At 63.4% G+C, this 57,671-nt stretch carries 43 protein-coding genes, 1 tRNA gene and 1 pseudogene (2 of these 45 running past the window's edge); 21 read left to right on the plus strand and 24 right to left on the minus strand.

Annotated features, from left to right (window positions below; all coding sequences use genetic code 11):
* Positions 1-374, plus strand: partial view of an MFS transporter gene (locus tag HDG34_RS09755; protein WP_184059550.1) — the end only. It extends 946 nt beyond the left edge of the window; the window shows 374 of its 1,320 coding nt (coding positions 947-1,320); the start codon falls outside the window, past its left edge; the stop codon is at positions 372-374.
* A 699-nt stretch (positions 375-1,073) separates the two neighbouring features.
* Here the strand turns inward: HDG34_RS09755 and HDG34_RS09760 are convergent.
* Entirely contained in the window at positions 1,074-1,694 is a 621-nt protein-coding gene (locus HDG34_RS09760) for a phosphatase PAP2 family protein (RefSeq protein WP_221309084.1), read from the minus strand.
* A gap of 1,062 nt (positions 1,695-2,756) precedes the next feature.
* Here HDG34_RS09760 and HDG34_RS09765 point away from each other — a divergent pair.
* Positions 2,757-3,707 (plus strand): cupin domain-containing protein, encoded by a 951-nt coding sequence (locus tag HDG34_RS09765; protein WP_184059788.1) that lies wholly within the window; start codon positions 2,757-2,759, stop codon positions 3,705-3,707.
* Here the strand turns inward: HDG34_RS09765 and HDG34_RS09770 are convergent.
* Positions 3,698-4,660 (minus strand): LysR family transcriptional regulator, encoded by a 963-nt coding sequence (locus HDG34_RS09770; RefSeq protein ID WP_090803531.1) that lies wholly within the window; start codon positions 4,658-4,660, stop codon positions 3,698-3,700. The two genes, HDG34_RS09765 and HDG34_RS09770, sit on opposite strands and share 10 nt — an antisense overlap.
* Positions 4,661-5,344: 684 nt before the next feature.
* On the opposite strand from HDG34_RS09770, the gene HDG34_RS09775 reads away from it, so the two are divergent.
* Together HDG34_RS09775 and HDG34_RS09780 are read left to right on the plus strand one after the other, a co-directional pair.
* Complete coding sequence (locus tag HDG34_RS09775) at positions 5,345-6,460, plus strand: beta-propeller fold lactonase family protein (protein ID WP_184059552.1); 1,116 nt, start codon at positions 5,345-5,347, stop codon at positions 6,458-6,460.
* Positions 6,461-7,064: 604 nt separating this feature from the next.
* Positions 7,065-7,643 carry an acetate uptake transporter gene (locus HDG34_RS09780; RefSeq protein ID WP_184059554.1) on the plus strand — a complete coding sequence of 193 codons (579 nt, stop codon included), beginning with the start codon at positions 7,065-7,067 and terminating at the stop codon, positions 7,641-7,643.
* 340 nt (positions 7,644-7,983) lie between these two features.
* Here the strand turns inward: HDG34_RS09780 and HDG34_RS09785 are convergent, their stop codons facing one another.
* Positions 7,984-8,406, minus strand: coding sequence for an ACT domain-containing protein (locus tag HDG34_RS09785; protein WP_184059556.1), 423 nt, complete (start codon positions 8,404-8,406; stop codon positions 7,984-7,986).
* 286 nt (positions 8,407-8,692) lie between these two features.
* Between HDG34_RS09785 and acs the strand changes: the two genes are divergently transcribed.
* A complete protein-coding gene (gene acs / locus HDG34_RS09790) occupies positions 8,693-10,753 on the plus strand; it encodes an acetate--CoA ligase (protein WP_184059559.1) in 2,061 nt (686 codons plus the stop codon).
* Between the two features lie 151 nt (positions 10,754-10,904).
* Here the strand turns inward: acs and HDG34_RS09795 are convergent, their stop codons facing one another.
* The gene (locus HDG34_RS09795; protein ID WP_184059561.1) at positions 10,905-12,959 is read right to left on the minus strand and encodes a sigma-54-dependent Fis family transcriptional regulator; all 2,055 of its coding nucleotides are present in this window, start codon (positions 12,957-12,959) and stop codon (positions 10,905-10,907) included.
* A 310-nt stretch (positions 12,960-13,269) separates the two neighbouring features.
* On the opposite strand from HDG34_RS09795, the gene HDG34_RS09800 reads away from it, so the two are divergent.
* The 6 genes from HDG34_RS09800 to HDG34_RS09825 all read left to right on the plus strand — a co-directional run bounded on the left by HDG34_RS09800 (position 13,270) and on the right by HDG34_RS09825 (position 20,975).
* The gene (locus tag HDG34_RS09800) at positions 13,270-14,796 is read left to right on the plus strand and encodes an aldehyde dehydrogenase family protein (protein ID WP_184059562.1); all 1,527 of its coding nucleotides are present in this window, start codon (positions 13,270-13,272) and stop codon (positions 14,794-14,796) included.
* A gap of 324 nt (positions 14,797-15,120) precedes the next feature.
* Positions 15,121-15,372: a PAAR domain-containing protein gene (locus HDG34_RS09805; RefSeq protein WP_090803518.1), complete on the plus strand. Its 252-nt coding sequence runs from the start codon at positions 15,121-15,123 to the stop codon at positions 15,370-15,372.
* Between the two features lie 41 nt (positions 15,373-15,413).
* Positions 15,414-19,262, plus strand: a complete 3,849-nt coding sequence (locus HDG34_RS09810) for a type VI secretion system Vgr family protein (RefSeq protein WP_184059563.1) — start codon at positions 15,414-15,416, stop codon at positions 19,260-19,262.
* Position 19,263: 1 nt separating this feature from the next.
* Complete coding sequence (locus tag HDG34_RS09815; protein WP_184059564.1) at positions 19,264-19,866, plus strand: hypothetical protein; 603 nt, start codon at positions 19,264-19,266, stop codon at positions 19,864-19,866.
* 154 nt (positions 19,867-20,020) lie between these two features.
* Positions 20,021-20,623 carry a hypothetical protein gene (locus tag HDG34_RS09820; protein ID WP_184059565.1) on the plus strand — a complete coding sequence of 201 codons (603 nt, stop codon included), beginning with the start codon at positions 20,021-20,023 and terminating at the stop codon, positions 20,621-20,623.
* Positions 20,624-20,777: 154 nt separating this feature from the next.
* Positions 20,778-20,975 carry a hypothetical protein gene (locus HDG34_RS09825; RefSeq protein ID WP_260321104.1) on the plus strand — a complete coding sequence of 66 codons (198 nt, stop codon included), beginning with the start codon at positions 20,778-20,780 and terminating at the stop codon, positions 20,973-20,975.
* A 93-nt stretch (positions 20,976-21,068) separates the two neighbouring features.
* Here the strand turns inward: HDG34_RS09825 and HDG34_RS09830 are convergent, their stop codons facing one another.
* The 5 genes from HDG34_RS09830 to hemC form a co-directional block, all read right to left on the minus strand.
* Positions 21,069-22,808, minus strand: coding sequence for a SulP family inorganic anion transporter (locus HDG34_RS09830; protein ID WP_184059567.1), 1,740 nt, complete (start codon positions 22,806-22,808; stop codon positions 21,069-21,071).
* 114 nt (positions 22,809-22,922) lie between these two features.
* Entirely contained in the window at positions 22,923-23,951 is a 1,029-nt protein-coding gene (locus tag HDG34_RS09835; protein WP_184059790.1) for an SDR family oxidoreductase, read from the minus strand.
* Positions 23,952-24,208: 257 nt separating this feature from the next.
* A complete protein-coding gene (locus HDG34_RS09840; RefSeq protein ID WP_184059569.1) occupies positions 24,209-25,399 on the minus strand; it encodes a heme biosynthesis HemY N-terminal domain-containing protein in 1,191 nt (396 codons plus the stop codon).
* A 2-nt stretch (positions 25,400-25,401) separates the two neighbouring features.
* Positions 25,402-27,393, minus strand: a complete 1,992-nt coding sequence (gene hemDX / locus HDG34_RS09845; protein ID WP_184059571.1) for a fused uroporphyrinogen-III synthase HemD/membrane protein HemX — start codon at positions 27,391-27,393, stop codon at positions 25,402-25,404.
* Positions 27,393-28,391 carry a hydroxymethylbilane synthase gene (gene hemC, locus HDG34_RS09850; RefSeq protein WP_184059574.1) on the minus strand — a complete coding sequence of 333 codons (999 nt, stop codon included), beginning with the start codon at positions 28,389-28,391 and terminating at the stop codon, positions 27,393-27,395. The genes hemDX and hemC overlap by 1 nt, the downstream gene beginning before the upstream one ends.
* A gap of 546 nt (positions 28,392-28,937) precedes the next feature.
* Here hemC and ppc point away from each other — a divergent pair.
* The 6 genes from ppc to HDG34_RS09880 all read left to right on the plus strand — a co-directional run bounded on the left by ppc (position 28,938) and on the right by HDG34_RS09880 (position 37,692).
* Positions 28,938-32,183, plus strand: coding sequence for a phosphoenolpyruvate carboxylase (ppc, locus tag HDG34_RS09855; RefSeq protein WP_184059576.1), 3,246 nt, complete (start codon positions 28,938-28,940; stop codon positions 32,181-32,183).
* A 178-nt stretch (positions 32,184-32,361) separates the two neighbouring features.
* Positions 32,362-33,174, plus strand: a complete 813-nt coding sequence (locus HDG34_RS09860; protein WP_184059579.1) for a helix-turn-helix transcriptional regulator — start codon at positions 32,362-32,364, stop codon at positions 33,172-33,174.
* A gap of 140 nt (positions 33,175-33,314) precedes the next feature.
* Positions 33,315-34,721, plus strand: coding sequence for an argininosuccinate lyase (argH, locus tag HDG34_RS09865; RefSeq protein WP_184059581.1), 1,407 nt, complete (start codon positions 33,315-33,317; stop codon positions 34,719-34,721).
* Between the two features lie 362 nt (positions 34,722-35,083).
* Positions 35,084-35,617, plus strand: coding sequence for a TonB C-terminal domain-containing protein (locus HDG34_RS09870; protein ID WP_184021206.1), 534 nt, complete (start codon positions 35,084-35,086; stop codon positions 35,615-35,617).
* A gap of 367 nt (positions 35,618-35,984) precedes the next feature.
* Positions 35,985-37,292, plus strand: coding sequence for an MFS transporter (locus HDG34_RS09875; RefSeq protein WP_184059583.1), 1,308 nt, complete (start codon positions 35,985-35,987; stop codon positions 37,290-37,292).
* Positions 37,293-37,512: 220 nt separating this feature from the next.
* Positions 37,513-37,692, plus strand: a complete 180-nt coding sequence (locus HDG34_RS09880) for a hypothetical protein (RefSeq protein WP_018419748.1) — start codon at positions 37,513-37,515, stop codon at positions 37,690-37,692.
* Positions 37,693-37,726: 34 nt separating this feature from the next.
* On the opposite strand, the gene HDG34_RS39005 is transcribed toward HDG34_RS09880, so the two are convergent.
* Entirely contained in the window at positions 37,727-37,861 is a 135-nt protein-coding gene (locus HDG34_RS39005) for a hypothetical protein (RefSeq protein WP_260321106.1), read from the minus strand.
* A 520-nt stretch (positions 37,862-38,381) separates the two neighbouring features.
* On the minus strand, positions 38,382-39,386 hold the full coding sequence (waaC, locus tag HDG34_RS09885) for a lipopolysaccharide heptosyltransferase I (RefSeq protein WP_184059585.1): 1,005 nt from the start codon (positions 39,384-39,386) through the stop codon (positions 38,382-38,384).
* Between the two features lie 219 nt (positions 39,387-39,605).
* On the opposite strand from waaC, the gene HDG34_RS09890 reads away from it, so the two are divergent.
* Positions 39,606-41,042, plus strand: coding sequence for a chloride channel protein (locus HDG34_RS09890; RefSeq protein ID WP_260321107.1), 1,437 nt, complete (start codon positions 39,606-39,608; stop codon positions 41,040-41,042).
* A gap of 224 nt (positions 41,043-41,266) precedes the next feature.
* Here the strand turns inward: HDG34_RS09890 and minE are convergent, their stop codons facing one another.
* From minE to map, 5 genes are all read right to left on the minus strand, one after another.
* Positions 41,267-41,521 carry a cell division topological specificity factor MinE gene (minE, locus tag HDG34_RS09895; protein ID WP_008922443.1) on the minus strand — a complete coding sequence of 85 codons (255 nt, stop codon included), beginning with the start codon at positions 41,519-41,521 and terminating at the stop codon, positions 41,267-41,269.
* 14 nt (positions 41,522-41,535) lie between these two features.
* Positions 41,536-42,351: a septum site-determining protein MinD gene (gene minD, locus HDG34_RS09900; RefSeq protein WP_184059587.1), complete on the minus strand. Its 816-nt coding sequence runs from the start codon at positions 42,349-42,351 to the stop codon at positions 41,536-41,538.
* 105 nt (positions 42,352-42,456) lie between these two features.
* Positions 42,457-43,305 (minus strand): septum site-determining protein MinC, encoded by an 849-nt coding sequence (minC, locus tag HDG34_RS09905; protein WP_184045634.1) that lies wholly within the window; start codon positions 43,303-43,305, stop codon positions 42,457-42,459.
* 210 nt (positions 43,306-43,515) lie between these two features.
* On the minus strand, positions 43,516-44,049 hold the full coding sequence (locus tag HDG34_RS09910; protein ID WP_184059588.1) for a GNAT family N-acetyltransferase: 534 nt from the start codon (positions 44,047-44,049) through the stop codon (positions 43,516-43,518).
* 91 nt (positions 44,050-44,140) lie between these two features.
* Positions 44,141-44,926 carry a type I methionyl aminopeptidase gene (gene map, locus HDG34_RS09915; protein WP_184059590.1) on the minus strand — a complete coding sequence of 262 codons (786 nt, stop codon included), beginning with the start codon at positions 44,924-44,926 and terminating at the stop codon, positions 44,141-44,143.
* 586 nt (positions 44,927-45,512) lie between these two features.
* Between map and HDG34_RS38610 the strand changes: the two are divergent.
* Positions 45,513-45,902, plus strand: a pseudogene (locus HDG34_RS38610) (methyl-accepting chemotaxis protein); the annotation flags it as partial.
* Positions 45,903-46,036: 134 nt separating this feature from the next.
* Here HDG34_RS38610 and HDG34_RS09930 read toward each other — a convergent pair.
* The 4 genes from HDG34_RS09930 to HDG34_RS09945 form a co-directional block, all read right to left on the minus strand.
* Positions 46,037-47,428, minus strand: coding sequence for a hypothetical protein (locus HDG34_RS09930; protein ID WP_184059593.1), 1,392 nt, complete (start codon positions 47,426-47,428; stop codon positions 46,037-46,039).
* Positions 47,429-48,182: 754 nt separating this feature from the next.
* A tRNA-Ser gene (locus HDG34_RS09935) sits at positions 48,183-48,273 on the minus strand.
* Positions 48,274-48,475: 202 nt separating this feature from the next.
* Positions 48,476-49,774: a serine--tRNA ligase gene (serS, locus tag HDG34_RS09940; RefSeq protein WP_184059594.1), complete on the minus strand. Its 1,299-nt coding sequence runs from the start codon at positions 49,772-49,774 to the stop codon at positions 48,476-48,478.
* 64 nt (positions 49,775-49,838) lie between these two features.
* Positions 49,839-51,152, minus strand: a complete 1,314-nt coding sequence (locus tag HDG34_RS09945) for a replication-associated recombination protein A (protein ID WP_184059596.1) — start codon at positions 51,150-51,152, stop codon at positions 49,839-49,841.
* Positions 51,153-51,363: 211 nt separating this feature from the next.
* On the opposite strand from HDG34_RS09945, the gene cytX reads away from it, so the two are divergent.
* On the plus strand, positions 51,364-52,680 hold the full coding sequence (cytX, locus tag HDG34_RS09950; RefSeq protein WP_184059598.1) for a putative hydroxymethylpyrimidine transporter CytX: 1,317 nt from the start codon (positions 51,364-51,366) through the stop codon (positions 52,678-52,680).
* A gap of 120 nt (positions 52,681-52,800) precedes the next feature.
* Here cytX and HDG34_RS09955 read toward each other — a convergent pair whose 3' ends face one another.
* The 4 genes from HDG34_RS09955 to HDG34_RS09970 form a co-directional block, all read right to left on the minus strand.
* Complete coding sequence (locus tag HDG34_RS09955) at positions 52,801-52,989, minus strand: hypothetical protein (protein WP_309240633.1); 189 nt, start codon at positions 52,987-52,989, stop codon at positions 52,801-52,803.
* A 203-nt stretch (positions 52,990-53,192) separates the two neighbouring features.
* Positions 53,193-53,423 (minus strand): hypothetical protein, encoded by a 231-nt coding sequence (locus HDG34_RS09960; RefSeq protein ID WP_184059600.1) that lies wholly within the window; start codon positions 53,421-53,423, stop codon positions 53,193-53,195.
* A gap of 334 nt (positions 53,424-53,757) precedes the next feature.
* A complete protein-coding gene (gene lolA / locus HDG34_RS09965) occupies positions 53,758-54,501 on the minus strand; it encodes an outer membrane lipoprotein chaperone LolA (RefSeq protein ID WP_090803478.1) in 744 nt (247 codons plus the stop codon).
* A 151-nt stretch (positions 54,502-54,652) separates the two neighbouring features.
* Positions 54,653-56,962, minus strand: a complete 2,310-nt coding sequence (locus HDG34_RS09970) for a DNA translocase FtsK (RefSeq protein WP_184021169.1) — start codon at positions 56,960-56,962, stop codon at positions 54,653-54,655.
* 391 nt (positions 56,963-57,353) lie between these two features.
* Here HDG34_RS09970 and trxB point away from each other — a divergent pair, with 391 nt between their 5' ends.
* Positions 57,354-57,671 carry the 5' portion of a thioredoxin-disulfide reductase gene (trxB, locus tag HDG34_RS09975; protein ID WP_090803474.1) on the plus strand. Its footprint extends 684 nt past the window's final position, so 318 of the gene's 1,002 nt are visible here — the first part of the coding sequence; its start codon is at positions 57,354-57,356; the stop codon falls past the right edge of the window.

Below are 57,671 nucleotides of genomic sequence, written 5' to 3' on the forward strand. Positions count from 1 at the left end.
GGTCGAGGGAACGGAGATGGCATATTGCGTTGCCGGCGTTTCTTGGTGCTGTGGGGCTCGTGCTTTCCGTCGTTTGGGCGCATAACACCCTGCTTGCCATGACTGGGTTGACGCTGGCTACTATGGGCATCCTCACTACACTGCCGTTGTTTTGGAGTTTGCCTACGGCGATTCTGGCAGGCACCGGCGCCGCTGCCGGGATTGCGATGATCAATTCGATTGGCAACCTTGCCGGTTTCCTTAGTCCTTATGCTGTGGGGTGGTTGAAGGAGGTTACCGCGGCGAACGATTCGGGGATGTATATGTTGGCGGCGTTTATGGTGCTGGGCGGTTTGCTTGCTATTAGTGCGCCGGCGAGGATGGTTAATAAGTGATTGGAGTCGCTGCTGAATGTTGCAGAAAGAGTGATTGCCCGCCTTCGCGGAATGCCACCGACGAGGTCGGGTTTATATGACCTTAGTGAAGCAGACGCAAAATCAGTCGGTGTCAAATTGGCGGGCGAGCTTCGCTCGACTTACTTCAAAAGCGTCCCCCCAGTGTTGGGCGCGTTGGCATTTGGAGCAATGACTCGGGTTAGTGCCTCGCGTGTGAGCTCCCAACCGAAAGCTATAGCCGTACGCGAGCAGCGGCACCTGTGGTGATCGGCCAACAATCAATCTTCGGTAACCAGCTCGGACACTCAGGCTTCCACTGCGCCCAGGAAGCAGCCATTAAATCTGAGGGATGGCGGTCGCTTCTCATCGGCCATACCCGACGTTCGGCTGCCGGGGTTTGTGAGGCCGCTCCAAGTCGCATTTCCGACATTTGCATATCGGAGTTGGCGAATGTCGCACTCGCTGCGAGCGAATGCGTACTGTCGCCCCCTTTCGGTCCTTCGACGCAACGTGGTGAAATCGTCAGGTTTGGAGGGCGGATTCAAACGGCCATTCCATCGCGATGACGGTTCGCGCTGCTGGATACGGGTGGTGGCGAGCAAACTCTGCGCGTCGAACTTACGGAGCGTTGTTCAAACGAGGTCAGGACGTCGCCGCGCCGCCACCTGCACACCAGTCACGTCCGTTTCGCAACCAGATCTAGAACCGCTTCGCGAAGCCAACCGTAAAACCGTGCGGGAGAATCTGCACGAACAGGGGTGTCTGCCACGTCGTGCTCAAGTATCCTACCGCCGTGCCAAGCGCCCAACCGGCGAGGACGTCGGTCTGCCAATGCGCCTGGCTTTTCACGCGTGCGATCGAATCATAGAGCGGCAACACCTCGAGTGCCCAAACCCACGGATCACGCCGACCATAGTTGACGATGAACGGCGTTACGAAACTCGCCTGAAGGGTGACTTCACCACTGGGAAAACTCTTTCCGCCGCTGAACCATTGGTTCGGTCCCTGGCCAGCGCTGGGCCGCTGGCGACCGAACGCATATTTCATGCCTTGGGCAGCGACCGCCGATATCGCCGTAGCGTCGGCCGATTGCCAGAATGTATGGCCCAGTTCGTTGTCATTCCCAAGCCACAGAGCCCCACCCGCCGTCGTGGCTATCACGGCGTATTCAAGTGCGAGCTGAACATTGCGGTTCCATATGCCGCTCTGATCCAGCGCGACTTCATGATCGATCCCGCCGGCATATGCGCCCGAAAAAGTGAACGCCGTGATTGCGGCGGCTCCGCACCGTCTCCCTGTCACCCTGATTCCAGAAGTCATCGATCTCATTTTCGCCCTCGCGCAGCAGTGTGGCGAAAGGTTCGCGTAACTAGCTTTCTGCAGTTACTTTAAGACGCAACGTGAACGACGATCGCGGCCCGCACCATGATCGCCATGGATCATGGTGGCGACGATTGAAGGCAACTTCAGTCCGCCCCGGATCTATTCAAACCTTCCGATACTTCAATTGGCGCCTCGATGCGTAAACCGCCAGCAGAAGGAACTGCCGTCAACGTACCAACGCGACGGGATGCACAGCATGTGGTCGAATACGGTGAAACCCATGTTGCACAAGATCGTACTAGACCGATCTGAAGGAAACGTTAAGACCCGAAACGTTTCCAATGCTTAGGGAGCTAAGCCATGTCACATCAGCATCGAATTGATCGTGCCGGGCATATTCTCGCGATGGCACCAGAGGCGGCTTGAAAGGTCCTGTTAGCGCGGCACTTAACAACATGTCGAACCAATGTCGTCGGGCCCGGATCTCTGGTTTACCCAGGCCTGTGGCTGCCTGGGAAATCCCTAACTCCATGAACAGGACGGCCTGCCAGCATGAGTGCTTACGCCGCTAGACCGGCCTCAAGAGAAATGGCTGGTGTTGAAATGGATACGCATCCTCTACCGCTGCTCGCAGACTGGGACACGATACGACGAAAGCGTCTATCTAAACGCATTGAGGAAGCGAGGCTCGCCCCTTCTTGCAAACCTCATGCTTCCCCCTTCTAAAAGCTTGACGGACCGCCTCAGGGCGTGAAGCGGTCGATCAGAGTCCGAAAACAAACGTCCTTCGGTACGATTTCGGCCCGTCAACACAACCTCGTTGAACATTGCCTCCTGGCCAAACCTTGGCCGACGATGAACTGCCTAGCGGCCCGGCACGAACAACCCGCCGCGCCTCGAAACCGTCGTGGCACGGTGTTCCTTTTGCGCAAAGGTGATTTCGATGTCCGGCACTTCCGGCGCCAACGCCCCGCGCCTAAAGTCAGGTCAGCCTTCGGATGCGGATCCTCACAAATGGAACCGCGCGAAGCCCCCTCAAAACTCAAAAGGAGCAAGACCATGCTGACCAGGACATCCCCCGCGCTTCTCACCAAACCGAATGTCGCCACGGAAGACGCGCAATACTTCGAATACACTTCGTCCGCCAATCCGATTGGTGCGAAGCTCATCTCGCGTGTGCCGTTCTGCAGCTTCTCGCCTTCGCTTTATGCAGACGGCGCAACCCGAGTCGTGCCGCTTGACCTGTCTGCGGAGTTGGGCTGCCCGGGTCCCGCGACCGGTCCCGGCTTGAGCGCCAACTTCCTGCGCATCAATGCGGGCGATGCGTTGACACTCGATCCCAATGCGACCTCGCAGGTCTGCTACGTCATTAGCGGAGCGGGTAGCGTGAAGCAGTCGGAAACGAACTTCCCGTTTTCGATGGGCGATTTCTTCACGTTCCCGGGCGGCCATGCCACGGTGCTGTCCGCTGCTGCGACGGCCACGCTCTATTACGTCAATGACGCGCCGCTGCTGACCTATCTTGGTACCACCGGAGTACATGCGCGCTTTGCGCCGACACGCTATCCGGCCGCCGAGGCGCAGGCAGCACTGCGCGCGGTCGCGGAACAAGCGAACGCGGGTCGTCGCAACCGCATCAGCGTACTAATGGGCAACACCAACTTTCCGCAGACGCGCACGGTCACGCATGTGTTGTGGGCGATGTTCGGCATCGTGCCGCCCAACTCGGTGCAGAAGCCGCACCGGCACCAGTCGATTGCACTCGACTTCATCGCCAGCGGCAAGCCGGGTGTCTATACGCTGGTCGGAACGGAACTGGACAGGGATGGCAATATCGTGAACCCGACCCGCGTCGATTGGAAAACGGGAATGGCATTCGTCACGCCGCCGGGACACTGGCATGCGCATTTCAACGAAACGAACGAAAACGCCTATGTGATTCCGATTCAGGATGCAGGCTTGCAGACTTACCTGCGCACGCTAGACATCCGCTTCGCCCATCAAGGCTGACGCTCCAGTGCGAGGCCGTCGTCCCAGTACGGCGGCTCGCCAAACGCCTCGGCATAGAAATCCACGAAGGCGCGCACCTTCGACGAGACGATCTTCTTCGGTGGGTAGACCGCCCAGACCGCGGGTTCGGCTCGTCCGGTGCGTGCTTCCCATTCCGGCAGCACGTGCTGCAAGCGTCCTCCGCGCAGGGCCGTAGAGGCGAGCCATGTCGGCAGGAGCGCCACGCCACAACCGGCCACGGCGAGCGCGAGCACGGCTTCGGAGTCGTCAGCGCGCAAGCGCCCCTGCAACTCCACCAGCACCTGTTCCTGTTCTTGCGACGCCCGCGCGTCCGCGGTGACCAGCGTGAAATACCATTTGTCGTCCGGGACCAGGGACACGCGAAGCGCATCGCGCGCGGCCAGATCGCCAGGGACACGCGGTGTGCCGCTACGCGCGAAATACGCCGGGCTGCCACAGACGATACGACGATGCGGTGCCAGGCGCCTCGCCATCAATGACGAATCGGGCAGCACGCCGGTACGGATCGCCACATCAATGCCCGCATCGATCATGTTGAGCGTTTCGTCCGTAGAAACGATGTCGAGGTCGATATCAGGATAGCGCGCCATGAAGGCCGGCAGATGCGGCACGATGTGCAGGCGGCCGAATGCCGGTGGCATTGTCACGCGCAGCACGCCTTGTGGCGTGCGATTTAGCGACGATGTCACTTCGCGCGCGTCATCGAGTGCTTGCAACGCTAACAAGGCATGTTCACGAAACAGCCGGCCGCCTTCTGTCAGGACGAGGCCGCGCGTCGACCGGTTGAATAGGGCGATGCCCAGATCTCTTTCGAGTTCGCTTACGTAGCGGGAGACAGTCGAGGTCTTGACTGACAGTGCATTGGCCGTCTTGCTGAAGCTCTGCAGTTCCGCTGCGCAAACGAAGGCCCGTACTGCGGCGAAGTAGTCCATGGACTGTCTGACGTGGATGGGATTACCTGGCTTTTGCCGAGACCGGTAGTGTACTGCCCCGGCGCGGGCGAGTGTCGCTCGTTCCCCGGCTGCAGGCCGGCAGCGATTGGCGGCACGCGACCCCTTCGAGTCACTCAATCCACGTTGACGGATGTCCCCTTGCTGCCCCTACAGGAGGCCATCGTCAATCTATTCGCCCCGAAGGGCTTTTCAAGTCAAGGCCGAAGGTAGTCCATTGGCAGCACTTACTGGCGGATCAGTCATACCTTTGGCGGGATTCAACGGCATTGGGAGCACCGTCAAAAAATGTTCATGGTCAAGCGGCCCAGATGGACTATATACAAACGAGGGGCGGCGAATGGCTGTACGTCCAACGAAAACCGCCCTTGACTCAGGTCCGCGAGAGCCGCAGTCAAGCCGAACGGAGATGTACGACGCCGAATAGTCGCGACCCGGCTCCCGACCAATCCACCGCTGCCCGATGTTCCCTGTTCGACCTCCTTAACCACCGTGTAGTAAACGCGACAAGGGGGTGAAGTAATGAAACAGCTCGCGAACTGGGTAACGCTCTTGCAGGTCTGCCTGTAGCCCAATTTATCAAGGACGTAACGTACAGCTACCTGCTCTGCCCACTCGTTCATCCGACGTCACCCGTTCGCTCGTCGCCCACGCAAGGAGTACGCCATGTCATTTATCACGTGCCGTTTAACGTTTCTATTGCGAACCATCGCGTTCGCGACGGCGTTAGGATTCGCTTCAATCAGCATTGCGCAAGCCGATTCGGAGGTCGATCCGCCAGGAGCGGTTTACGTTCTGTCAAACCAGCCGTCCGGGAACTCGGTTCTTGTCTATTCGCGCGCTGCCAACGGAATACTGAACTACGAGGCCACGTACTCAACTGGCGGTAAAGGAGCAGGCACGGGAGCCGATCCACTAGGCTCGCAGGGTTCCCTAACGTTGGCAGCAGGCTTTCTCTTCGCCGTGAACCCGGGCAGCAATGATGTTTCGCTGTTCGCGGTCGACGGCAGCAAACTGACGCTGCTCGACAGAAAACCATCGGGTGGTCAAATGCCCGTCAGCGTGACCGTGAAGGGGCCCATCGCGTATGTGCTTAATGCCGGAGGCACACCGAACATCAATGGCTTTATCGTCGACGCGTTTGGCAAGCGTCTCGTTCCATTACCAGGCTCACAACGACCACTTGCCGGCGGAAACTCCGCCCAGCCCGCGCAAGTGAAGTTTGCGCCGGAAGGCAACGAACTGCTCGTGACCGAAAAGGGCACACAACTCATTGACACGTATTATGTCGGCTTCACCGGTTACGCCTCGAAGACTCCAACCCCCCATGCGTCAAACGGCGTCACGCCGTTCGGCTTTTCCATCACGACCCGGGGTTATGCGATCGTCTCCGAGGCCGGATCTGGTTCGGTTTCCTCATATGAGGTCGAGGACAGCAAACATCTGACTTCCATCAGTGCGGCAATTCCCTTGGGCCAGAGCGCCCCTTGCTGGCTTGTCACCACGGGCGATGGACGTTTTGCCTACACGGCCAATGCCGGTAGCGGCTCGATCAGCAGTCTGCGGATCGCGGCGGACGGCACAGTACGCTTGCTCAATCCGACTGCAGGCACACTCAGCGCTCCCCTTGACATGGCGCTCAGTGGTCACAGCAAATTCCTCTACGTTCGTGAAGGTAACGGCGCTGTCAGTGGCTTTCGCGTGATGCCAGACGGAACACTCGAGCCACTTGGCTCAGTCACCGGCGTACCGCCGGGGGCACAAGGGATCGCGGCGCGCTAGACACATCTCCCCCGCGCTGGGAGATGTGCACGCGGGATCATGCTTTCGTATCCCTGTATCGGCAGCCTTCGCGCAAGAACGTTGCCGGTACCGCTGAGCACCCGCCGTCCACCTTGATCCGATTGAAATCGAGGCTCCCGGTCAAGCAGGTGTTAGGTGAGTCCAAACGGGCGACGGTGAGCGAGTCGAATCCCATCACTTTCTTCAAGGCTTCCTGGAGTCACATTGACTCCCGGCCCTCCCATGGCCGATCCGGCCGGTTGGCACGGGTCCGGCCAAGAGGCCGCTCTTGAGTGCCCAACCGACGCTCGAACGCCATTGACCCGCTTTCGATCACGTTCATACGGGTAGCGACACGCTGCGTCTATCTGGCGGTCATCCTCCAGCCAGATCAGTACCATCCGATTCGGCGAGCGGCGCAACGCATCCTACACTTAAGTTCAACCGCGCAGGCTTGCACGTGGCTGCGCCACAAATTGGGCCGAACGCATATTGCGCTGATGGCCATCGATAGCGAGCATGGCGCGGTCGCGTTCGGCGGCGACCGAGGGATTCGTATCGTCTCCGGATATGTCTCAGATGCTAACCACCAAGGAGGCGGTTTATGAACAGTAAGTTAGCCAACCCGGCGCCGCTCGGGCTCGCTGGATTCGCATTCACCACATGGATGCTCAGCATGGTGAACGCCGGCTGGTTCGACAAGGATGCCTTGGGGCTCGTGCTGGCGCTAGCGTTCGCTTTCGGCGGCACGGCGCAGATGATCGCGGGCGTGCTCGAATTTCCACGCGGCAATACGCTAGGCACGGTGGCGTTCCTCAGTTACGGCTCCTTCTGGTGGTCCTTTGCGCTGTTTGTCGCGTTCCTGGGCACCAAGGTGCCTGAGGCCTTCATCGGCTGGTATCTGTTTGTGTGGGGGGTCTTCACGTTCTACATGTGGATCGGCTCGCTGCACACGAGTACGTCTGTGCAACTGGTGTTTCTCTCGCTGTGGGTCACTTTTCTGCTGTTGGCGATCGGCGCATGGACAGGTATGGGCGTTGCCACGCGGGCCGGCGGCTATGTAGGCTTGATTACCGCTCTACTGGCGTTCTATGCGTCGGCGGCGATGGTGATCAACGAAAGCTTCGGACACACCGTGCTTCCGACACACGACTGGGCACAAGCCCATCCGCGAGCGGCCTAGCCACTCGGCGCGGGTCGGCCGGCGTGCAGCAAGCGCGCCGGCCAGTCAGGCCTGCGGTGCTCCACGGAGACGGAGACCAAGTCTGAGTATCGAGTCTTTCCGGTATCAGCCAAGTGGGTCGAGAAATGTGGACCGACTGGACTCGTTACGAGGCGATGGATCGCCGTTCGATGAGGAACTCTGATGTTCGAACGAATACCCCCTGACAATTCGCGCTATCGGCGGGTGTGATCACTGGCCGGCTTTACGACGTCATAAACGTGTCAGGGCGTTGCTGCGATGGCGTCCCACGGCCGGCGCGGCACGCAAGCACTCCTTTTGGTCGCGGCGGCGCAACGTCCTACGCCTGCTGCAAAATCTCCATTGCACGAATCGTGTCACACAGCGCGTCCATTGCCAGGTAGGCAACGAACTGTGTGCCGATAGCGGCAGCCGAAACGCCGCGAAGGTTGATTCCCCCGGTAGCCAACTTTTGGGTCAACTCTGCAATGATGCCCGGCCGGTCGGAGCCCATCACCCGCACCGGGTGAAGACTCGGGAGGACGTTGAACCCCACCTGCGAGGCGGCACGAATTTCTCGGTCGTTCTGAAGCGGCGCGAGAAACACGACCGCCTTCCCGGGTGCTTCCGCAGTTCGACGGGAGATGATGAATTGCAGGTTCGCTCCGGCATCTCGCAGGACACTTAACACTTCGGCGAGACCGCCGGGCCTGTCCTCGATTGTGGCCGCCCATACGTCGACACGTTCAACGAGCAGATCCATGGCGCCTCTCCCGTTTGATGAACCCCAATGAAAATTGAGTTCAGGGTTGACCGACCGGCAAGTCAACGCTCCTCGTCGCGCTAACACCTTTGGCCCTCGGGATGCAGCTCTTTGACAGGGAATACGTTGCTTGGCATTGCATCCGCCCTGGCCTTAAATTCGTTATGCAGCGCACGGACTGTCGCGCCTGGTGTCCAGACCCATGAGACAGGTCAAAAGACGCGCTGCCGCGGGTAGCGTGGGACACCTCGTGTCGCTGGGCACCTAGAAGCAAGGAGGAACTGTCATGTCACGAGACAAGTCATCGCGCCGCGCTTCCGCAGAGCAACAAGCGGCCGAGGTTTCCGAGGCGCAAATCGCCGTGCACTGGCCTGAAGAGGAATATTTCCCGCCGCCCGCCTCGTTCATCGCCCAAGCCAATCTGACAGACGCGGGAGTGTTCGCACGTTTCTCTCTCGACAAATTCCCCGAGTGCTTCAAGGAGTTCGCGGACCTTCTCGACTGGTACAGGTACTGGGACACGATGTTCGACGCGAGCAATCCTCCGTTCTGGCGCTGGTTCGTCGGTGGTCGGATCAATGCCTGCTACAACTGCGTGGATCGTCACCTCGCCGCCTACCGGAACAAGGCCGCGATCCATTTCGTGCCAGAGCCCGAGGACGAGACGGTCCAGCATGTCACCTACCAGGAACTTTATGTCCGCGTAAGCGAGTTCGCGGCCATGCTACGCGACTTCTGCGGTCTAAAAGCCGGTGACCGGGTTACTCTCCATATGCCTATGGTGGCGGAGCTGCCCATCACGATGCTCGCCTGCGCCCGGCTCGGAGTGATTCACTCGCAGGTATTTAGCGGCTTCAGCGGCGCGGCCTGCGCCGACCGCATCCTGGATTCCGAGAGCCGTCTGCTGATTACGATGGACGCTTACTGGCGTGGCGGCAAGCTGATCGATCACAAGGAAAAAGCCGACACCGCGTTCGCCGAAGCTGCCGGGAAGGGTCACCAGGCCGAGAAGGTTCTGATCTGGCAGCGGTATCCGGGCAAGTATTCGAGTCCGACGCAGCTCGTGGAAGAACGCGATGTAATCGTCAACGACGCCCTCAAGGCGTTCCGCGGCAAACGTGTCGAGCCCGTGCAGATGCCCGCTGAGGCACCGCTATTCCTCATGTATTCGAGCGGTACCACGGGCCGCCCCAAGGGGTGCCAGCATTCCATTGGAGGCTATCTCGCCTACGTCGCCTGGACATCGAAATACATCCAGGATATCCACCCCGAGGACGTGTATTGGTGCATGGCCGACATCGGCTGGATTACCGGTCACTCCTACATTGTCTACGGCCCGCTCGCGCTCGCGGCCTCGTCGGTCGTGTACGAAGGCGTGCCCGTCTACCCCGATGCCGGGCGACCTTGGCGAATTGCCGAAAACCTCGGCGTCAATATCTTCCACACGTCGCCGACTGCGATCCGCGCACTGCGGCGCAGCGGACCGGACGAACCCGCGAAGTACAGCTATCACTTCAAGCACATGACGACCGTGGGCGAACCCATCGAGCCCGAAGTCTGGAAGTGGTATCACCGGTCTGTCGGGAAGGGGGAGGCCGTCATTGTCGACACGTGGTGGCAAACTGAAACGGGCGGGTTCCTTTGCAGCACGGTGCCGGCGTTGCACAAGATGAAGCCCGGCAGTGCCGGTCCGGGAATACCTGGCATTCATCCGGTGATTTACGACGACACCGGTAATGAACTTGCAAGCGGTTCCGGCAAGGCGGGCAACATCTGTATTCTCAATCCGTGGCCCGGCGCGTTTCAGACCATCTGGAGGGCCCCGGAGCGCTACGTGAAAACGTACTATGCCCGCTACTGCCGGGATCCCAAGAGCAAGGACTGGCGCGACTGGCCCTACATGGCGGGAGACGGTGCTGTCGACGCTGCGGACGGCTACTTCCGGATTCTCGGTCGCATCGACGACGTGATCAACGTCGCCGGCCATCGCCTCGGTACCAAAGAAATCGAGTCAGCCGCCCTGCTTGTCCCCGAAGTCGTCGAAGCGGCTGTCGTGCCGGTCGCCGACGAGATCAAGGGCAGAGTGCCCGAACTGTATGTTTCGTTAAAGCCCGGAGTGGAAGCTTCGGAGGAGCTTGCAAAGCGGGTCACAGACTCGGTGGTCGATCGGATCGGAGCCATCGCGAAGCCGCACCGGGTGGTCATTGTTCCGGACATGCCCAAGACCCGGTCGGGCAAGATCATGCGGCGCGTGCTCGCAGCACTTTCAAACCATCAAGACCCCGGAGACGTATCCACGCTGGCTAACCCGGAGGTCGTTGACAGTCTGCGGGAGCTCGTGAAGTAATGGGGGCTACGTCCATGATCATCACGCGGCGCGCGCGGCGGGCGGGCGGCCATCGGGCGCCGCAGCCTTCGTCACCCATGTGACTCGACTCATAGGGAAAACTGGCCGGTCACCGCGGCCATTATCGATTGGTCCTGCGAAAACTCCGGCGTCAATCCTTTTCCGCCACCCGCCCCGGCTGCACAGCCGGCATCCTGCGATAGATCGTGTTCCGCGAGACCCCGAGCGCACGCGCCGCAGCAGACACGTTTCCGCCGTGGCGCGCCAGCGTCATCGCAACCACAGAGGTGGCAACATCCTGCAGCCGAGCACCGTCGGGCAGCGACGCATCGCCAGCAGCAGGGGCATCCGCAGCCGAACCGGCCGAAATGGCTGAAGAGCTCGAAGCGGCCGACGCAGCAGAGCCCCCCTGTCCAACCTCGCCATCGCCGCAACCCGCGCGCCCCACATCATCCAAAAAATCATCCGGCAAATGCTCCCACCGAATCACCCCATCCTCATCCACCATCGCCGCCGCAGTGCGCAGCAGATTAGCCAGTTGCCGACAGTTACCCGGCCACGCATGTCGCCCGAACACCGCCATCACATCAGCCGCAACGCTGAGCGCCTGCCGCCCCCCGCTTTCGACTGATTCCCACTGCAACATCTTTTGAACGACGACCGCGAGATCGCTCCGCTCACGCAACGCCGGCAACCGAACCGCAAGCCCGTTGATCCGATAGTAAAGATCCTCGCGAAACTGGTTCTGCGCGATCATCTCGCGCAAGTTGCGGTGGGTCGCGCAAATAATGGAGACATCGACAGGAACCGCCCGCGTCGCCCCAAGCGGCGTCACAACCCGCTCCTGCAAAACACGCAGCAACCGCACCTGCAACGAATACGGCATATCCCCGATCTCATCGAGAAACAGCGTGCCTCCATTCGCCTGCATCAGCTTGCCGATCGCCCCTTTACGCCGCGCGCCGGTAAACGCACCCTCTTCATACCCGAATAGCTCAGATTCGATCAGCGACTCCGGAATCGAAGCACAGTTAACCGCAACAAACGGCCCATCACCTCGCGGCGAATCGTTATGAATCGCCTGCGCGAGCAACTCCTTGCCGGTACCGGTCTCGCCGGTGATCAGAATCGGAATATCCTTGCCGAGCACCTTGCGAACCTTCGCGATCAGTGCGGACACACGAGCATCGCCGGTATCGAGATCGCCGAGCCGCGACAGTCCCGCAGCCGGTTGACGCGCATTCGCACACACCGGTCGCGGTGCGACTGCACCCTGCACATCGACGGCTCCACGCCCCAGCCCAAACGACGCCCGCCTGAACTGCCCGCGCGCGCAAACCACCGCACCGTTGTGCAAATTCAGCATCAGATGCGGCGCGACGCCATGCGTCAAACGATCGATCAATTGCGCATACGAGATCTGAAATAGCGACGACAGCGTATGCGCGCGCAACGCAGCGAGCGACAAGCCCAACTGAAACTGCGCACTTCGATTCGCGGACAGAAAGCGCCCATCATCGGTAAACGCAATGATCCCTTCCATCAGCGTGCCGAGAAATTCCGGCCGGCCGTGGAAAGATACTTGCAGCACGTCGCGAAACGCAGTCGAGAACAGATGGTTTTCGATCATCTGCACCGACATCTTCGCGAGTGCCGTCGTGTGCTGGTGATAGCTGCGGTGGTCGCCCGTCACGTCGAGCACGCCGATCAGATCGCCGTACGGATCGAGAATCGGCACACTCGAACAGGTCAGGAAGCGGTTCGCCGCCAGATAGTGCTGGTCCCCATGAACGACCATCGCACATCCCTCGGCCAGCGAGGTACCGATCGCGTTGGTCCCCTGACGATCCTCGGCCCAGTTCGCGCCAGGCCGCAGCGCCACTTTTTCCGCGCGATGCAGAAAATCGTCGTCGCCGATCGAATGCAGGATCAACCCTTCGGCGTTGGTCAGCACGATCATGCTTTGCGTGTTGACGATCTGCTCGCGCAGCGTCTCCATGACCGGCATCGCATGCGCGCACAGCACCTGGTTCTGTTCGCGCTTCAGCGCGAGGCCCGTGTCGGACAGGATGTCGTAATCCGGCCGGATCGATGCGCGCAGGCCGAACGTCTCGGAGCGTTCGTGGGCTTTCTGGATCGCCGGTGCGGGCCAACCTTTGGAGCGGTTAGCCGCCGCCACGCCGAGCGGATGAACGTCGTCGCGCATTGTCTCCTCCTGAATGCGCCCGGGTCGTGCCGGACGCTTTGATGCGTGTCGACAGAATACTCCCTTTGCCAGTCCGCCCGACGCGCGCGGCGACCCCGCGCGGGCCCGCATCCTTGATCTGCGTCAGCGTCGGCCGAATCTGCGGCGTTTCTGAACACCCGCTGCCCGCGCAACTGTTCCGGAACGGAACACTTCCGCCATCCAGCTCACCGCAGTCCCTGAAATAGCCCACTTCGATGCATTGGTACGGTTCGTGCCTGAGGTGGTCCCGCGCAGTCACCCGATCACCATCACAAAACGGAGACAAGTGATGAATCCATTTGACCTGAAAGCCCTCGGCATCGACATCGAGTATCCCTATCGCCAGCGTTACGAAAACTACATCGGCGGCAAGTGGGTACCGCCGGTCGGCGGCGACTATTTCGACAACGTGTCGCCGATCAACGGGCAGCCGTTTTGTCGCGTGCCTCGCTCGAGCGCTGCCGATATCGACCTCGCCATCGACGCCGCGCACGCAGCGCGCCGCAAATGGGCGAAGACCTCGGTGACAGAGCGCGCGAACCAGTTGCTGGCGGTGGCCGAGCGCATGGAGAAGAACCTGAAGCTGCTAGCGGTCGCCGAGACGATCGACAACGGCAAGCCGCTGCGCGAAACGATGGCCGCGGACCTGCCGCTCGCCGTCGATCATTTCCGCTATTTCGCGGGCTGCATCCGCGCGCAGGAAGGCGGCATCTCGGAGATCGACGACAACACGGTCGCTTATCACTTTCACGAGCCGGCTGGGGTGGTCGGTCAGATCATCCCGTGGAATTTTCCGCTGCTGATGGCCGCATGGAAGCTCGCGCCCGCGCTCGCGGCCGGCTGCTGCGTCGTGATGAAGCCGGCCGAGCAGACGCCGGCTTCGATACTCGTGCTGATCGAACTGATCGGCGACCTGTTCCCAGCCGGGGTCATCAACATCGTCAACGGCTTCGGCAAGGAAGCGGGCGAAGCGCTCGCCACCAGCAAGCGCATCGCGAAGATCGCGTTCACCGGCTCGACGCCGGTCGGCAAGCGCATCCTGCACGCAGCCGCGGACAACCTGATCCCGTCGACGGTCGAACTCGGCGGCAAGAGCCCGAACATCTTCTTCGCCGACGTGCTCGATCGCGACGACGCGTTCCTCGACAAGGCGCTCGAAGGTCTCGCGATGTTCGCGCTGAATCAGGGCGAAGTGTGCACGTGCCCGTCGCGCGTGCTGGTTCAGGAGTCGATTTACGAGCGCTTCATCGAGAAGGCGATCGCCCGGGTGGAACGCATCAAGGCTGGCCATCCGCTGAACCTCGAAACGATGATCGGTGCGCAGGCATCGCAGCAGCAGCTCGACAAGATCCTGTCGTATATCGACATCGGCCGGGACGAAGGGGCGCGGTGCCTCGTCGGCGGCGAGCGCGCAACCCCTGGCGTCGGCCTCGGCGAGGGTTTCTATGTGAAGCCGACGATGCTGTTCGGCAACAACGATATGCGTGTGTTCCAGGAGGAGATCTTCGGGCCGGTCGCCTCGGTGATGACGTTCAAGGACGAACAGCAAGCGATCGAACTCGCGAACGACACGTACTATGGCCTGGGCGCGGGCGTGTGGACTCGCGACGGTACCCGCGCTTACAAGATGGGACGCGAGATCGAGGCGGGACGCGTGTGGACCAACTGCTATCACCTGTATCCGGCGCATGCGGCCTTCGGTGGCTACAAGCAGTCGGGGATCGGGCGCGAAACACACAAGATGGCGTTGTCGAACTATCAGCAGACGAAGTGTCTGCTGGTCAGCTATCAGGCGGAGGCGCTGGGGTTCTTCTAAGCGAAGGGCGCGTCGTCTATGGACGGCGCGTGCCGAAGAATGTCACTGTGCAGCCGGCTGACAAACGCCCGCAGGAACGATTCCCGTAAGCCGTGATCTCGAACAGACCAGGCGCCGCCGCAGTGACGATCGCGGCGAGCGCGCTGTTGGCAGGTTCATCCGGGGCCCCGGCGCATGGGGGATGCTTCTTCTGGAAGCTGTGAGATCCCGTTCGCCCGACAAATCAAACAAATTGCCTACATAGGCTAAAAATTCATCCAATTCCGAATGCTCCTGGTTGCCCCGCTCCCGATACTGTCGTTCGCACATAACAGGGGATGACCGATGAAGAACGGCAACGGCCAGCCGATGATCCGGCTCGCAGACAAGACGACGCACGACGGCACGGTCATCGAGGCCGCGACAGACCTCATGCACATGGGCATCCCGGTTGCACTCGATGGACACGGCGTCGAGTGTCCGAGGTGTGGCGGTGTCTATCCGATCATCGCGACCGGCCAGCGAACCCACAACGGCAAGCGGGTCAGCCATGCCGGCGACAGGACGGGCTGCGGCGCGATCCTGATCGCTTCATGATCGCTTCCCGGTTGCCACGAAACACCGAGCTCCTTGCACGCATGGCCGAACCCGCACAGGACCGCACGCTAGGTCTTTCCAGTGACGCACTACCCACGTGGGGCAATGAGCCTTTGCTGGCTCCGCTCCGTCTGCGCGGCACCGAATCCCTGGGCAAGCTCTATCGATACACGCTCGATGTGGCGACGATCGAAAGTCCGACGCTCGGATTGTGGCAAGCACAGGAACTGGTCGTACCCGACAACCTGATTGGCAAAGTCATCGACATTTCGATCGCGTTCGACGGGAACGGATTGTTCGGTCAACAGGCGTTGGAACCCGGTGACGTGGCACACGTGGGCGCGGGCCGCCGCACGATTTCGGGCCTCGTCACAGGCATGAAACAGACCGGCACCGACGACCGGCGCGCCCATTACCGCTTCGTCGTGCGCCCCTGGCTGTGGCTGGCCACGAAGAACCGCGAAAGCAGGATCTTTCAGGACGCGAGCGTAGTGGACATCACCGACCGGATACTCAAGGAGCGTTATCACTTTCCGGTGGTGATGGAGTTGGGCGCGACCGGTCTTTGCGAAGGCTACCCAAAGCGGGACCATGTCCGGCAGATGTGGGAATCCGATTTCGAATTCCTCACGCGGATCTGGAGAGAATGGGGAATCTACTATCTGTTCGACGGAATGACGCTGGTACTGTGCGATTCGCCCGGCTCGCACAAACAGCACGACAACGGCTACGACACTATCCGCTATCACGCGCCTGACAGCCGGCACGTCGACGAAGAACACATTCACAGGCTCGAGGTCTCGCGTCAGATCACGACGGGCAAGGTCAGTCTGATCGACTACGACTACACGCGCCCCGGCATGCACTTCGAGGGCGAGTACGAGAGCTTCAGCGAACGGGCCTTCGACAACATCGAGCAACACGGCTGGGGCGACTACTCGCAACCGCTCGCCGGCGAGATGGGATTGTCGGGTAGGCGAAACAACTTCCGCAATGAAGCCGAATACCTCGCGAGCGTGCGCGTCGACGCAATGCGCTGCCACCGGCTACGTCTGAAGGGCCGAGGGAATCTGCGCGGCCTGACAACCGGGAAAACATTCTGGCTCGACAACCATCCGCAATGCGACATCAACGCCGAGTACCTGGCGGTATCGACCACGCTCGACATTCGCAACGCGCCGCAGAACACACAGCCGTCCGGTAACGACACGAACGACGCGTTGCGCCGGTGCGTGACCAGCTTCGTGCTTCAGCCTGCCAATACATTCTTCAGAAACCGCCCGAAGAAAAAGCCGCGCTGCGCGGCGGAAACGGCGATCGTGGTTGGGCCCGAGCATCAGCCGATCTGGGTCGATGGATACGCGCGCGCCAAGGTGCGTTTCGTGTGGGACCGGCTTGGCCCGAAAAACGAGAGTGCCAGTTGCTGGGTGCGCGTGTCGTCGCCGTGGCAAGGCAATGGCTTCGGCGCGATCTATCCGCCGCGTGTCGGTCAGGAGGTCATGGTCAGCTACCACGAAGAGGACCCGGACAAGCCGTACGTATCGGGCCGGATGATCAATGGCTGGAACCAGCCGCCCTGGAAGCTACCGGATAACCAGGCACTTTCAGGCGTCTTGAGCAGTGAGCCCAAAGGTGGCTGCGACGGCCAGACCAATCACGTCGTACTGGATGACACGCCGGGCCAACTCCAGGCACAGCTCGCCAGCGATCACGCACGCTCGCGCCTCGTGCTGGGCTACAACACGCAGGTCGTGCGCGAGGCCGGCCGACAGCAGGCGCGCGGTGAAGGCTGGGAACTGGCCACCGACGCATGGGGTGTCGCGCGCGCCAATAGAGGCATGCTGATCACCACGGAGGCGCGTCGCGGCGCGACCGCGCCGGCAAAGGATCTCGGCGAGACCGTGGCGCGCCTCACGCAGGCGCGCGATATCCACGAGAACCTCGCGGGTCTCGCGCGGCAGTATGAGGCACAGGAGCAGCAGACCAGTCAAAGCGACGTATCGCGGGCCATCAAGGCGCAGAACGAGGCGATACGCGGCGTCGCGGCGCGTGCGGACCTTCCCTTCCCGCAACTGAGCGCACCCGACATGGTGCTGGCCAGCGCGGCGGGGGTCGGTCTCACCGCAGCGCAAAGCACGCACGTGGCGAGTATCGAACACATCGCGCTCACAGCGGGCGGACACGTCAGCATGGCGGCGGCGAAATCGCTGCTGGCGTCGGCAATCAACGGCGTGCGGGTGTTCACGCAGAATCTCGGCATCAGGCTCAAGGCCGCGTCAGGCAAGGTGCGAATCGACGCGCAGAGCGATGATGTCGAGGTCATCGCGCAGCGGGTCGTCAGCATCATCAGTAGAACCGATTCGATCAATCTGATGGCCAGCAAAGAGATCGTGCTCCATGCGGGAAGCACGAAGGTGGTCATCAATTCGGAAGGGTACAGGGTCTATACGGATGGAGAGCATCGGGTCCATGCGCGTGGTCATCAAACTGACAGGCCAGCGGCGCGGCCTGTCAATGTGCCGGTAACGCCCGGAAAGCCGGGCAAGCTGGCCGCGCATCACGTTCTGATCGAACACGATACGGGCTTTGCACTGCCGAACCAGCCGTACCGGATCACGCTCGACGATGGTCAGGTGATTCAGGGCGTGACCAATGCGCTTGGAGAAACGAGTCTCGTCACGAGCAATCTTCTTGCATTCGCGACGGTTGAACTGTTCGCCGCGAGTGAACCGGACAAGGTTATTGCGGTGAGCAGAGGCGCGGTGATCAGGGAGACGAACGAGCCGTTTGCAAGTGCAGTGCCCAACGCCGAGAAGCGCACCGCCAGGGTCGCAGGAAAGGCCGTGGCCTCTCCCGATCAAAGCGCGACGACGGAAGACAAGCCGCCGGAATTCGTTTCATGCGATCCGATGAACTTCGGTCTGCGCTTTCATCACTTCATCAACGGTGCGACCGAGGCTGATGCGCCGGCCGGTATGTCGATGCGCAAGGATGTTGAATATCCGGTGACCAAGGCTTATACGGCTGCGATCAAGACGGCGTTGCAGGGAATCGATTGGGCCGGGGTGACGTGGCCGTTGACTTCCGATTCGATAAAGACCATTCAAAACGCGGTCACGCCGCAATTGGAAATCGCGCTTGGTGCCGGGCCCTTTGGATTGCCACGAGGCTATGCCGCCAGCCCGGAAAATAACGGTGCGATGCCACTGGTTGTGATCGTCGATCCAGAGCGGGCAAGGCAGTACAACCTGCGACAGGATGTCAGCGCCGCGTTCATCGGGAAGTACTGGGTTATCGCCGTCAACGAGAGCGAGATCGCGCACATCGTCGAACTCAGGGACCAGCCGGCCTCGCTGGATAACCGTCTCAAGGCATTTGCCGACACGCTGTATCACGAGTCTCGCCACTGCCAGCAGTACTTCTGGATGTTTTCTTTGCTTCAACACTTTCCAGAAGACTACAGGGATCTGCCGAATGTCCAGACGTTGTATTGGTCGACGATGCTGAAAGAAGCCTATACAGCGGCTGGAAACACGCCGCTACCAGACGATCATCGCGTTCACATCGGTCTGCACAGGATGCTTGTATTCCACTACTACTGGCTGATTTCTTACCTGCACGACAAGCACAGCTGGGAGCATATCAGGCGAGATCTCCCGCTTGCCGAAAGGAAAGTGTGTGACCTGCTGAACCTCTCTGCTGAAACAGCACGAAAAATGGCGCAATTCGAAACCGGCTATAGGAGCCAACTTCATGAAGAAGATGCCTACGCCTGCGCGGAAGTGGTTCAGGCTTACTGGCAGAATCCTGGTGATCCTCTCGTTCGCAATCCCGGTACATGCACAGCTCAGTACGTCGACGCCCTCAGGACAGTCGGGGCCAGGAGTTGAGATGAGACCGACTGTGACCGACGCCCAGCGCGACATGGCATTCAGGATATTGACCACGGCAATGGCGATCCTGCGGGATGACCAGCCCTTCGATCCCGCGCACACGATATTCGGCCGCATTCTTGCGGCGCACCCGCTGCGCGGTCGTGTAGGTGGTATGGAGTACTCTTTCGTCAATCCGGCATTTCCGCGCACGCAAATCATTCTATTTGTGGTACCCGATCCGGCCGCCCCCTCCGCCGACCGCACGAAGGGCAAGCAAGTCGTGACGCACTTCACGATCCGCTTCAGTCCACTATTGAGAGACATTAGCCGCTCGACGCTCGAAGACCTGCTCCATGTCGATATCGGCTACTGGATCGACGGCAACGGCGAGCGGCGGCCCGGCAATGATATGGGAACGGCGCCACCGGAGATTCGGCTGCATAGCTATCGCTATCGTGCTTCGAATCTGCCGACGAGCCGATTTCCGGTGGACGTCGAATTTGCTTTCGGCGACCCCGACCCGAACGATCCGGCGCCGGACGAACCCAAAACGCCGGTCCTGATGGACGTTCTCCTCAGTCGTGACTATTCCGCGTTGAGACGGCAATACCGTGAATGAAGCCCGTCTTGAACAGCAGGTGGCAAAGCGCCACGGCGCGCGGAAGTGGTTCAGGCCTACTGGCGCAATCCTGGTGATCCTCTCGTTCTCAACCCCGATACATGCACAGCTCAGTACGCCGACGCCCTCAGGACCGTCGGGGCCAGGAGCTGAGATGAGACCGACTGTGACCGATGCTCAGCGCGACATGGCCTTCAGGATACTGATCACGGCAATGGCGATCCTGCGCGACGACCAGCCCTTCAATCCCGCGCATACGATATTCGGCAGCATTCTTGCGGCGCGACGAGATCGCGGCGTGGTATGCGTTACGGAGTATTCCTTCGTGAATCCGGTGTTGCCGGACACGCAAATCATCGTAGTTGTGGTACCCGATCCGCTCGACCCCTCGGCCGACCGCACGAAAATCAAGCAGGTCGTGAGGCGCTTCACGATCCGCTTCAATCCACTATTGACGGACATCAACCGCTCGACGCTGGAAGATCTCCTCCAGGTCGATATCGGCTACTGGATCGACGGCAACGGCGAGCGGCGGCCCGGCAATGATATGGGAACCGTGCCTCCACAGATTCGTCTGCATCACTATCGCTATCGTGCTTCGGATCTGCCAACGAGCCGATTTCCGGTGGATGTCGAATTTGCTTTCGGCGACCCCGGCCCAAAGAATCCAGCTCCGGACGAACCCAAAACGCCGGTCCTGATGGACGTTCGCCTCAATCGTGACTATTCCGCGTTGAAACGGCAACACCGTGAATGAAGCCCGTCTTGAACAGCAGGTGGCAAAGCGCCACGGCGCGCGGAAGTGGTTCAGGCCTACTGGCGCAATCCTGGTGATCCTCTCGTTCGCAATCCCGGTACATGCACAGCCCAGTACGCCGACGCCCTCAGGACCGTCGGGGCCAGGAACTGAGATGAGACCGACTGTGACCGATGCCCAGCGCGACATGGCCTTCAGGATATTGACTACGGCAATGGAGATCCTGCGGGACGACCAACCCTTCGATCCCGCGCATACGATATTCGGCCGGATTCTTGCGGCTGATCCCCTGCGCGGTAAAGTTGGTGGTACCGCGTATTCCTTCGTGAATCCGGCTTTCCCGCGGACGTGAACTGGCGCGGTCCCAAACCGTTTTCGCAGGCGTTTTAGACGCGGACGGCAGGGTCATGCCGGCTCTCCGGTGATCCAGCTCAAGGTCCGAATACTATTCCTTCCCAACCCCCTCGACATAGCTATCAACCGCACTGTTCACCGTCGGATGAAAGCACGCATCGCCAATCAGATCGGTCAGCTCGAAGCGTCTGAGCTTGTCGCGAACCGGATCCTTCATCTCTGCAAAGTGCAGCGCGATCCCGCGCTCGTCGAGCGTGCGCGTCAGTTCCCGCAGCATGTCGGCGGAGGTGACGTCCACGCTCGTCACCGGTTCGGCCGCCACCACCACACGCCGCACCGGTGCCGGCGATTCGGCGACGGCTTCCAGCAGGCGCTCCTGAAACTGCTCGGCATTCGCAAAGAACAGCGGTGCATCCCAGCGAAACAGCACGAGTCCGGGGATTCGCTGGGCATGCGGATAGCGCTGCAAGTCGTGATAGCCGCGCAAACCTTCGACGCGACCGAGCACCGCGTAGTGCGGTCGCCAGCCGTCCCACAGAAATTCGATGACCGCGATCACCACCGCGAAGCAGATGCCGGGAATCGCACCGAACACCGCGACGCCGGCAAAGCAGGCCATCGACAGCCAGAACTCCCATTGCTGGATGCGGAAAATCCGCTTCAGGTCCGTGATCTCGAACAGACCGATCGCCGCCGCGATGACGACCGCGGCGAGCGCACTGTTGGGCAGGTAGCGCATCAGATTGGGCGCGGCCATCAGCAGCGCCGCGACCGCCAGCGCGCCGACGACGCCCGTCAGTTGCGTCTTCGCACCCGCCGCCTCGGCGACCGGCGTGCGCGACGAACTGCTGCTGATCGGGAAGCCGTGGAACAGGCCGGCCGCAAGATTGGCCACGCCGAGCCCGACCATCTCCTGATTGGGATCGACGCGGCTGCGAAAACGTGCCGCGAAAGTTCGCGACAGCACGCTGGTATCCGCGAACGAGATCAGCGCGACCGCGCAGCCGCCGAGCAGTATCTTGACCAGATCGGCGTCGGTGACCCACGGCAGCGCAAAGGTCGGCAGGCCTTGAGGAATCTTGCCGAGCACTTTCACACCAATGCTATCGAGGTGCAATACGGTTACGCACAACGTCGCAACGATCACGGCGATCAGGATGCCCGGCAGCTTTTCGAAGCGCTTGAGAAACAGGATCAGCACGAGGCTTCCAGCGCCCACCGCGAAGCTATACCAGTTGGATTTGCCATCGGCGATGGCCTGCACGAGGCTCACGATGTCCCGCAACGGCCCGCGCTCTTCGATTGAGATGGCAAACAGTTTGGGCAATTGACTGATCAGCACGGCGAGCGCAATGCCGTTCATATAGCCGTATCGAATGGGTTTCGACAACAATTCAGTGATGAATCCCAGCCGCAGCAAGCCCATCACGATACAGAACAGGCCGGACACGATCGCCATCATGCTGGCCGCCGCAATCGCGCGCGACGGGTCGCCCGCAGCGATTTGCACCACGACCGCCAGAATCGGAGCGGCGAGCGCGGAGTCGGGACCGAGCACGAGAATCCGGCTCGGACCGAACAGCGCATACGCCAACAGCGGAACGATCGTCGCGTAGAGGCCGTACACGCCAGGGACGCCGGATGCCTCCGCGTAAGCGATCCCAACCGGCACCAGCATCGTGGTCAGCACCAGTCCCGCCGTCAGATCGTTCGGCAACCAGCTCAGCCGGTACGTCTTGAGCACCGTCAGTCCCGGCAGCCAGCGCATCCAGCGGCGCGCCCTGCTTACAGCAGTCTGTTCTTTGTGAGGAACTGGCCTGTCCGCTTCCATTTTTGGAATGTTCGTAGTCGAGGACGCCGCACCACGGTTTGTGGGCGGTACCGTCATTCGAAGGATAGTCCAGACATCCCGTCGGCGACAGGGATGAGGCCGACCGGCCGCGCATCAGGGCCGCTCGCGCCTCAGCAGCCACGCGACGCCCCCCGCCAGCGCCATCACTGCCGCGCCGTACACCGCATTGCGATGCCGATCGGTGAACATCTGCCAGCAGTACGCACGCGCTTCATCATCGAAGCGACCATGCGAAGCGTAGTGGCCCGGCACCGGCTCGTAGAGATTCGCGGGCGCATCGGCGGGCAACGGTTCATCGGTCAATTGCCCGTCGTAACCCGCCCGCGCGAGATAGCGGTCGAGCAGCGTCGGCGCGATCCGGTTCGCGAGGATCGCCTTGACCGTCGACCACCCGACCCACACCTGCCGCCGCCGATGGGTGGCCGCAAAGTAGATCGCCCGTGCCGCCACTTCCGGCTGAAACACCGGCGCCACCGGCCGTGCCCTGCGCCCCGTGCGATTGAGCGCCCAGTCGAATTGCGGCGTATTGACCGCGGGCAGATCGACCATCGTCAGATGGATATCGACTCCGTCGTGCAGCAACTCGGAACGCAACGAATCGGTGAAGCCGCGCACGGCAAACTTCGCGCCGCAATAGATCGACTGCAACGGCACCGACCGGTACCCGAGCGCCGAGCCGACATTGACGATCGTCCCGTGCCCGCACGCGCGCATCACGGGGAGCGCCGCCAGCATGCCGTTGACCTGCCCCAGGTAGGTCACCTGCGTGCCGCGTTCGACATCGCGCGCGCTGAGCGCCGACACCGGCGCAAACGCGGTCGCCATCGCGACGTTGACCCAGACGTCGATGCCGCCCCACTCGCGCTTCACGCGCTGCGCCGCGCGCTCGATCGCGTCGGCATCGGCGACATCGGCCGCAATGGCGAGTGCGCGCACGCCATAGGTCGCGGCGATCTCCTCGGCGGCGCGAGCGAGCCGTCGCGGCTCGCGCGCGATGAGCCCAACGTCGTAGCCCTGCCGTGCGAATTCGGACGCGCTCGCGCGCCCCACGCCGGCACTTGCCCCTGTAATGACGACGACGCCCTTGCGCTCGACGTCGCCGCTGCGGGTCTCGGTTTGCACCGTCACAGCGTCGCTGGCCACTTTGAACACCTCCGAGGTTGCGCATCCAGTGAGGTGGTGAAGCAAAGCGCAGTCCCGACGATTCGAGCTGGGGTTCTGCGAATTGCGCGCGAGTCCAGCGCACGCCCGGCCGCCGGGACGCCGGCCGCCGGAACGCCGGCCGCCGGAAAAACAAATGGCCGCAGCGCGGGGCTGCGGCCATCAGGTAGCGGTTTCCGAGGCTTGCGCGCTTCAGCGCAGGGCCGAAAACGCCGAACTCACGTCACGTTCATCGCCAACGCACTCTCGCGATAGTGCTGGCTCGCCTTGTCGGTATCGCCCAGCTGCTCGTGCAGACGCGCGAGCGCGCGATGCGAGCGGATCTTCAGCGTCTCGTTGTCGGCAAGCTTCAGCGCGCGTTCGAGGAACGACTGCGCCTTGCCCCACAACTGCTGATGCAGGCACAGGCGCCCCAGCGCGAACATCAGGTCCGCATCTTCCGGCCGATCCTTCTGCCACGCCTCGGCCTTCTGGATCAGCGGCAACGCGTCGCCGCCGGCCGTGTCCGGATAGCGTCGCAACAGGCGCGCATCCCAGTTCTGCGCGAGCGCCTCCTCGACGATCTTGCGCGCCTCCTGCGGACGGTTCAGCGCGACCAGCAGTTCGGCGGCGGTGTCGGCGAGGCGCGGCGAATGACGCTCGGTCGCCGACAGCGAGTTCCACAGTTCGAGCAGCGCGTCCGCATTGTGGCGACGATCGCGCAGCAGATTTTCCGCCGCCAGTTGACGCAGCCGCACCGCGACCGCCGGATGGATCGCCTCGCGCTTCTCCAGCGTCTTCACGAGCTTCAGCACTTCGCCCCAGTTCTTCAGTTGCTGCTGCGCACGCAGCATGATTTGCTGCGCATGAATGCGCCGCGCGCCCTGCGATTGCATCTCGGTCAGCGCATTGAGCGCGCCGTCGGCGTCGCGGCCGTCGGCGCGCATGTCGGCGGTGGCCATCAGGCGCGCGTCCTGCCAGTCTGCTTCGTCGATCTGCGCGAGCCATTCGTCGCGCCGCGCGTACTCATGCATGCGATGCGCGGCGGTCGCCGCGATCAAACCGGCCGCGCCCTTGTTGTCGCCATTCGTGAGCGCGTCCTTGGCGGCCTTTTCCGCGCGCGAGAAACGCCCCGCGTACAGGTTGCCGATCGCATCGCGCAACGCCGCGTGCGCCTTCGCGACACGCGCGCGTGCGCGGTACGCGGCGACGCGCTGCGGCATGCGCCAGATATTGCGGATGATGCGCAACAGCGCATAGAGCAGGACGAACAGCACCACCAGCCCGACGACGAACAGGTTCAGCGACATGTCGACGCGGTACGGCGGATAGATCAGCAGCACTTGCCCAGCGTCGAAGCGCCCGCCCACCGCGAGCACGACCGCGACGGCGAACAGCGCCGCGAGCCACAGGAGTCCCCGGATCGCCATGATTAACCCCGGTTCCGGTATTGATTGACGGCCTGCAGGCTCGTATCGAGGTTCGGCAGCTCGACCGCGGCCGAATCGGCGTCCACCTGCTTGACCAGATCGATGACCGTCTGCGTGTCTTTCGACGACGCGTCGAAGTAGCGCGTCAACGCGGACTGCGCCGCCTGCAGGTCGGACTTCAGCGTGGTCTGGTTGCGCGACAGCAGCGCGAGACGCGCCGACAGCAGACGCAGCTTCAGGTTCTCGCGCACGAAGTAGCCTTGATCCGGCGTGACCAGCATCGCGTCGGCGTTGTCGATACGGCGCACCTGCACGAGGCTCGTCAGCTGTTCGGCGATGCCGTGCGTGACCTCGTCGATCCACACTTCCCAGCGCGGCTTGCCGGTGGCCGCGGCCACCTTCGCGGTGTCGGCCCACGTGGCCGCATGCGGCGTGGCACGCGGAATCGGTGCTTCACCCGACAGCGGCAGGGCGTTCACGTGATCGATCGCGTTGTCGAGCTTGATCGCGAGGCCGGTCAGATCGGTGGACGGCGCGGCCTTCAGCTTGTCGATGTCCTGCGCGATCGCCTTGCGCACCGCGACCGCCTGCGGACTGTCCGACGCCGCGAGGCGCGTATCGGCGCTTTGCAACGCGAACAGCGCGAGCTGCGTATTGCCGGTCAGCTGCAACTGCTGGCTCGCCGCTGACAACATCTGCCCGACTTCGGCGAGCGTCCAGTCGTCGCGATTGCGCGCGAGATCCGCGTATTGCTGTTGCAGCGCCTGCTGCGCGGCCTGCGCATCGGCGAGCTTGCCTTCGAGCTGCGCGACCTGCGAGTCCGATTGATGCACGGTGGCGAGCGCCTGGTCGATCTTGATGCGCAGCTCGTTGGTCTGGGTGTCGTTGGCCTGCTGACGCTGCGCGAGTTCCTGCTCGGTGCGCACCAGCTTGCGGTTCATCGCGAAGCCGCCCACGCCCGCCGCGCACGCGATGACCACGATGACCAACCACAGCAGCGGTCCGCTCGTGCTGCGGCGCTTTTGCGCTTCGTACGGCGTGAAGGGTGGGTTCGGCGGCAAGGCGGCGCTTGCGGGCGGCTGAGGTGAGGCGTTCGTGGATGCGTTCGTTTCAGTCATGCGTGGTTGAGCCGGGTTGGACGATACCGGTTGGACGACGGGAGGCACGGCGGCCGCGGCAACGAGGGCTCGGACTATGCGCTCGTCGCCCGCGCCGGACACCGTAATCCTATCAAAACCCAATGCCCGCGCGGTCTGCGCGATGCGCGGATGCGGCGTGACGAGGGGCGCGTGTTTGAGCTGCTCGATCTCGCCGGCGGTCAGATGCTCGTGCGCGAGTTCGTGCAGATTGCGTACGCCTTCGGAGCTGGTCAGAAGCCATGCGTGCGGCGTGCCCGCGAGCAGTTCGTGCACGCGCGCCCATGCGCCGATCGACGGCTCCGGCACGATGCGCCGGTAAGCGGCCACCGCGTCGACTTCGGCGCCGGCTTCACGCAGGCGCTCGCTCAGCCATTCGCGGCCGCCGTCGCCGCGCACGATCAGCACGCGCTTGCCTTCGAGGCCCGCGGCACCGAGTTGCGCCTCGAGCGCGGCAAACAGGCTCTCGGAGTCGAAGCTCGTCGATTCGTCGTCGGCGCCCGCCGCGGGGCTGATCACGCGATGCTCGGACGCGCTGACGCCGTGGCGCGCGAGCGCTTGCACGCTGCCCGGGCCGACCACGCCGATCGGCAGCGCATGCGGCCAGATATCGTTATGGCGCGCGAACGCGTGATCGACTGCGTTCGGCGACACGAACACGACGAGCGCGTAGCGTTCGAGCGACGCGAGCGCGGCGCACAACGGCGCGTCGTCGATGACGGGCGCGATGTCGATCAGCGGGAAGTCGAGCGACGCGAGTCCGGCTGCTTCGAGCTGTTCGACGAGTTCGCTCGACTGGCCGGCCGGCCGCGTGATCACGACCGTGAAGGGCGCCTTCTCGGGCGAGACGGCGGCCATCACTCGCTGGCCGCCGCGCTGGGCGCGGCCGCGGGACCGCTCGCCGTACTGAGCGCGCGGACGATGTCGAGGGCGCCCTGCTGCGCGAGCGAGTGCGCTACTTCCTCGCCGAGCGCGCGCGCGCGTTCGACGGTGGGCGCCGGCGCCGACGCCTGCGCGCTCAGCACGCGCTGGCCGTCCGGCGTTGCGACGATGCCGCGCAGATGCAGCGCGCCATCGCCCCAGGTTGCGTAGGCGGCGAGCGGCACCTCGCAGCTGCCGCCGAGCACGCGCGATACCATGCGCTCCGCTTCGACGGCCGCCGCCGTGTGCTGATGATGCAGCGGCGCGAGCCATGCGGCGAGGTCCGCGCGATCGGCGCGAATCTCGATGCCGAGCGCGCCCTGGCCCGCCGCGGGCAGACTGTCCTCGGGATCGAGCAGCGCGCGGATGCGATCGGCGAGACCCAGCCGCTTCAGCCCGGCCGCGGCCAGAATGATCGCCGCGTAATCGCCGCGATCGAGCTTGGCGAGTCGGGTATCGAGATTGCCGCGCAACGGCCGCACGTCGAGATGCGCATAGCGCATGCGCAGCATCGCCTCACGCCGCAGACTCGAGGTGCCGACCACGGCACCGGCCGGCAGCGCAGCGAGCGAGTCGTACTGATTGGACACGAACGCGTCGCGCGGGTCCTCGCGCTCCATGATGGTGGACAGCGCGAAACCGGCGGGCAACTCCATCGGCACGTCTTTCAGCGAATGCACCGCGAGGTCGGCGCGGCCATCGGCGAGCGCGGCTTCGAGCTCCTTCACGAAGAGCCCCTTGCCACCCACCTTCGACAGCGTGCGATCGAGAATCTGATCGCCACGTGTCGTCATTCCGAGGATTTTTACGTCACAAGATGGATATAATTTGTGCAGCGCACATCGCACATGCTCGGCTTGCCACATGGCAAGGCGGCTCTCTCGCGACGCAATCACAAGCGTGTGGGGTGGCGTGGAAAACGTCTCGGTGTTCATTAGCTTGCTGCTGGATGTCGGGATGGAATAACAATCAATGTTAGCACGCGCCCTCGTTCGCGCCCTTTGGTTCCAAGGCATGGCGAAGCGCCGTGCGCAAGCGGCATCGACGGAGGAGACGGGCTTCGCGCCACGCGCGAAGGCGCCCATTCCGCGTTGTCACGTACGGTCGTTCGCGCACTGCGCGGCGGCATGCGGGATGATGCAATGCGGCGAACATGCTGAGGCAATGCCTGCCGCGTGTTCGGTCCCAGCGCGGGCTGGCAGCCCGTGGCTCCTCTCTCCCTCGTCGGCGTCGCGCGATTCGGCAGCGCGCGTGTCGTTCCGCGTACGCGGTGCGGCACGTGCGGGCCCCGCTTCCAGTGGGTCGAGCAATCGCCGTGTACAGTCGCCGTTTCAAGTCTCCGTTGCAGTTGCACTAGCAGTCCGTCTTGTAGTCCGTTGCGTAGTCCCTGTTGCACGCAGTTCACGTTGCACTTGCTGGTGGCAGTTCCGCAGTCGCAGTTCATCAATCAACAGACCCTGGCTTCCCCGAGGAAACTCATCGTGACGTCTTCCGGATCGGCGCGCCCCGCCCGCCGCAACACTGCCTCGCCCACCGCTCGCCCGGCCGACGCCGCGGCGCCTGACGCCCTGTCCGACGTTGCCGCGCACGCCATATCGTCGAGCGTCGGTCAACATGGCGACACGCTCGCCGACCAGCGCGCCAGGCGCCGCGCCCTCGCCACTCGCGCCACCAAAGCCCCGAAGGCCGCGCAGACCTCGGTGCCCGTCAAGCAGGACAAGGCGCAAAAGGCGTCGAAAGCCGGCAAGGCCAGCAAGGCTGAACAGGCCGCGACGTCGGCCACCGCGCGCAAGCCGGCCAAGGCCAAGGCCAAGGTCGATGGCGACGCAACACCCCCGCGCGCCGCGAAACCGTCGAAACCGAAGAACGTGCCGCCGGCTGAGTCCGCCGCCGCGACCACCGCGAAGAGCGGCGGCCGCACGCGCGAGGACAAGGACCACCCGCTGTTCCAGGACATCCGCTATCTCGGGCGTCTGCTCGGCGACGTGCTGCGCGAGCAGGAAGGCGAGGCGGTGTTCGACATCGTCGAGACGATCCGGCAGACGGCAGTGCGTTTCCGTCGCGAGGACGACAGCGCCGCCGCGCAGACGCTCGACAAGAAGCTGCGCACGCTGACGCCCGAGCAGACCGTCAGCGTCGTGCGCGCGTTCAGCTACTTTTCGCATCTCGCGAACATCGCCGAGGACCGTCACCGCAACCGCCGTCACCGAATTCACGCGCTCGCGGGCTCGGCCTCGCAGCCGGGCACGATCGCCCATGCGCTCGAGCGGCTCGCCGCGGCTGGTGCCGCCGCGACACCGGTGCTGCAGCGGTTTTTCGACGACGCGCTGATCATGCCGGTGCTGACCGCGCACCCGACCGAAGTGCAGCGCAAGAGCATTCTCGACGCGCAGCACGACATCGCGCGTCTGCTCGCCGAGCGCGACCAGCCGCTGACGAACCGCGAGCGCGCGCACAACGAAGCGATGCTGCGCGCGCGCGTCACGTCGCTGTGGCAAACGCGCATGCTGCGCGACTCGCGTCTGACGGTCGCCGACGAAATCGAAAACGCGCTGTCGTACTACCGCAGCACCTTCCTCGAAGAACTGCCGGCGCTGTACGCCGACATCGAGGAGGCGCTGAAGGAGCATGGCCTCGAAGCGCGCCTGCCGCCGTTCTTCCAGATGGGCAGCTGGATCGGCGGCGATCGCGACGGCAATCCGAACGTCACCGCCGAAACGCTCGAAAACGCGATCACGCGTCAGGCCGCGGTGATCTTCGAGCACTACCTGGAGCAGGTGCACAAGCTCGGCGAGGAGCTATCGATGTCGAATGTGCTGGTCGGCGCGAGCGATGCGCTCAATGAGCTCGCGGCCATCTCGCCCGACCATTCGCCGCATCGCACCGACGAGCCGTATCGTCGTGCGCTGATCGGCATCTACACGCGGCTCGCGGCAAGCGCGCGCGTGCGCCTCGGCGAAGGCAGCGTGCCGCTGCGCAGCGCCGGCCGCGGCGTCGCGCCGGTCCGCGCGATTCCCTACGACGACGCCGCCGACTTCGTGCGCGACCTCCACGTGCTGATGGATTCGCTCGCCGAGCATCACGGCGCGCCGCTCGCCGCGCCGCGTCTCGCGCCGCTCGCGCGCGCGGCCGAAGTGTTCGGCTTCCATCTCGCGAGCATCGATCTGCGGCAAAGCTCCGATATCCACGAAGCGGTGATCGCCGAGCTGCTCAAGCGCGCCGGTGTCGAGGACGATTACGCGGCGTTGCCGGAAGCCGACAAGCTGACCGTGCTGCTCGCCGAGCTCGCGCAGCCGCGCGCGCTGCGCGTGCCCTCCGCCGACTACTCCGAGCTCGTGAAAAGCGAACTCGCGGTGCTCGAGGAAGCGCGCATGACGCGCGAGAAGTTCGGCGCGCGCGCGGTGCGCAACTACATCATTTCGCACACGGAGACCGTTACCGACCTGGTCGAGGTGATGCTGCTGCAGAAGGAAACCGGCCTGTTGCGCGGACGCCTCGGCGACGAGCACGACCCCGCGCGCGCCGGCCTGATGGTGATCCCGCTGTTCGAGACGATCCCCGACCTGCGCAACGCGCCGCACATCATGCGCGATCTGATCGCGCTGCCGGGCATTAGCGCGCTGATCGAACATCAGGGCAACGAGCAGGAAGTGATGCTCGGCTACTCGGACAGCAACAAGGACGGCGGCTTCCTGACGTCGAACTGGGAGCTGTATCGCGCGGAGCTTGCGCTCGTGTCGCTGTTCAACGAACGCGGCGTGACGCTGCGTCTGTTCCATGGGCGCGGCGGCACCGTCGGGCGCGGCGGCGGCCCGACCTACCAGGCGATCCTGTCGCAGCCGCCGGGCACCGTCGACGGTCAGATCCGATTGACCGAGCAGGGCGAAGTGATCGCGAGCAAGTTCGCGAATCCGGAAATCGGCCGGCGCAATCTGGAAACCGTCGTGGCCGCGACGCTCGAAGCGTCGCTGCTGCCGCACGACCACACGTTGGCCGAGCTGCCGGTGTACGAGGAAACGATGCAGCAGCTGTCCGATACGGCGATGGCCGCGTATCGCGCGCTCGTCTACGAAACGCCGGGCTTCAAGGAGTATTTCTTCGAGTCGACGCCGATCGCGGAGATCGCCGAGCTGAACATCGGCAGCCGCCCCGCGTCGCGCAAGCTGCAGGATCCGAAGCAACGCAAGATCGAGGATCTGCGCGCGATTCCGTGGGGCTTCTCGTGGGGTCAATGCCGGCTGCTGCTGACCGGCTGGTACGGCTTCGGCAGCGCGGTCGCCGAGCACCTCGACAGCGCGCCGTCCGACGCCGAACGCGCGCGCCGTCTCGCGCTGCTGCAGAAGATGCACAAGAGCTGGCCGTTCTTTTCGAACCTGATGTCGAACATGGACATGGTCATCGCGAAGACCGACCTCGCGGTCGCGTCGCGTTATGCCGCGCTCGTGACCGACAAGAAGCTGCGCAAGCATGTGTTCGAGCGCATCGTCGCCGAGTGGGAGCGCACGTCGAAGGTGTTGTCGGAGATCACCGGCAAGAGCGAGCGGCTCGCCGAGAATCCGCTGCTCGCGCGCTCGATCAAGAATCGCTTCCCGTACCTCGATCCGCTCAATCACCTGCAGGTCGAACTGCTCAAACGCTATCGCGCGGGCGACACGAATGCGCGCGTGCGGCGCGGCATTCATTTGAGCATCAACGGGATCGCGGCGGGGTTGCGCAATACCGGTTGAGGTTGCCGCATTGGCGGACAAAAAGCCGGGTGTGACCGACGCAGGTCACACCCGGCTTTTCTCATTGCGCGAATCCAGCCGCTACAATAGAGCCCGCCATGTACCAGTACAAGTTCGACAATTATTCTGGTATCTCTATTACCCCCTCCACGTTACCCCTCCACGCGCAGCCGATAGCATGACGACGCCGTCCTCCGCCGATCACCCGCCGCCGCTCGACGCCACCCCGGCCCGCGCGCTCGGCGACTTCATCCGCGCCCATCGCGAGCGGCTGTCGCCGCAGGCGGTCGGGCTGCCGCCGGGGCCGCGTCGCCGCACGCCCGGTCTGCGGCGCGAGGAAGTCGCGCAGCTGTGCGGCGTGAGTCCGACCTGGTACACGTGGATCGAGCAGGGCCGGCCAGTGTCCGCTTCCGCCGATGCGCTCGCGCGCATCGCGGTCGCGTTGCAGCTATCGCGCGCCGAGCGCGCGTATCTGTTCGAGCTGGCCGCGCAACGCGATCCGGCCGAGCCCGACCCGGCCGCCGCCGATGCGCCCGCCACACTGCTGCAAACCGTGCAGCTCATCGACACGCCCGCCTACGTGCTCGACCGGCAGTGGAATGCGCTTGCGTGGAACGAGCGCGCGGCCGATCTGTTCGTCGGCTGGCTCGACGGCGCGCAGGACCGCAACCTGCTGCGCTACACGTTCACCGAGCCGGCCGCGCGCGCGTTGATCGTCGATTGGGAAACGCGCGCGCGGCGGCTCGCCGCCGAATTCCGCGCCGACTCGATCCGCCATCTGAACGATGCGCCCACACGTGGGCTGATCGATTCGCTGTCGGCCGCGAGCGACGAGTTCGCACGCTACTGGGCCTCCCAGGACGTCGGCGGGCGCGAAGGTGGCAGGCGCGAGTTCAACCATCCGCGCGACGGGCGCATCGTTTATGACCAGATCACGTTCAAGCCCGCGCATCGCGAGGATCTGAAGCTCGTGGTGCTGGTGCGCGAATAGGCCCGCGATGGGCGGCAGCGCTTTGGCCGCCCTCGCCCGGTGTTAAAATCTTCGTCTTTCTTCGCTGCGGCGGCGCTCTTGCACGATTCGGGCACTCGCGTTGCCAGCCTCTTCACCGCCCGTTTTTACCGCCCAACACCATGACGTCCCAACTGCACAAAAAAGGCGAAGCCTGGTCGGCTCGCTTCTCGGAGCCGATGTCGGAACTCGTCAAACGCTACACGTCGTCGGTTTTCTTCGACAAGCGTCTGGCGTTCGTCGACATCGAAGGGTCGCTCGCGCACGCGTCGATGCTCGCCGCGCAGAAGATCATTTCCGCCGACGACCTCGCCGCGATCCAGCGCGGCATGGCGCAGATCAAAGGTGAAATCGAGCGCGGCGAGTTCGAATGGCAGCTCGATCTCGAAGACGTGCACCTGAACATCGAAGCGCGCCTGACCGCGCTGATCGGCGACGCCGGCAAGCGCCTGCACACCGGTCGCTCACGCAACGACCAGGTTGCGACCGACATTCGCCTGTGGCTGCGCGGCGAGATCGACCGCATCGGCGAACTGCTCACCGAACTGCGCGTGGCGCTGCTCGAGATCGCGGAGAAGAACGCCGCGACCATCATGCCGGGCTTCACGCACCTGCAGGTCGCGCAGCCCGTCACGTTCGGCCACCATCTGCTCGCGTACGTCGAAATGTTCTCGCGCGACGCCGAGCGCATGATCGACTGCCGCAGGCGCGTGAACCGTCTGCCGCTCGGCGCGGCCGCGCTCGCCGGCACCAGCTATCCGATCGACCGTCACGCCGTGGCGAAGACGCTCGGCTTCGACGGCATCTGCGCGAACTCGCTCGACGCAGTCTCCGACCGCGACTTCGCGATCGAATTCACGGCCGCCTCCGCGCTCGTCATGACGCACGTGTCGCGCTTCTCCGAAGAACTGGTGCTGTGGATGAGCCCGCGCGTCGGCTTCATCGATCTGGCCGACCGTTTCTGCACCGGCTCGTCGATCATGCCGCAGAAGAAGAACCCGGACGTGCCCGAACTCGCGCGCGGCAAGACCGGCCGCGTGAACGGCCATCTGATGGCGCTGCTCACGCTGATGAAGGGCCAACCGCTCGCGTACAACAAGGACAACCAGGAAGACAAGGAGCCGCTGTTCGACACCGTCGATACGGTCGCCGACACGCTGCGCATCTTCGCCGAAATGGTCGCCGGCATCACGGTCAAGCCGCAGGCGATGCGCGACGCCGCGCTGCAAGGCTTCTCGACCGCGACGGACCTCGCCGACTATCTCGTCAAGCGCGGCCTGCCGTTCCGCGACGCGCACGAAGCAGTCGCGCTCGCGGTGCGCGTGTGCGCCGATCGCGGCTGCGATCTCGCGGACCTGACGCTCGACGAAATGCGCGGCGAACTGCCGAACGTCGCGCATCTGATCGGCGACGACGTGTTCTCGTATCTGACGCTCGAGGGCTCGGTGGCGAGCCGCAATCATCCGGGCGGCACCGCGCCCGAGCAGGTGCTGGCCGCGGTGAAAGCGGCGCGTGCGATGTTGAAGTAATCGACGCCTGGGCAGCGCCGTGAGCCTAAGCTTACGGCGTGGCTGGTTGAACCGGGATCGAAAAGGCGGACCCGCTTGGCGGGTTCGCCTTTTTTATTGCCGCGTGTGAATGGCGAATCGAAGGCAAAAGAAAGCCCGCCAGAAGCGGGCTGAAAAGACTTCCACCGATGCCTCAGCAAGAGGCCATCAGAGTGTAGGCGGGTTTCGCTCGCCGACCAATGCGCGCACATTTCCGGCCATTACAGCGGAAAGCAAAGCGCCTCAGCGGGGCACGCACGATGACATCCGGCGGGCGAACGCCAATTGAATCCCGGCGCTTTTTGACTACCATTCAATCAGGTTCTCCTCGCGGTTCGTCGACGATGCTCTCTCGCACTTCTCCCCCTCCTGTTTCTCACCGTGTGGCTCTGCGCTCCTTCACGGCCGCTCGCATGCATCGGCTATCGCTCGCCGCGCTCGGTGTTGTCGCCGTGGCCGGTTGCACGATCACACCGCTGACGCCGCACGAAACCGTCAGCACACCGGTGGCCGCGATCAACAGCGCGACGCTCGATCAATATCGCGACGCGGTCGCACGACGGATCGTCGAGCGCAATCCGTCGTATGTGCTCCAGGGCAGGCCTCAGCCGATGCTGCGCTCGCTGGTGGTGGTGTCGTTCACGGTCGATCGTTATGGACACATCGTCGAGTCATCGGTGTATCGCACGAACGGTGACGACGAAGCCGAAAGCACCGCGCTCGCGACGCTGCGCCGCTCGGCGCCGCTGCCGCTACCGCCCGGCAAGCTGCTGAATGGCCGCGGCCAGCTCGAGCTATTCGAAGACTGGCTGTTCAACGACAACGGCAAATTCCAGCTGCGCGAACTCGCCTCGCCGCAAGCGGAAACGTACGACTGAGCGCGGTTGGCGCGTGCGCCGACACGCACCGCCCGCGCAGCCGCACATGGGTCGGCCACACGCGAGCTACTCGAGTCATCGCGCATAACTCATAAAGCCCCCTCGTTGCCGCGCAAACTTACGCCGCCATTGCTACGCGACGAGCGCGCTCGCTATAATTTTCCGATTCCCCGCGCCGGAGCCTTCCGGCATGGCTCACGCCGTCCGCACACCCGCCGGCGCGGCGCATGAGCCGACTGCAGTGCCGCGCCGCCACCCCGCGTGCGGCGCCCAAACCTATACCTCAACGAGGATGCCGCCGTTGCGCGCCGCCTGTCTGCGAAACACGGCTCAGCGCGCCGCGGCCTCATACAATTGGAGACCCTGCATGTCCACTTCGCCGATTTCCGCCGCTCAGCCCGCAAGCGGGCAAAACAATACCGCGCGGATCATCTTCGCGAGCTTCATCGGCACCGCGATCGAGTTCTACGATTTCTATGTCTACGCGACCGCCGCGGCGCTCGTGATCGGACCGGTATTCTTCCCGCATGGCTCGGCCACCGCGCAGGCGCTGTCGGCGTTCGTCACGTTTGGCATCGCGTTCGTCGCGCGACCGATCGGCTCGTTCCTGTTCGGCCACTTCGGCGACCGCATCGGCCGCAAATCGACTCTGGTTGCGTCGCTGCTCGTGATGGGCCTGTCGACCACGCTGATCGGCTTCGTGCCGGGCTACGACGCGATCGGCAGCCTCGCGCCGATCCTGCTGTGCGTGCTGCGTTTCGGCCAGGGTATCGGCCTCGGCGGCGAATGGGGCGGCGCCGCGCTGCTCGCCACCGAAAACGCGCCGGCCGGCAAACGCGGCTGGTTCGGCATGTTCCCGCAGCTCGGGCCCTCGATCGGCTTTCTCGCGTCCAACGGTCTGTTCTTCGCGCTCGCAATGTCGCTCTCCGACGAGCAGTTCCGCAGCTGGGGCTGGCGCGTGCCGTTCATCGTCAGCTCGGTGCTCGTCGCGCTCGGGCTGTACGTGCGGCTGAAGATTGCCGAAACGCCCGCGTTCCAGGTAGCGATCGAGCGCAAGGAGCGCGTGCGCGTGCCGATCGCGACGCTGTTCTCGCAGCACTGGCGGCCGACCGTGCTCGGCGCGCTCGCGATGGTGGTCTGCTACACGCTGTTCTACAACGCGACGACGTTCTCGCTGTCTTATGGCGTCGGGTCGCTGCATATTCCGCGGCAGACGTTCCTCGGCCTGCTGTGCATCGCGGTCGTGTTCATGGCAATCGCGACGCCGCTGTCGGCACGTGCGAGCGATCGCTTCGGGCGTAAGCCGGTGCTGATCGTCGGCATCATCGCGGCGATCCTGTCGGGCTTCACGATGGCGCCGCTGCTCGGCAGCGGCGAGCCGTTGCTCGTGCTGCTGTTTCTCGTGATCCAGCTGTTCCTGATGGGCGTGACCTTCGCGCCGATGGGCGCGCTGCTGCCGGAACTGTTTCCGACCAACGTGCGCTACACGGGCGCCGGCGTCGCGTACAACCTCGGCGGGATTCTCGGCGCGTCGGTCGCACCGTATATCGCGCAGGTGCTCGCCGCGCACGGCGGCTTGGCGTGGGTCGGCGCGTACGTGTCGGTCGCCGCGGCCGTGAGCCTTGTCGGCGTGCTGTGCATGCGCGAGACGCGTGATGAGAGTTTGATGAAATGATGCAACGCGCATCGGCGGAACAACGCTTTCGTCGATGCGCGTTTGCCGAGGTTCGATCGATGCTGCACCCGCGCAGTTTTTACGCGTCTGCGGCAGCGCGCAGAGAGCATTATTTCCTCGCTGTTTGCGCGGCCCGGCCCGGGTAAAACCCCCGCCTTGCGCGTCCTTTTGAGTTGCCTATACTCCCTGACATAACCCTATAAAAAACGGGGAGATCCGCATGAACGTCCATCTTCACAATGCCGATATCGTGACGATCATCGCGCTGGCCTTGCTCGGCTCGCTGCTGCTCGCGCTGCGCTTCCGTCCGACGACATGGAAATCCATCGTCGTCGAGGCGCTGGCCGCGAACGCCGCGGCCATTGCCGCGGTGGTCGCGTTCGAAATGCTGGTCGCCTGAGGCTGGTGCTCCGGGCCTGAGCACGGCGCGCGGCTTAGCGGTAGTAGTAGCCGTGATGGTAGTAGCCACCGCCGCCGTAGTAATAGCCCGGCGCCGGCGCGATAACGCAGCCGCCGAGTGCCGATGCGAGCAGCGTGCCGGCCACGAGAGTCAGGATCAAGCGTTTCATGTTGTTCTCCATCGAGTCAGATTGATTCGAGCGCAAACCCCGAATGACCCGATTGGACACGATGCGCGCCGCAGCGAACGTTGCCATTTGTAAGGGAACATCACCGAGCTGTTACAGGACCGGCGCGCTGGATCGGCGCGTTCGATCGACCGCCCCGCTGCCGCCAGATCGCGCCACCATGGCGGAAAACACCGCCTATACTCCGTTGAGCGCACTGTCGCGATAGAAACCTTGCTGGCCGCGCCAGCGTCGCCGCAATCGAGCGGTTCGACGCGCGCCATGCGAGCCTCGACGCACCGCGGCGTATCAGCCTGCCGCCTTGGCGTCCGTGGATCGGACGCTTCGGCGTCCAACGAAAAGCGACAGTTTTAACAGACGTGTAATCGATTCCTCTCCGCCCGCTGTTCCCCGACACGGGCGTTCTTTGAGGCGCGACGATGCAGTCCCCGCCAGCAAGGGTGGACTACGCATCGCGCCTCTTTTCTTTTGCGCAAACGATTGCGCGAGCGCGCGAACGAACTCAGGCGGCGGCTGATCCTTGCTGCATCGCGAGCACCGGCTCTGCCGCGTACACGTAGTCGATCGCTTCGAGCGCCGCGCTGATGGGCGGCACCGAGTCGCCGTCGCCGATCGAGGTCGAGCGATACGGCGCCTCGACGCCGCAATGCGATGGCGACGTCGCGACGAAGATCATCACGGTGCGCTTCTGCAGCGCATGCGCGAGGTGCACGAAACCCGTATCGGTACCGACCACGAGCGCGCACGCGCCGATCATCTGCGCAACTTCGGTCACACTCAATGGCGGCAGCACGGTCGCGCCTGGCACCTGCGCGGCGATCTGCCCGGCTTCGGCAAGCTCACCGTCCGAGCCCCACGGCAGCACCACACGGAAACCGCGCTCGCTCAACTCGCGTCCAAGCGCCGCCCAGTTCGTGAGCGGCCATTTCTTGTCGGCTTTCGAGGTGGCGTGAAAAAGCGCCGCGACAGGCGCGTCTTGCGTCGCGAACGGCTGCGGGGCGGTTTCGGGTAGCTGCAGGTCGTAGATGGGCGGCCCTTCCACTTCGTAGCCGAGCGCCTCGCTGGCGCTGATGCGCATGCCGTGCCACGCGCTGCCTTGCGGACGTGGGCCGAAACGCCCGGTGTAGGCGAACGCGGCGCCACGCTCGCCCAGATCCAGGGATTGATAGCCGATGCGCCGCGACGAGCGCGCGAGGAAGGCGATGATCGCGCTCTTGTAGACGCCGTGAATGTCGATGATGTAGTCGTAGCGATACGCGCGCAGCTCGGCGATGGATGCCCAGATCGCCTTCAGATCACTCCAGCGACGCGCCTTCTTGAAGCGGCGCAGCGGCGCGCACAGCACGCGATCGACGCCCTGGCTCCAATGCACGACTTGCGCGAATGCTTCGTCCGCCGCCCAATCCACCTGAACGCCAGGAAATGCGCGTTTGATGTCGGCGACGACTGGCAACGCCTGCACGATATCGCCTAGTGAAGTGACCTTGACAATAAGTATTCGCTTCATTGAGGGTCTGTTCGTTATTCGGAGTTGAAACTATTCTAGCTGACGTTTTTACCGATCCCGCCAAATGGCCGTTGCGCGCGGTCCGATTCTCAATACGGCACGTTACAGCAAAAAAATGTCCGCCTGATGATTCACTTCACTTCATTATTTCAAACATCTTTCACGTATTCTGGTCGGTCCCGCACACTTTATACTTGGCCCTTTGCACGAATCTAATTCATGTCCCGGCCCTTCCCTTCCCGTTCGCCCGCTGTCATGCGTCGCGCAAAACGCCTGTGGCGGCAATACGGCATCTTCTGGCTCGGTGCAATCGCCGTCGGCCTGGTCGCGGTGCTGTATGCGCGTCTGATCGACTGGGGGTATGACGCGTTTCTCGATGTCCGGCAGCGGTATGTGTGGGCGCCGCTCGTGATCACGCCCGCGGTTGCCGCACTCGCGGTCTGGCTCACGCGCAAGTTCTTTCGCGGCTCCGAGGGCAGCGGCATCCCGCAGGTCATCGCAACGCTGCACACGAAACAGCGCGGATACGGCACGCGGCTGCTGTCGCTGCGAATTCTGCTCGGCAAAATCGGCGTGTCGTTTCTCGCGATTCTCGGCGGCTTTACGATCGGCCGTGAAGGACCGACCGTGCAGGTCGGCGCCGCGCTGATGTTCAATCTGCGCCGGTTCTATCCGCGCTCGAATGCGCAGATCGAACGGCAGCTCGCGTTGGCGGGCGCGGCGGCGGGTTTGTCGGCGGCGTTCAACACACCGCTCGCGGGCGTCGTATTCGCAATCGAGGAATTGACGCGCAGCTTCGAGGCGCGCACGAGTGGCGTGCTGATCACGGCGATCATCATCGCGGGTGTCGTCGCACTGGGCCTGAACGGCAACTACACGTATTTCGGCACGATCCAGATCGGCGCGCATTTTCCTGATCTGCTCGCCGTCGCGGTGGTGCTCACCGCGATCGTCACGGGAATCGCGGGCGGTATCTTCGGCTGGCTGCTGCTCAATACCGCGCGCTGGATTCCGGAGCCGCTGCGTCAGTTGCACGGCGAGCGGCCGGTTGCGTTCGCCGCGCTGTGCGGCTTCGCGATCGCGGTGGTCGGCGTGATCTCGGGCGGCACGACGTTCGGCAGCGGCTATACGGAAGCGCGCGGCCTGCTCGAGGGACACGAGCAGTTGTCGGTGTTCTATCCGTTCCTGAAGATGATCGCGATGGTCGGCTCATACCTGCCGGGCATTCCGGGCGGCATCTTCGCGCCGTCGCTGTCGATCGGCGCGGGCTTCGGCAATCTGCTGCACATGGTGTTCGATTCGATGCAATTGCCGATGCTGATCGCGCTCGCGATGGTCGGCTATCTGGCCGCGGTCACGCAGTCGCCGATCACTTCGTTCGTGATCGTGATGGAGATGATCGACGGCCACGCGCTCGTGATTTCGCTGATGGCCACCGCGTTGATCGCGAGCCGAGTGTCCCGCCTGTTCGCGCCGCCGCTCTATGAGTCGCTCGCCGAGCGCTACGTGGCGCCGCTGCCGCAGCCCACGCCTGCGCCAGTGCCGGAAGTGCCCGAGGTCGAGGTGCCGGAAGCGGAAAGCGAGGACGGCGAGCCGAGCGCCGACGATGCCGCAGACGACATCACGACGGATACCGCCGACTCGCCGCGTCAGTAGATGCGCGAGGGCGACGCGAGGCTGACGTTGCGCGGGTAACGGCACCGCTGGAGTGCAACGGTTCATTTCGACCGGGAAATGGCGAGCGCCGTGGAGATGCGAAGAGACGGCTTCAGACAGAAGCCAGAGGACGAGCCGAACGCCGCACCGCATCACGTCGCTGCGACGCGACGCCATGCGACGTCCTGCACATGATGCGAGATGGACCGCGGTCCATCCGAAGCTCAGGCCTGGGGTATTTCGATCTTGACTTCGAGCACTTCGAGATCGTCCTGACGCTCGAGACTCACGCGTATGTCGTCATCGGAAATCTTCACGTACTTCGAGATCACGGCTACCAGTTCGCGTTGCAACGCAGGCAGATAATCGGCGGGCGCATGGCCGCCGGCGCGCTCGTGCGCGATGATCAACTGCAGGCGTTCCTTCGCTACCGACGCGGACTTCTTTTTCTCGCCCAGCAAAAACGAAAGAATCGACATGACGTGCGCTCCCCTTACTTGGTGCCGAAGAGGCGCTGCAGCAGCCCGGGCTTCTGGTAATCGACAAAGCGAAGCGATTTCTGCTCGCCGAGGAAACGCGACACGACGTCCTTATAGGCTTCGGCCACATCGGTGCCGTCCATATGCACGGCCGGCAGACCCTGGTTCGACGCGTGCAACACCGCTTCCGATTCCGGAATCACGCCGATCAGGTCGATGCGCAGAATTTCCTGGATGTCGGTCAGCGACAGCATTTCGCCTTCGCTGACGCGCTTCGGGTTGTAGCGGGTGATCAGCAGGTGCTCCTTGATGGGCTCCTTGCTTTCGATCGCGCGCTTGGTCTTCGACGACAGGATGCCGAGAATGCGATCGGAGTCGCGCACCGACGACACTTCCGGGTTCGTCACGATCAGCGCTTCGTCGGCGAAGTGCATCGCAAGCAGCGCGCCCGACTCGATACCGGCCGGCGAATCGCAGACGATGTATTCGAAGTCCATCGCGATCAGATCGTTGATGACCTTCTCGACACCGTCCATCGTCAGCGCGTCTTTATCGCGCGTTTGCGAGGCCGGGAGGATGAACAGGTTCTCGCATTTCTTGTCTTTGATCAGCGCCTGATTCAGATTCGCTTCGCCCTGGATCACGTTGATCAGGTCGTACACGACGCGGCGCTCGCAGCCCATGATGAGGTCGAGGTTGCGCAGGCCGACGTCGAAGTCGATCACGGCGGTCTTGCTGCCGCGCAACGCGAGGGCCGACGCAAAGCTCGCGCTCGTGGTCGTCTTGCCCACGCCACCCTTGCCCGAAGTCACCACAATGATTTTTGCCATTACCCTTACCTTGTGTTCGTCAAATGCGTCAATTGGTGCGCGGCCCGCCTCGCCGTGAAACGCCGCGTGCCGCAATCGCTCGGGGCAGCGCGCGTTTCCGGCGCTTTACGTGAGCCGCAGCGGTTCGATCATCAGTTTTTCTTCTTCGAGCCAGATCTGTACCGGCTTGCCGAGCACGTCGGCCGGCAGCGGGTTCTCGGTCGTTCGATAGATGCCCGCGATCGAGATCAGTTCCGGTTCGAGACACGTGCAGAAGATGCGCGCGTCGTGATTGCCCTGCACGCCGGCCAATGCCCGGCCGCGCAGCGGCGCGTAAATGTGGATGTTGCCTTCCGCGATCACCTCGGCGCCGTAGCTGACCAGACCGAGCACGACCAGATCGCCTTTTGCGTAAATACGCTGACCCGAGCGCAACGGCTTGTCGACCACCATCGTTTGCGGCGACGTGGCAAGACGCACCGGCTCGGCGGCGGGCGTGGGTTCGACGGCGGCGGCAGCGGCGGTGCCCGTGGCCGCGCTGGCGGTTGCGGATGCAGAGCTGGCGGACGCGCTCGTGCCCGCGCTTGCCTCGGTGCCTGCTGCCGCGTTTGCCGCGCTCGCCGTGCTGTCCTCATCGGCCTGCTTCGCCGGCGCGCCGCGGCGATCGCGCGCTTCGAGCAACGGCAATCCCGACTCCGTCGCCCACTGCTGCTCCGCATTCGCGACCACGCCGACCGGACGCATGCGCACGCTGTCGAGCAGTTGCGCGATGTCGGCGAGCGGCACGCGTTCGTTGCCGGCGAGACGCCGCACGTCGATCGCGACGACGTCGTTAGCGAAGAATTCGGGGGTCGCCTCGAAGCGTCGCGTCAGCTCGGCACGCATCGCATCGAGGTCGGTCGTTTTGACCACGAACATCAGCGTGTCGACAGAGCCGCTGCGCAGTTCGAAAAAGGGCGATTTCTTGGGCGACATAGCGTTCGGCGAAAAATTTTGCGTATTTTACAGGCGTACAAGCGCGCGGCCACTATTTTTCCCGGGAGAATCGGTGCTCGCGCGCGCAAGCGCAACGCGTGTCGTCGATGCGATCGACGCGCGACGGTGCGAAAGAAACGCTGGCGGGAAAAAGACCGTGATGAAGGGACGGCGAAGACGAGCGGCGCGCGCGACGCGCCGCTTGGGCAATCACTGCTGTAACACCTGCGAAGTAGTCGGCACGTGCCGCACCAGCAGACTTTCGACCTGCTCGGGTGCGCGCTCGACGCGCCGGTGCTCGCCGGTCGGGCCAAAGCCCAGCGCTTCGTAAAAGCGCATCGCGTTGCGGTTCGCGTCGGCGACCCACGCGTAGATTTCCGTGGCGCCCGCATTCGCGAGCCAGCTGCTCGCGGTATCGACGAGCAGCTCGCCGCCGCGCAGATGGCGCACGGCCGGCGCCACCCACAACTCGCAGACGAACGCGCGCCGCGCCGCGGTGTCGTCGAAACGCGCCTCGATCAGCCCGGCCGGATGACCCTCGGTATAGAGCAGGAATGCACCGACGGACTGCGAAACCGCGTGATTCGCCGCGGTCGCGTCGAAACTGGCGGCATCGGCCGACAACGCGTCCTCGAGCGTCGCGCCGAAGGCGTACGGCGCCTCCCGCAGCGAGGCCGTGCGGAGTTCGCGAAAAACGGCGCCCTGATCAGCAGTGATGCGGCGAACGGTCAATGACGGACTCATGCAGACGAAACCCCTGGAAACCCTAACGCGTAGCTTTAACCGAACCGGCCGGCGAGTCAAATTTATTATTGACCAGAATATGCGGTCCCGCTCACGGCGCGTCGTAGTCGCCCGTGCCGTCCGGCCACGGCGTCAGCAGTTCATAGCCGTCGTCGGTCACGGCGACCATGTGCTCCCATTGCGCCGACAGCGAGCGGTCCTTCGTGATCACGGTCCAGCCGTCGCGCTGTACCGACGTGCCGGCGCGGCCCGCGTTGATCATCGGCTCGATCGTGAAGACCATGCCCGGCTTCAGGCGCACCCCCTGCCCCGGCTGCCCATAGTGCAGCACCTGCGGGTCCTCGTGATAGACCTTGCCGATGCCGTGCCCGCAGTAGTCGCGCACGATCGAGAAGCCCTCGCGCTGCGCGACCTTCTGGATCGCGTGGCCGACGTCGCCGAGCGTCGCGCCCGGCTTCACCTCGCGGATGCCGGCCACCATCGCCTCGTAGGTCGTGTCGATCAGCGCACGCGCGACCGTGCTCGACTGGCCGACGCAGTACATGCGGCTCGTGTCGCCGAAATAGCCGTCCTTGATGATCGCGACGTCGATGTTGAGGATGTCGCCGTCCTTCAGGATCTCGTTGCGATTCGGGATGCCGTGACACACGACATGGTTGACCGACGTGCAGACGGTCTTCGGAAAGCCCAGATAGCCGACGTTGGCCGGAATCGCTTTCTGCGTGTGGACGATGTAGTCGTTGCACAGCGCGTCGAGGTCGTCGGTGCAGACGCCTGCCTTGACGTGCTCGCCGATCATTGCCAGCACATCGGCCGCGAGGCGGCCCGCAATGCGCAGCTTCGCGATATCGTCGGGAGTCTTGTAGGTAATGGCCATGAATTCAGTCGATGTGAGTCGCGGGTCAAGCGCGAGATGACCCGCCGCGCCCGAAAGCCCGGCGGCCCGCAACCGCCGCTCGATTGGGCGATTTCGGGCAATTGTACAGAGGATCGCGGATGGACCCCGCGCAAATCGGCTGAAGCGGTGCGCGGGAGGAGGCGGTCGCGCTATCGGAGCTATGCCGAGGCCGCGCGCCCGAATCACAATGACGGGCTTTTGCTCGGCCAGCTTGCGGGCCTGCTCGTTCAGATGGACTGGCGGCAAAGGGACTCGAACGATCATCGAGCCGGACATCGTGATCGTTCAGTTTCCCGAACTAAAATTCGGGCGTCCCGTCATGCCGCCCGCTGCGTTCCGCCCTTCGCCATATCGTACGGATCACGCTGATTTTGGGCGTACTGCTTCGGCGCCATTGCCGACCAGCGCCGGAACGCGCGAATGAATGCCTTCTCCGACGCAGCGGTGCACTATGCGTCGGTCGTCGCGCTCGGCGAGACGGCCTCCGCGATGGAGCAGCTGACCGCGACCGTGCAGCTCGATGCGAGCAATGCCGAACAGGCGAGCGAACTCGCGCGCGGCGCGTCCAGCGGTCGAAGCCGCGCGTGCCGGCGACGAGGGTCGCGGCTTCGCGGTCGTCGCCGGCGAGGTGCGCAGCCTCGCGCGAGATTGGCGCGCTGATCGCCGATTCGACGTCAAGCGTCGAACGCGGCGCGGGACTCGTCGAAGACGCGGGCGGCACGATGCAGCAGATCGAAGCGGCGATCGCGCGCGTGACCAGCATCGTCGGTGACATTGCGCAGGCGTCGGGTGAGCAGAGCGATGGGATTCAGCAAGTGGGCATCGCGATCACGCAGATGGCGAGGTCACGCAGCAGAATGCGGCGCTCGTCGAGGAAAGCGCGGCGGCCGCCGCGTCGCTCGCGGAACAGGCGCGGGCATTGAGGGAGATGATGGAAGGGTTTCGGGTGGGATGAGACGCCCGTCCCCTGGCCTCGATACGCTGAAGGCAAGGGTTGGGCGCCGCTGTCGGGCCCGGCGACGTGCTGCCCTTGACACCGGGCAGCATCGACCACAGACGTGCGGGCCTGCTTACGTCGATATCCGCGGCTTAGTTGTCGGGATGGGCCGCCGTGAAGCTTTGGAACGCACTGTACGACGGATTCAACGGCGAGCCGTTCATCATGATGCCGAAGCCCTGGTCGCCGCTGTCGAGCACGTAATACATGACGCTCTGGATATTGTGCGTCTTGCGGTTCTGATAGAACTCGCCGAGCTTCGTCGTGATGTAGTTCCCACGATAGGTCTCGTTTTGCTCCGGTCCGGTGTTCCACTCGGTGATGATGAACGGCACGCCATACCGGGCCTTGCAATAGATCGGCAGATCGAAGCCAGGTTGGGCGCCGTCCGCACCGAGGGAGAACACATCGCCATACACCTCGTAGTTGTGCCACGTGGTGATGTCCCAGCGCACGGTCGGGTGACCGCCGCTGCCATCCGGCTGATCACCGTCCCACAGCGCGTCCGCCGCGCCGACATCGTTCACGCAGAAATTGATGCCGCACTTCGCGTTCGACTGAACCGCTTTCACGCCGTCGATCATCCCGCGCATCACGCCGCGCATCACCGGCCAGTTCGTGTTGTTGAAGTCCGCTGCCTTCGTGCCCGCAGCGTTGAAGTCGAGCACGGTGGCGTTCGTGCGCGTCAACTCGTTGCCGCATTCGTAAATGGTCACGCCATACGGTTTCAGTGCGTTCGCGACCGACTGCGCTACCGCGTAACCCTGGCTGTAAGCGGCATTCTCGCCAGCCAGCAGGTTGCCGTTGGAGTCGTAGACGCCCTGGTCGATCAGCACGACCAACGTCATGCCCGCCGCCTGGAAAGCCTGTGCGAGCCCGATCGCCGCGTTCAGCTGGTTCGAACTGTTGGTGACGCCGACGCGATAGCTCGTGCAGCCCATGGCCTTCAGGATCGAGACGATCTGCTGGGGCGTGTACGTGTAGTCGAAGTGACCGTTCATGCCATAGAACATGCCGGCCTGCGGTGTGATCGCGATGCGCGGATCGTTGCAATGCAGCCAACTGTTGGGGACGTCCGCAATGACGTAGAACTCGCCACCCGTGCCGCAATGCCAGATCTTGCCGCCGTAGAACAGCACGAGCGACACGTTGTACGTATCGCCGACCGTCGCGCCGTTGCGGTAGATGACGCCGTTGGAGAGCGTCCACGTCGCGCCGAACTGGTCGATGATGTACGGCGCGGAAGGCAGTGAGGTGCCATCGGGCGACATGTTCGAGACACTCGCCTTCGCGACCGGCGACGTATTGTCCGCGGTGCTGGAGGTAGCGGACGCACCCGAAGCTGCCGCGGCGCCGGAAGCACCGGTCGCAGCGGCTGCCTTGCCACTCGCGTTCGATGACCCACTGCCCCCACCACACGCGGTCAAAAGATAACTTGCGCTCAGGGCCGTCAGGCCCCCAATGAATTGACGTCGTTTTATCATCGCGGAGTAATTCCAAATGTCGGGAAAATTCCCGATAAAAAGACCAAAAGGTGGATTCGCTGTGATTCGATGGACAATGAATAAGGATTCGATGCAAATGAATTTGCAGGCCTTAAAGACTATTGTCCCGAAGTGCTTTGAACGCACGTCTGTGTTGTCCGATTGAACCGAGGCGCGCGAAGGTGCTCCTCGCGGTGGTTCAGATTGACAGGGCTGGGTGCGCGTTGGTTCGCAAACGTTTGCGCTGCAAACCTTTGCGGTGCAAACCTTTTACTGATTAATTGCCGAAGCTTTCATTTTCAGGAAAATTCTTCCTGTAAAAGCTTCTGACGGCGTAAATCGTACCCTGAACGAATGACCGAGCCCAACCAAAAATCGTATTTATTTGTAAAAAAGGGCAGATCTTGCGGAGATCTGTGGGGTCGGCGAAGATTCGCACTTTCAGAAGTCGATCGGGGGGCGGGTCGCCCGCAAATTTTCTGACTTCGACCCCTTATAGCGTGCAATAGCCACGCCCCGAATATGTCCGCTCTATGAATTAGGGGACGGTGCAGCACGGATGACTTAAGTTATTTGTATGGAAATGAGATGAAAAAGGCCACGAACAACAAATGGCTTATGTAAAAAATTGAAACAAGGGATTTCGCCAAAATAGAAATGATGCTTGAACAATTTCGAATTGCCTTGGCAAAGCCATTCGAGAACTCAAAGCAAAAACCCCTTGATCTCGGTGAAATCAAGGGGTTTCAGAATTTGGCGGAAAGGGTGGGATTCGAACCCACGGTACGGGGAAACCGTACGCCTGATTTCGAGTCAGGTACATTCGACCACTCTGCCACCTTTCCGGGTATTCCAACTCGCTACTGCATCGTCGGATCCAAGCGGGCCGTTGCTTGGGAGAAAAAGATTATAGAACAGCTCGAATTAGTTTTCCAAGCCCCCTCGTCCAAAAAATTTCTAAAAAATTTTCGCGGGACCTCGATGCCGTTCGCGGCATCCATCGTCAGACACGCGACGACACCGCGCCTGCGCGCGCATCGGCGACGCTCAGGCGGCCGCCGGCACTTGCAGCCGCTCGACGCCGCCGAGGTAAGGCCGCAGTGCCGTGGGCACCGTCACCGAGCCATCGGCGTTCTGGAAGTTCTCGAGCACCGCGACGAGCGTGCGGCCCACCGCGAGACCCGAGCCGTTGAGCGTATGCACGAGCTCCGGCTTGCCCTGCGCGTTGCGGAAGCGTGCCTGCATGCGTCGCGCCTGGAACGACTCGGTATTCGAGCAACTCGAAATCTCACGATAGGTGTTCTGCGCGGGCAGCCACACTTCCAGGTCGTAGGTCTTCGCTGCGGAAAAGCCCATGTCGCCGGTGCACAGCGTGATCACGCGATACGGCAGTTCGAGCTTTTGCAGAATCGCCTCCGCATGGCCGACCATCTGCTCGAGCGCGTCGTACGATGCGCCTGGCGCTACGACCTGCACCATCTCGACCTTGTCGAACTGATGCTGGCGGATCATGCCGCGCGTGTCGCGGCCATACGAGCCCGCTTCCGAGCGGAAGCACGGCGAGTGCGCGGTCAGCCTGATCGGCAGCGCGTCCGCTTCGACGATGCTCTCACGCACCGTGTTCGTCAGCGAAATTTCCGAGGTCGAGATCAGGTACTGCGTGACCGTGTGTTCACCGCCGCCCTTTTCGACGCGGAACATATCGTCCGCGAACTTCGGCAGCTGGCCCGTGCCGTACAGGATGTCGGGATTGACGATGTACGGCGTGTAGATCTCGGTATAGCCGTGCTGCTGCGTGTGCGTGTCGATCATGAACTGCGCGAGCGCGCGATGCAGCCGCGCAATCTGGCCGCGCAGCATCGTGAAGCGCGCGCCCGACAGCTTCGCGCCGGTCTCGAAGTCGAGGCCGAGCGGCGTGCCGACGTCAACGTGATCCTTGACCTCGAAGTCGAACTGGCGCGGCGTGCCCCAGCGGCGCACTTCGACGTTGCCGGCTTCGTCGTTGCCGACCGGCACGCTTTCGTGCGCGAGATTCGGCACGTCGAGCAGCAGATCGGACAGACGCTTCTGGATGTCTTCGAGCTTGACCGCCGACGCCTTCATCTCGTCGCCGATGCCGCCGACTTCGGCCATCACCGCCGACGTGTCTTCGCCGCGTCCTTTCATCGCGCCGATCTGCTTCGACAGGCTGTTGCGGCGCGCCTGCAGTTCTTCGGTACGGGTCTGGGTATCGCGGCGTTCCGCTTCGAGCGCGGTGAAGGCCGCGACGTCGAGGGTATAGCCGCGGTCGGCGAGGCGCTTTGCGACGCCGTCGAGGTCTTTGCGCAGCAGCTGGATGTCGAGCATGGGATGGGACGGATGTTCGTTGTATGAAAACGCGATTTTAACGCACCGGCAAAGGTGAAACGCCTCAAGCCTTCTTCGGCTTGTTCTCGGCGCGCCACCGCGCATCGAGCTCGCCAAGGCGCGCGAGCTTCTCGCCGATCTTGCCTTCGAGACCACGCGGTGTCGGCTCGTACCAATGCGGCTCGCGCATGCCGTCGGGCAGATAGGTTTCGCCCGCCGCGTACGCATCGGGTTCGTCGTGCGCGTAGCGGTAGTCGTGGCCGTAGCCGAGTTCCTTCATCAGCTTCGTCGGCGCGTTGCGCAGATGCACCGGCACCGCGCGCGACTGGTCCTTGCCGACGAAGCGCCGCGCCTCGTTGTACGCGTTGTACCCGGCATTCGATTTCGGCGCGACCGCCAGATAGATGATCGCCTGCGCAAGCGCGAGCTCACCTTCGGGCGAACCGAGACGCTCGTAGGTTTCGGCGGCGTCGAGCGTGATGCGCGCGGCGCGCGGGTCCGCGAGGCCGATGTCTTCCCACGCCATGCGCACGATGCGACGCGCGAGATAGCGCGGGTCCGCGCCGCCGTCGAGCATGCGGCAGAACCAGTACAGCGCGCCGTCCGGGTTGCTGCCGCGCACCGATTTATGCAGCGCGCTGATCTGGTCGTAGAAGGCGTCGCCGCCCTTGTCGAAGCGGCGCAGATTCTCCGCGAGCGCGCTGCCCAATAACGCGCCGTCGATTTCGGTGGTCTTCTGCCGGGCGGCCGCGCGCGCGACGATCTCGAGGTTGTTCAGCAGCTTGCGGCCGTCGCCGTCGGCCGAACCGATCAGCGCGGCGCGCGCTTCGTCGGTGAACGTGAGGCCGCCGAGATCCTTCTGCGCGCGCTCGAGCAGCTCGCGCTGTTCGTCGTCCGTCAGGCTCTTCAGCACGTAGACGGCGGCGCGCGACAGCAACGCGCTATTGACCTCGAACGACGGATTCTCGGTCGTCGCGCCGACGAACACGAACAGGCCCGACTCGACGTGCGGCAAGAACGCGTCTTGCTGGCTCTTGTTGAAGCGATGCACTTCGTCGACGAACACCAGCGTCTGATGGCCGTTCGCGCGATGGATCTGCGCGGTTTCGACCGCCTCGCGGATATCCTTCACGCCCGACAGCACCGCCGACAACGCGATGAACTGCGCGTGAAACGCATCGGCCATCAGCCGCGCGAGCGTGGTCTTGCCGACGCCCGGCGGGCCCCACAGGATCATCGAATGGGCCTCGCCCGATTCGAACGCGACCCTGAGCGGCTTGTTCGGACCGAGCAGATGCGACTGGCCGATCACTTCGTCGATATTGCGTGGCCGCAGGCGTTCGGCGAGCGGAACATTGGCACGGGTTTCTTCAAACATGACGTTTTGGGGATAATCTCGGCTTTCCGGGGCACGCACCGCTTCGGAGCAGCGCCTCGCGGGACAGGCGCAAAGCCCGCGCCCGGCCGGAAACACAGGCACGAAGGCGGGCAACGTTCTGCATTATGACAGTGACGGCGGCCAAGCGATGGCCGACCCGGGGCGCCGGCAACGCAAAGAATCACAGCACCACCAACAGGAACGAACACAGATGGCTCAAGATTCCGTCGCCGGCGACGCCGGCTCCACCTACGCGCCGCTCACGCCGGTGCCCGACGCGCGCCGCGCGTTTCGCACCGGCGACGCGTTCGCGCTGTGGTTCTCGCTCGGCATCGGCCTGCTCGTCGCCCAGGCGGGCGCGCTGCTGGTGCCGGGGCTGTCGCTGCCGCACGCGCTCGTCGCGATCGTGCTCGGCAGCGTGATCGGCGTCGTGCTGCTCGCGCTCGTGGGCGTGATCGGCACCGACACCGGGCTTGCGGCGATGTCGTCGCTGCGTCCGACGCTCGGCGTGCGCGGCGCGTCGGTGCCGGCCGTGCTGAACATGGTGCAACTGGTCGGCTGGGGCTCGTTCGAGGTGATCGTGATGCGCGATTCCGCCGATGCGCTCGCGAAACAGGCGTTCGGCCTGTCGATGCCGCTCGTGTGGACCGTGATCTTCGGCGTGCTCGCGACGCTGCTCGCAATCAGCGGCCCGCTGTCGTTCGTGCGGCGCTTTCTGCGCAAGTGGGGGATCTGGCTGCTGCTCGCGGGCGCCGCGTGGCTCACGTGGAACCTGCTCGCGCGCCACAATCTCACGGACCTGATGCGTCGTCCCGGCACCGGCGAGATGTCGTTCGGCGGCGCGGTCGACCTCGTGGTCGCGATGCCGCTGTCATGGCTGCCGCTGATCGCCGACTACACGCGCTTCGGCCGCCGCGCCGGCGAGACGTTCCGCGGCACGCTATACGGCTATGGCATCGCGAACATCTGGTTCTATGCGCTCGGCGCGGTCTACGGGCTCGCGGCCGGCGGCGGCGATGCATTGCTGACCGGCGCGCTCGCGCAAGCGGGCGGCGGGTTTGCGCTGCTGCTGATTCTGATCGACGAAATCGACAATGCGTTCGCCGACATCCACTCGGCCGCGGTGTCGACCGGCACGTTCTGGACGCGCGCGAGCGTGCCGTTGCTGTCGGCCGCGTTCGGTGCGCTGTGCACGCTGATCGCGCTGCTCGTGCCGATGGCGAAGTACCAGAACTTCCTGCTGCTGATCGGCTCGGTATTCGCGCCGCTGTTCGGCGTCGTGCTGATGGATCACTTCATCGTGCGCAAGCGTCGCGTCGACGCCGCGGTGCTCGCCGATGTGCGCGGCCGCTACGGCTTCTCGGGCGGCTGGCACCTGAGCGCGTTCGTCGCTTGGGCGATCGGCATCGCCTCGTACCAGGTGATCAATCAATGGCTACCGAACGTCGGCGCGACGCTGCCGTCGCTTGCGATCGGCGCGGTGTGCTATTACGCGTTCGTATCGGCGCGCAAGACCGCGTATGCGTGAGCGCGTCACCCTCAGCGCGTTGCATTAGACGCAGTTGTCACAAAATAAAAAAGACCTGCAATCCAAATGCAGGTCTTTTTTTGTGACCGTCGAATGGCCAATCACAGTGCGCGCCGCGGGCTATTTTTTCGCCGCTTTGCGCCGACGCGATTCGACCTTGCGACACAGATCCGTGAGCAGCCAACGGGCGACGGTCTCCGGCCGATTCGGCGCATACGAGGCGAATTTGCTCTCGTTCGCGAAATGGACGACGACGGTGCCCGTCATTACGCGATAAGTTCCGGCATAGTTTACGCCGTCCAGTTCCACGCTTAGCGCGTGGGTGGTTTCATATTCCGCGAAAGTCAAAATAAAAGCGATATCTCGAAACGAGACATTATCGCTACGATTTTTCGGAAGTCAAAGAAATATGCAATTGGTTGCATATTAAATTCTCAGCGGCGGTAATTGTTGCGTTCTCCGCTTGAAAACCCAAATAACGGGCTGCCGGATACGTTAGATAACCTGCTGCCTTACTGCCGTTCAAGCCGAACCGTCGGCGTGTCGGCGAAACGCTCAAGCGCGCGATTGCCTTCCCGATGGGCTTCGGCCTCATCAATAAAGGTTTTTTCACTATATGCAACGACCTTGAAACCACTTCCGGCCGAGCGCGGAACGGTTATTCCCCAATGCCACCCGCCCTCCTGCTGGAACACATGGAGGGACGGGGATAAGCGTGAATCGTGTGAAGAAGACAATCTCATGACATGCCTCGTCTTTCCAGACATCCAAAGCGACAACAACCTTCGATCAGTTTAGGCGTTATTTTGTTGCGTTGCAGCAAAAAATTGTTAGAGATTACGAACCCAATCCTGGGAAAATGATCGGACGCGCCAACTCCAGCCCATGAGCAATGCCGGTCTTTCCAGTCTCGCACTAAATCATTACGTCTGCCGGTACGACGATTTAACGTTCGTCGCGGCGCCGGGCGCGCATCCCTAAGCAATCCACGCACCGCGCGAAATAAAAAGCCGCGCTCGACAAGCGCGGCTTCGCCGGCGTTTGCAAAGGCGCCAGTGTCGGCGCCTACCGCGCGGTTTATCCGTTGATCACATCCGCGCCCTTCGGCACCGTGAACTTGAATGCATCGGGCGGCAGTTGCGGATTTTTCTGGATGTTCGAGAACGTGAGCAGCGTCACGTTACCGAACACGTCGTGCAATTCCATCGCTTCGAGATTGCCGTCCTTGAAGCCGATGCCGACGCGCTCGAACTGCGTGTCCTTCGCCTTCGGCGTCAGTTCGAGCCAGTCGATGCCGGCCTTCACGCCCGCGTCGCGCAGCGAGAAGTTCTTGTCCAGATCGTTGCTGCCGAACAGGATCGCCGCCGGGCTTGCGCCGAGCGCGTTGCCGAGCGGGCGCACCGTCACCTGGTTCAGATCCTTGTCGTAGACGTAGAACTTGTCGCCGTCCGCCTGCAGCAATTGCGAGTAGGGCTTCTCGTATTGCCAGATGAACTTGCCGGGCCGCGCGAACATGAACGTGCCGCTCGACGTGGTCGGCTTGGCCGGGTTCGCGGTGGACAGCGCGCCGCTCGCGCCCTGCGCCTTGCTCGGCGCGCGCACTTCCTGCTGCACGAAGGCGCCGCGCGCCGAATGGACCTGCGCGATGAATGCCTTCAGTTGCTCGGTGCCGCTCGCGAACGCGTGCGAGGCGACGAGCAGCGACGCACCGATCGCGACACTGCCGACGGCGCGCGCGATCTTGCGCATGCCGCGGGACACGCGCTCGCCGAGGCGCCCCGCTCGACGCTGTCGGGCATCCTGCTGCGCGATTGCTTGCATAGGTTTTTCTCCCTTGAATGAATTCGGTGATGGGCTGCGCCGGCTCGATGCACTCGCTGAACGCAGAGTGACTGGCCCGGCGTCGAGCCGCAATGGCGCACCGGACGGTGCACGCAGCGTCGCTCGCGATGGCCGCAATGGCTCGTTGCGGCTATTCCGCCTCGCGCGCCGGCGCCAGGATCTCGCGATTGCCGTTCGACGACATCGCCGACACCACGCCCGAATTCTCCATCTGTTCGAGTAGACGCGCCGCCCGGTTGTAGCCGATGCGCAGATGCCGCTGCACGAGTGAAATCGACGCGCGGCGATTCTTCAGCACGACGTCGACCGCCTGATCGTATAACGGGTCCGACTCGCCTTCGGTGGACGCGGTTCCCGCCGAGCCTTCGTCGCCCTCGCCGCTCACGCCGCCTTCGAGAATGCCCTCGATATAGTTCGGCTCGCCCTGCTCCTTGAGCTTGTCGACGACGCGATGCACTTCATCATCCGACACGAACGCGCCGTGCACGCGCACCGGCAAACCGCTGCCTGGCGGCAGATAGAGCATGTCGCCCATGCCGAGCAGCGACTCGGCGCCCTGCTGGTCGAGAATCGTGCGCGAGTCGATCTTCGACGACACCTGGAACGCCATACGGGTCGGCACGTTGGCCTTGATCAGGCCGGTGATCACGTCGACCGACGGACGCTGCGTAGCGAGAATCAGATGGATGCCGGCCGCGCGCGCCTTCTGCGCGATCCGCGCGATCAGCTCTTCGACCTTCTTGCCGACGACCATCATCAGGTCGGCCAGTTCGTCGATGACGATCACAATGTTCGGCAAACGCGTCAGCGGTTCCGGATCGTCCGGCGTCAGGCTGAACGGATTCGGCAGCTTCTCTTCGCGCTTGGCCGCTTCGTCGATCTTGTTGTTGTAGCCGGCGAGGTTACGCACGCCGACCTTGCTCATCAGCTTGTAGCGGCGCTCCATTTCGGCGACCGCCCAGTTCAGCGCGTGGCCCGCCTGGCGCATGTCGGTGACGACCGGACACAGCAGATGCGGGATGCCTTCGTAGACGCTCATTTCAAGCATCTTCGGATCGATCAGGATCATGCGCACCTGCTCGGCGCTCGCCTTGTACAGCAGCGACAGGATCATCGCGTTGATACCCACAGACTTGCCCGAACCAGTCGTGCCGGCGACGAGCAAATGCGGCATCTTCGCGAGATCCGCGCACACGGGCTTGCCGCCGATGTCCTTGCCGAGACCCATGGTGAGCGGCGACGCGGCATCCGCATACACGGCCGAGCCGAGAATTTCGGACAGGCTCACGGTCTGACGGCGCTGGTTCGGCAGCTCCAACGCCATGTAGTTCTTGCCCGGAATCGTTTCGACGACGCGAATCGACACGAGCGACAGCGAGCGCGCGAGATCCTTCGCGAGATTAACGATCTGACTGCCCTTCACGCCCGTGGCCGGCTCGATTTCATAGCGCGTGACGACGGGCCCCGGATACGCGGCGACCACGCTCACGTCGACACCGAAGTCCTTCAGCTTCTTCTCGATCAGGCGCGACGTGAATTCGAGCGTGTCCGCGGAAATGGTTTCCTGCGCGGCTGGCGCGGGGTCGAGCAGCGCGATGGGCGGCAGCGTGGAGTCGCCGGGCAGATCGGTAAAGAGCGGCACCTGGCGTTCCTTCTCGACACGCTCCGACTTCGCCGGCGTGGCGAGCGGCGGCACGATCACTACGGGCTCGTGCTCCTCGATGCGCACGCGGCCCTTCTCGACCTTGCCTTCGCGCTTCACGGCGGCCGCTTCGCCGAGCTTGCGATCGAGCCCGGCCTCGCGGCGCAGCTTCGCGAACGTCACCGCGGAAATGATCGATTCGCCGACCTTCTCCGCGACCGACAGCCACGAAAAACGGAAGTACAGCGACAGCCCGATCCCGAGACCGAGCAGCAGCGCGAGCGTGCCACCGGTGAAGCCGAGCGCATGCGAGATGCCGCGCGCGACAGCCTCGCCGATCACGCCGCCAGGCGCGCGCGGCAACTGCACCTTCAGCGACCACATGCGCAGCGCCTCGAGGCCGTTGCACGACAGCAGCACGAGCATGAACGCGAACGCGTCCGCGAGCCAACTGACGCCGCGCGGCGCGTCGTCGTCCTGCGGCTCTTCGTTGCGGGTGATGCGCTTGTAGTTCGCGGAGATGTGGCGGCCGAGCAGCACGATCCACCAGTAGGCGGACAGACCGAACAGCAGCAGCAGGATGTCGGAAGTCCACGCGCCGACGCGGCCCGCCCAGTTCGAGATATGGTCGACCTGCGCGGCATGGGTCCAGCTCGGGTCGTGCCTGCTGTAGCTGACGAGCGACATCAGCAGGAACACGCCGAGGGCCACCTGCAGAATCCAGCGGATTTCGGTGAAGAGGCGCGACATGCGGTGCGGCAATGCCTGCGCGCTCGCGGTATAGGGAGCTTTTGCCATTGATCCTGTTGCCTGGGGTAGCCGGTTCAGGCTGAAACTGCCGCCGGGAACGCGGCCCGAGCCTCGCCGCGCACGGCTTCGGGCCCGATCCCGGCTAACGGAAACTTCGATCCGGGCTATTGTAAACGCTGTGTCCCGCGCGAGGCTGTAAATGACGGTAACCTGGCTGTTTGACCACAGACGCATGCGCGAGGCGCGCTGAATTCGCCGTATCGCGCCGCGGGCTCGCCCCGAGCGCCCACGCCGCCACGCTATCGCGGCGATCAGAAAGCTTGATGGCGCAGCGGCACGCCCCGCCCTTTATAATGCCCGACTGATACCCATCTACAGTTTCAGCTCAAAAACGCACGGCTACGCAGCGGCGAGTCGCGCGCCGTACAAGGATTCGATCATGCCCGCAACTGCAACGAAACACGCCAAGGTTCTGATTCTCGGTTCCGGTCCCGCCGGCTACACGGCGGCGGTTTACGCGGCGCGCGCCAACCTCGCGCCGGTGCTCGTCACCGGCATCGCGCAAGGCGGCCAGCTGATGACCACGACCGACGTCGAAAACTGGCCCGCCGACGCCAACGGCGTGCAAGGCCCGGAACTGATGGCGCGCTTCCTCGAGCACGCCGAGCGCTTCAATACCGAGATCATCTTCGACCACATCCACACGGCGAAGCTCGATGAGAAGCCGATTCGCCTGATCGGCGATTCGGGCGAATAC

The organism is Paraburkholderia sp. HC6.4b, from assembly GCF_014200875.1.
Classification (GTDB): Bacteria; Pseudomonadota; Gammaproteobacteria; order Burkholderiales; family Burkholderiaceae; genus Paraburkholderia; species Paraburkholderia tuberum.

Bases quoted from the DNA above. Each gene is read 5' to 3' on its own strand.
- HDG34_RS09760 (WP_221309084.1), bottom strand. From the start codon at position 1,694: ATGACTTCTGGAATCAGGGTGACAGGGAGACGGTGCGGAGCCGCCGCA.
- HDG34_RS09765 (WP_184059788.1), top strand. From the start codon at position 2,757: ATGCTGACCAGGACATCCCCCGCGCTTCTCACCAAACCGAATGTCGCC.
- HDG34_RS09770 (WP_090803531.1), bottom strand. From the start codon at position 4,660: ATGGACTACTTCGCCGCAGTACGGGCCTTCGTTTGCGCAGCGGAACTG.
- HDG34_RS09775 (WP_184059552.1), top strand. From the start codon at position 5,345: ATGTCATTTATCACGTGCCGTTTAACGTTTCTATTGCGAACCATCGCG.
- HDG34_RS09780 (WP_184059554.1), top strand. From the start codon at position 7,065: ATGAACAGTAAGTTAGCCAACCCGGCGCCGCTCGGGCTCGCTGGATTC.
- HDG34_RS09785 (WP_184059556.1), bottom strand. From the start codon at position 8,406: ATGGATCTGCTCGTTGAACGTGTCGACGTATGGGCGGCCACAATCGAG.
- acs (WP_184059559.1), top strand. From the start codon at position 8,693: ATGTCACGAGACAAGTCATCGCGCCGCGCTTCCGCAGAGCAACAAGCG.
- HDG34_RS09795 (WP_184059561.1), bottom strand. From the start codon at position 12,959: ATGCGCGACGACGTTCATCCGCTCGGCGTGGCGGCGGCTAACCGCTCC.
- HDG34_RS09800 (WP_184059562.1), top strand. From the start codon at position 13,270: ATGAATCCATTTGACCTGAAAGCCCTCGGCATCGACATCGAGTATCCC.
- HDG34_RS09805 (WP_090803518.1), top strand. From the start codon at position 15,121: ATGAAGAACGGCAACGGCCAGCCGATGATCCGGCTCGCAGACAAGACG.
- HDG34_RS09810 (WP_184059563.1), top strand. From the start codon at position 15,414: ATGGCCGAACCCGCACAGGACCGCACGCTAGGTCTTTCCAGTGACGCA.
- HDG34_RS09815 (WP_184059564.1), top strand. From the start codon at position 19,264: ATGAGACCGACTGTGACCGACGCCCAGCGCGACATGGCATTCAGGATA.
- HDG34_RS09820 (WP_184059565.1), top strand. From the start codon at position 20,021: ATGAGACCGACTGTGACCGATGCTCAGCGCGACATGGCCTTCAGGATA.
- HDG34_RS09825 (WP_260321104.1), top strand. From the start codon at position 20,778: ATGAGACCGACTGTGACCGATGCCCAGCGCGACATGGCCTTCAGGATA.
- HDG34_RS09830 (WP_184059567.1), bottom strand. From the start codon at position 22,808: ATGGAAGCGGACAGGCCAGTTCCTCACAAAGAACAGACTGCTGTAAGC.
- HDG34_RS09840 (WP_184059569.1), bottom strand. From the start codon at position 25,399: ATGGCGATCCGGGGACTCCTGTGGCTCGCGGCGCTGTTCGCCGTCGCG.
- hemDX (WP_184059571.1), bottom strand. From the start codon at position 27,393: ATGGCCGCCGTCTCGCCCGAGAAGGCGCCCTTCACGGTCGTGATCACG.
- hemC (WP_184059574.1), bottom strand. From the start codon at position 28,391: ATGAACACCGAGACGTTTTCCACGCCACCCCACACGCTTGTGATTGCG.
- HDG34_RS09860 (WP_184059579.1), top strand. From the start codon at position 32,362: ATGACGACGCCGTCCTCCGCCGATCACCCGCCGCCGCTCGACGCCACC.
- argH (WP_184059581.1), top strand. From the start codon at position 33,315: ATGACGTCCCAACTGCACAAAAAAGGCGAAGCCTGGTCGGCTCGCTTC.
- HDG34_RS09870 (WP_184021206.1), top strand. From the start codon at position 35,084: ATGCTCTCTCGCACTTCTCCCCCTCCTGTTTCTCACCGTGTGGCTCTG.
- HDG34_RS09875 (WP_184059583.1), top strand. From the start codon at position 35,985: ATGTCCACTTCGCCGATTTCCGCCGCTCAGCCCGCAAGCGGGCAAAAC.
- HDG34_RS09880 (WP_018419748.1), top strand. From the start codon at position 37,513: ATGAACGTCCATCTTCACAATGCCGATATCGTGACGATCATCGCGCTG.
- HDG34_RS39005 (WP_260321106.1), bottom strand. From the start codon at position 37,861: ATGAAACGCTTGATCCTGACTCTCGTGGCCGGCACGCTGCTCGCATCG.
- waaC (WP_184059585.1), bottom strand. From the start codon at position 39,386: ATGAAGCGAATACTTATTGTCAAGGTCACTTCACTAGGCGATATCGTG.
- HDG34_RS09890 (WP_260321107.1), top strand. From the start codon at position 39,606: ATGTCCCGGCCCTTCCCTTCCCGTTCGCCCGCTGTCATGCGTCGCGCA.
- minE (WP_008922443.1), bottom strand. From the start codon at position 41,521: ATGTCGATTCTTTCGTTTTTGCTGGGCGAGAAAAAGAAGTCCGCGTCG.
- minD (WP_184059587.1), bottom strand. From the start codon at position 42,351: ATGGCAAAAATCATTGTGGTGACTTCGGGCAAGGGTGGCGTGGGCAAG.
- minC (WP_184045634.1), bottom strand. From the start codon at position 43,305: ATGTCGCCCAAGAAATCGCCCTTTTTCGAACTGCGCAGCGGCTCTGTC.
- HDG34_RS09910 (WP_184059588.1), bottom strand. From the start codon at position 44,049: ATGAGTCCGTCATTGACCGTTCGCCGCATCACTGCTGATCAGGGCGCC.
- map (WP_184059590.1), bottom strand. From the start codon at position 44,926: ATGGCCATTACCTACAAGACTCCCGACGATATCGCGAAGCTGCGCATT.
- HDG34_RS09930 (WP_184059593.1), bottom strand. From the start codon at position 47,428: ATGATAAAACGACGTCAATTCATTGGGGGCCTGACGGCCCTGAGCGCA.
- serS (WP_184059594.1), bottom strand. From the start codon at position 49,774: ATGCTCGACATCCAGCTGCTGCGCAAAGACCTCGACGGCGTCGCAAAG.
- HDG34_RS09945 (WP_184059596.1), bottom strand. From the start codon at position 51,152: ATGTTTGAAGAAACCCGTGCCAATGTTCCGCTCGCCGAACGCCTGCGG.
- cytX (WP_184059598.1), top strand. From the start codon at position 51,364: ATGGCTCAAGATTCCGTCGCCGGCGACGCCGGCTCCACCTACGCGCCG.
- HDG34_RS09960 (WP_184059600.1), bottom strand. From the start codon at position 53,423: ATGAGATTGTCTTCTTCACACGATTCACGCTTATCCCCGTCCCTCCAT.
- lolA (WP_090803478.1), bottom strand. From the start codon at position 54,501: ATGCAAGCAATCGCGCAGCAGGATGCCCGACAGCGTCGAGCGGGGCGC.
- HDG34_RS09970 (WP_184021169.1), bottom strand. From the start codon at position 56,962: ATGGCAAAAGCTCCCTATACCGCGAGCGCGCAGGCATTGCCGCACCGC.